The sequence below is a fragment of the Streptomyces sp. NPDC054770 genome, from assembly GCF_053611985.1.
This window is the reverse complement of record NZ_JBSHBL010000009.1, coordinates 1-57,671: the sequence shown is the minus strand read 5'-3', so window position 1 is coordinate 57,671 and position 57,671 is coordinate 1. Positions and strand designations below refer to the sequence as shown.

Below are 57,671 nucleotides of genomic sequence, written 5' to 3'. Positions count from 1 at the left end.
GTACGCCGGTGATCGCCGGGCAGGCGGCACGGATCGCCAACACCAAGGTCAAGCAGGACGTCGTCAGCGGGCGCAAGATATTCGTGGCGGACATCAACGCGTTCGACGCGGATCTCCGGGTGCAGATCTTCGTCGACGGGAAGCGGAGTGACTCGGAGAGCCGGTACTCCGTGCCCCGCGCAATGACCGTGGAGTTCCCGGACGCCTACTCACAGCCCGACGAACCCGTGGTCGCCCTGACCGGGGAGCCACTCGCGACTCCGGCCGACGCGACGGTGTCGGCGAGCTCCCCGCAGGCAGAACGCGGCCCGTTGCCCAGGCCGGCCGGCGAGGTGGTCAACGCCCTCGACACGGGTCCCGTCGTCGCCGCGTTGCAGCGCGCTCTGCGCGCTCAGGACGTGGCCCCGCGGATCACCGCCGAGGTGGTCCGCGAGGCGGCCAAGCTGCTGAACGAGTCCACGCTGCTCAACCGCAGCCGGTGGTCGTTCACCAGCGGTGACCTGAGCAACCCCATCGTCAGGGGCCTCGACCTGCCCGGCCTGGACGGCTTCGACGGCCACTTCCGGCTCCGTACCGACATCGCCGGTCTCCAGCTGATCGGCTTCGCCCCGGCCAGGACCCGGCAGGACCTCGGAGTCGGCCTCGGCCGGCTCGACGGGCACGGCGGCAAGAGCGCGATCACCTACAGCGTGCTCGCCAACGTCAGCGGACTGAACGTGCCGACCCTGTCCGAACGGGTGCGCGCCTTCGCGCCGTTGGCGGGTCTCGGCCTCGGCACGGGGCGGAAGTGGGGGCATACGCTCACCTCGCAGCCCCTCTCCCACGCCATCCTCAACACCGACACGATGCAGGCCCGCTACCGCGCGCGGGTGCGGGTCTCCCTGGAGTGGACGAGCCGTAGCCACCCGCGGCTGAGCACGGTCGACGCGGTCACCGACGCGGACATCAGCGTGCCGTGGCGCGACGGCGCGGGCGCCCGGGAGTTCGAGGAGCACGTCCTCGGCGAGGTACGCAGCCCCGCCCTGCGGGACGCGGGACCGGTCGTGGAGCGCGGCCCGGTCGCCGCGCAGCCGTATGTGCGGGCGCTGCTCCGGGAGGCGGGGATCGCCCCCCGGCGCACCGAGGTACGCCCCGCACGTCTGGACGCCCCGGCCGCGGAACTGGTGGACCGGGCCAGGAGGCTGCCGACCGCCGAACCGCCGGCACTGGCCCGGCGTCGCGGCCTCGGCTACGCGGTGGCCGCCGCCCTGCCCGGCGCCGCGCTGGTCGAGGAGCACTTCCGGTCGGCGGTGCGGGACGTGGCCGGCCGGGACCGCGGCGTCCCCTGGGCTCTCGTCGACCGCCAGCTGTCGTCGTACTTCGGCCAGCCTGCGCTGGAGGGCGAACTGCACAACCTGCTGGCCGGAGTTACGCACACGATCCGCGTAGGCGACCACCGGCTGAGGCTGTCCGTCCGGGCCCATCTGCTCGGTCACCGGGGCACGGCGTCCTACCCGATGACCGTCAACAACCGGGCGGCCGTCGGCGAGACGCTGGCCACGCACGCCGACACCGCACGCACGGTCTCCGGCGGCCTCGGCACGGCCGTACGGTTCAAGGTCAGCTCCGCGGTGCGGCTCCAGCTCGGCGCGCTGCGCTTCCGGCTCCGTGCCGACCTGGGCCGTGCCGAGGGCTTCACGGACGTCGCCAAGAGCTACCGGCGCATGGAGAACGTCGACAACGTCGACGAGCACCGCTACGACGTCGTCTACGAGTTGTCCCTCGTACCCGAGAACCGGTCGCGGGAAGCCGCGCGTTGGTGGATCGACGAGCCGGGACTGCTGGCGCAGATCGTGGTTCCGCAGGAACACGTCCCCAGAGAGCATCCCGCGCGCGAGGAACTGCTGGGCGCCGGCGACGTCTCGTTCCTGAGGCGCTGGCCGGGCGAGCAGGAGGCCCGGTTCGACCTCGGCCGGGGATCCGCGGGCCTGTACCCGGCGTTCCTGCACAGCCCCTCCCTCGACGCCCTGGCCGCAGACCTGTTCTCCCGGGTGCACGGGCTGCCGCGCAGCCGTCCCGGACGGGAACAGCTGCTGCCCGAGGCCCTGTCGGCGGCGACCCGGCCCGGCGACCTGGCGGCGTACTTCGGCCAGCTCGCCGAACCGACCGGCCGGGTCGTGCCGTTGCCGGACCTGAACGGCTGGCACTCGACCATGAAGCTGCGGCTGCGCGGCTACCGGCCCCGCCACGCTCCGGAGCCGGCCGGTGCCGGTCCCACCGAGATCGAGCAGTACGCGCAGGCGGCCTCCCGGCACACCGAGCGGCGCAGCCTCGGAGTTGCGCTGAGCTTCCAGGCCGGGCTCGGGCCGCAGATCCGGTTCGGTTCCGACCTCGGCAACGACGCCGAACTCGCCGACGCCCACGGCGAGGAGCACCTCGACGCCCGCCGCCCCGGCGGGCGGGTCGTCGCGTCCGCGCACGCGGAGGTCGGCTGGCAGCCGTACAGCAGGGCACGCGAGCGGGACCGGGGCGCGATCGAGGTCACCCGGGCGACCTACGCCGACTCGGTGGCCTTCCGGGCGGACGCCGTCTACGAGGTGACGGTGACCCGGTGGAAGCCGGGGCGGGACCCGCAGACACTGACCCGGTACCTGCGGGTCACCGACGGGATGGACCTGCTGGCCCCGCCGCGCCGGGTCGAGGACATCCTGCCCGCGGCGGCTTCCGGACCGGCTACCGCAGCGCACCCCCCGGCCGAGGACACCGCCGTCGCCGGGCCCGGTCCCGCCGGCGGGGTCACGCGAGGCTACCTCGGCGGCCGGCTCATGCCCGCCGCGTCCCATCCGGAGCTGCTCGACGCGGACTCCGTCCTGCCGTACATCGTCGACCGCCTCGGCGACCGGGGTGTGCTGCGGGCCGGCGCGGCCGACAAGGGGACCTCGCTGTGGCGTTCCCTCCAGGCGGCGTTCCGCTCCGAGTCGCTCGCGACGCAGTGGCCGGCGCTCACCGACGGCGGAGTGCAACGCTGGTTCCCCGTCGACGCCGCGGAGTCGTCCGTACTCTCGGGTTTCGCCGGCACCAGCCACTACCTGTGGGTCAACGTCGAGGTGACGGACCTGGCGGCCGCCCACGCCCACCGCCACCGCGACGGGGTCAGGCTCACCCTGCGCGGCGAGTCCGTCACCGACGAGACGAACGTCCGGGGCCGGGGCACCTCCCACGGATTCGGTGTGGAGATCGAGGCACGCGGGGGCGAGCGGGTCCTGGAGAACGACCAGCAGGCCTACGGAGCCCTGGGTTTCACCGCAGGGCTGGCCGGCCGGGACATCCGCACGGTCACGGCCGTACAGAAGGACGTCGACATCTACCGGGCGGACACCCGGGACGACTCGGAGGAGTTCACCCACCGGCTGGGGTTCCGGGTGCGGATGGGCGTCACCACACAGATGCCGGAGATCCTGAGCTCCGTCGGCCGGACACTGGTGGGCGCCGCCGGACTGGTGGCGCGTCCGTTCGGCGCCCGGCACCTGGTGGAGAACGCCTGGTACCGCCACCAGCCGTGGAGCTGGGAGCACAGCAGTGCCGGCATCCCGCTCGGCGGCGAGGTACGGCTGCTGGTCCCGTCCCATCTGACGGTCGCCGTGGACGGGACCACCGTCGGACCTCCGCTCGTCCGGACGCCCGCCGAGGCCCCGCGCTGGAGCGGCCGCGACGACAGGACGGCCCGGCACGGCCTGACGCCCCGCCAGGTCGCGGACCTCCTCGAGGAACTCCACCCCTGGGACGTGCCGGCCACCCGGGCCGTGCGCGAGTGGGCCAAGGTGGTCGGCACACCGAGCCGGAAACTCCCCGACCTGGCAGCCGTCCGCACGCGTGACGTCCCGGCTGTCGGCCTCCTCACCCGGCACGGGCTCCGCTACCACCACGAGACCGCCAGGTCCGCCGTCCGCGCCCGGATCTCGCACCTCCTCGCCCACGACTACCAGGTCGACGTGGCGGGCCGGACGGTCACCGTCGGATTCGAGCCGACCTCCGCGCAGCGGCTGCACCCCGACCACCAGGACGTGCCCTTCAAGGCCCGCCGCTACCAGCCGGGCAACGACAGCGAGCACGTCGGAGTCGAACGGGACGGGGGCGCGTACGCCGGCCTCATTCCCGAAGGCGGGGGCAGCGGGGGCGGCGACACCGCCCTGATGGGGCGGGCGATCTACGAAGCCGGCGTGGAGCGGGGCAACGGGATCGACGGCGGCGTCTCGGAGACGCTGGAGCACAACCGTGCCGGCACCCGGTCCTACGCCTACTACCGCTTCGACGTCGACGTCGTCATGCGCGGCCCGGACGGGCGGGAACTGCGCGTGCACGTGCCGGACGGCCTGACGGGAATGCTTCCGGTCACGGGCGGCGGCCCGGAAGCCTCAGTCGCGGCGTACCTGGACCGCCTGTTCGTCCCCGAAGGCGGAGACGACGCGGTCGGCGGGCTGCACCGCGACCTGGCCGCCTCCGACGCCCGGGACACGCAGCGGCTGGAGCCAGTGCCCGGTGGACCGCAGTCGCAGTCCGTGCCGGGCGAGAAGGCTCGCCCGCCGCAGGCCGAGCCGGACGCCGGGCCGCAGCGACTGTCCACTGCCGGGCCCACGACAGACCGTCAGCAGACATCGGCGGAGCAGGCGCGGGGACCCGCTCAGGGAGAAGTACCCGTTCTCGAGCCGGTCGCCGACGGCCGTGCGGAGGCTCCCCGCCCTCTCGCGGAGAGCAGCGCGCCCACGCGCCTCGTGAAGCGGTTCGACCGGCTCGTGGAGTCCCTGGTCCAGGACCACAGGGCATGGACCGCGGCCGAACCCGGCGAACGACCCGACGTGATACGAGAAGCGGTGCGGAAGTACCGCGACCGCGAGGGTGCCGCCGAGGTTCTGGTCGGCCACGACACCGAGACCGTGCTCCGGCGCCAACGGCGTGCCCTCGGCCAGCTCACGGAGGCGGGGCGGCTGCGGTCCGCCCACGAGGCCGCCGCCCGCGAGAGCGCCGACGGCACCACCGGCCGTCCTACGCCGGGGGCCGGGATCGTGCGGGAGCGCCACAACGGTCTGCTCGAACGTCTGCACGCCGCCTACGCCGCCCATGCCGCTCTCAGCACCACAGCGGACAGCCCGCGGACCACCGGCCAGGACGCGACGCCGACCGCGACGAACCCGGCAGAGGACATCGTCACTGTGTCGAGGACGACGCCCTACGACGCCTGGAACGCCTTCGCAACAGCAGAACCGGACCATGCGGCCGACGTGCTGCAAGCAGCCATGAGACGCATCCCCGAAGAATGGGGGGACAGCGAAGACACGATCAAGCGGGCCTATGCCTCACTGACGCCGCGTCACAGAGCCCAGGACCGCCGGGCCCAGGCCGAGGCGCTCGCCAACATCGCCCTCGCAGGCAACCCCTCCGCCGGCCCACAAGGCGGCGCCATAGGCCTCGAAGTCGAACTGCGGCACCCGCTGGTCATCGACGCCGGGCCCAGGCTCACCTACGGCACCCGGCTCGCCCTGCACGAGTCGGGCACCGAGATCCAACTGGACCACCGCCGCTTCTTCCGTGCCGGTGACGGAAGACTGTACGCATCGGAGACCAGCGCGCCGGATGCGGTCCGAGGCAGCCTTCAACGCCTGCAGTACAGCATTCCCGAGGTCATCCTGCCGCCGATGACCACGCTCCCGCAAGGGGATGCCAGGAGCCTCGACCACCGGCAGGCCATCGCCATTCTGCGACAGACCCGGGCGCTGCTGCGGCGCGCCGAGGATCCCGCCGTCCAGGACAGGAGCCTTGCGTCCCTGCTGCACGGCCACGGCGGGTGGAGCGTCACTCCCCAGGGCGCACGCGCGGGACTGGTGCCGCTCGCCGACGGAGCGACCGGCCCGGCCTACACCCAGATCACGGTGGGAGTGCCTGCCGGCGGCCTTACACACCTGCTTGAACTGACCTACAACAACCAGTGGGACCCGCCCGTGCAGGCGATCATGGTCGAAGGCTTCACCTTCGCCGACCAGGTCGCCGTGCTCTACGCATCAGTCCGCCTCCAACAAGACATCCCGATCCACCTCCTGCCGTTCTTCCGGGACCTGGCCGGCGTGGACGACGTGCACGGCTACGCATGGCTGCTGTTCAACCACGTCGCGGTCAACCCCTACCTGACCCGGTTCCACCCCACGGCAATGCCCAAGCACCTGCTCTCGGCGGCATCACGGAACTCCTTCTCGACCTGGCGCCAGACCCTGCCGCTGCCCGTGACGGACTTCATGGTCGACTACGAGCAGGACATCACGGACGCATTCCTCGAATCACTCAGTAATCTCCTGGGACCGGGGGCAGGCCTGCTTGAGGACATGAACGACGTCCTGGAGGAACCCACCATGAGCAGGCAGATCCGCAACCTCGACTACCTTCGGGCCGGCCTCGTCGGACGACGGCTGAGGGGAGCGGACGTCACGCAATTCGCCGCCGTGGGCATGGACGACCGCAGGTTCCCCGAACTGGACACCAACAACGGGCAGTTGCGCGTGCCGCTCGGCCTGATAGAACTCCGCCGATTCGGCGAAGGCTCAGGAGTCCTGACCGAGAGCCAGACCTCGACAGTACTCGGCCGGATCACCGAGACCGCACAATACGCACACGCCCGGGCCCATCACCTCAGGTCCGGAGGGACCCTGCACCCGCGGACCGCCGTCCGGATACTCGCCGACCCGGTGATCGACGCTCTGGGAAGACTGCTCGAATCGGCCCAGGCACTGATGGTCCCCACACCGGGACCCATGAGGCAACCGCTCGTCGGCCCGGTGGACCGCGACCGTCTCGTCGGGCAGGCAGTGGCCCTCGCCACCAACAACGACGCGACCGCACACCGGCCCCTGACCGCAGCCCTCCGTGCCGGCCTCACGGGCCTGACCGACGACATCAGGCGACACCTGAACCAGCCCCCCACCCACGCACCCTCCCAGCACGAGTCCTACGCGGCCGCGCTGGACGCAGCCCAGGCCACCGTCGCAGCCCTCGACCATGCAGCCCGTGAACCGCTCCGGACCGCCCCGACATCTTCAACAGGCCCTGCAGGCCACTCGATCCACCCCCCGGACCTGGTCCGCGCAGTCCTCACCGAAGTGAACGCCGAACTGAGCCGACACGGCCGGCCCCACGGCGCCGTGCACAGGGACACCGTCGTCACCCATCTCAACGGCTACTCCTCCGACGACCTTCGGTACAGGTCGATCGGACAGGTCGCCGGAGAGATCGCGACCGCCATCAGGAACCGCGGCGAAAGGGCCGGCCTGTCCGCCGGCACACCCACCGCCCGCACCACGGATCCCGGACAGGAGCCCGCCACAGCGGCAGGCCCGTCCACCCAGGCCCGACCCGCCCCGACACCGGAGGCGTCGGCGACGGAAAGCCGGTCCGGAACCGACCCGGCCACACACACGGCCTCATCCCGGCATTCCCAGCCACCACTCCGGCAGGGAGAAGTACGGCATCAGGCCCCGGCGGCCGAAGCCCGCATGGCTGCACCCGGTGCTCTCAGGCGAACTGCGGACCTGCCGCGGGAGCTGCTGTTCGCCGTGGACGAGGAACTGCGCCAGTGGGGCCTGGGAGCGGACGCTCTCGACCCGGCCCTCATACCGGCGGTGCACGACTCGCTGTCGGCGCAGGAGCGCAGTCGTCCGCCGCACCAGGTGGGAGCCGAGATCGGCGCGCGTATCTCGGTCGTCCATTCGTCCCTCCCGCGATGGCACGAGGGCATGCCCCACATGACGACCCTCACCAACCGCATCCGGACCGTCCTGGGCACGACAGGTCCCGATCTCGCCGACGGGCTGGAGCAGGCGGATGTCCGCCGCCTGCTCGCCTCCCTTCCTCCGGCCGAATGGACCCGTCCCGAGGAGGACCTGGCCGAGCACCTGGCCGGCCTGCTGCGACCCGCCCACCGCGCGGACTTCCCGCGGGTGCGGGACGGATCAGGGACGGACGGTGCCGACCACGCCGTCGTCGACGGCGATGACGGCGATGAGGATGTGCCGGTGCCGGATTTCCTGGCGGACTGGGCGCAGGCCCGCCAGTATCGGCCGGAGTGGGTGCGCTCGGCGTTCGGCCTGACATCGGGCCTCGTGCACAGCGCGCTCGACTACCGGCCGAGCATCGGGCGGGAGCCGGAGAACACGACATACCGCGAGGGGCTTCGCCGTGTGATCGCCGCGGTGACCGAGGCGCGTTGGGAGGAGGCACCGGTTCCGGGCACGAAAGGCAAGCAACCCGACAACGGCCCTACGCCGGAACGGGACACGCTGCTGGTCACGCGGTTGCGGGAGGTGATGGAGGCCCTCGGGAATCTCGATCTCGCCGAGGCCCGGCAGGCGGCAGAGCCCGGCGTGGACCACAGCCGGCGGATCGCCGACACGGAGTTCATGCTCGACGGGGCACAGCACCGGGCACGAGAGGTCATTCCCCACCTGGACACCGCTGACCTGAAGCGGATCCATGACCACCAGGAAGCGCTCCGGCCCACGGCGAGGAATGCCCCCGCCCTGTCCTGGCCGGATACGCGGGTGCCGGGTGGAACGCCCCAGCAGGGTGGTGGGAAGTCCCGTTCTTCTGCGTCGAGGTCGTCACGCGTCAACCGGCGGGATGCTCCGGAGCCCCGGCAGCCGGATCCACGGGGAATCGCCAGGCCCGCACCGGGTTTGGAGGAGTTCGGCAAGAACCTGCACAGAACTCTTGCCGAGGCCGGCCGGAACGGCCTCCCCGAAGAGGCCGAGGACGCGGTCGGCCGACTCATCGGCCGCCACCTCGGCAGCGTCCGCCCGACGGATCGGGCGACGGTGGTCTTCGAGTTGCGCCGGATGATCGACACGCTTTCATCGCAGTATCCGGACACGGTGGTCAATGCCGCACATCGCGCCCTGAACACGCACGACCCGGACCGGCCGGCACTCGCCGTGCCCGGGGCGCGTTACCTGGGTGTGAACGAGGTCCCCCGAGGGCCGGGGCAGGGCCTCATCAACCGTGATGTCCCCGCTGTCGTCATCATCGAGTATCAGCCGTATGTGCCCATCTACATGGCGGTGTTCGGCGACCAGACGCACAACCGGATCCCGTCGTACAAGGACATCGGGCAGGACGAGGACGGCATCATCCAGATCCACACGGGTACGTCGGGTATCGGCGACGTGACGCTGTGGCTGAGCATCGGCCAGGCCCTGCGCCAGCTCAAGTGGGTGGAGAAGTACGCCCGCCAGGCACCTGGGGCCGACGATCCCCTGATCCGTTCGTTCCTGGTGCCCTTGAGAGTCGCCAACGGCATCTCGCGGGATGCGGTGACGGAGATCGGCACCGCGGGGAAGCCGTTCGACCTGAACGCCGACAAACATTTCGCGTCGAACCAGTTCGGCATCAACAAGCCTGAATCCCTGGAGCAGTTGCGAGCCAACGCGCTGCCGGGCTCGCTGCGTACCTACACCGACAAGGAGACCGAAGGGCGCCCGTCCACCTGGGGGGATGTCCGGTCCACCGACGAACTGCGGGACAAACTCGGTGTGCCGAGGGTCGTCCTCCAGGGGTTCACGGTCTTCACCGACGACAACGGCGACTTCCTCAACCAGAGGGATTACCGGGCCAGGACTGCCATCCTGCGGAACGTGGTGGCCGCGCACCGGCGGAACCCGACGCTGCTGGAGCCGGGCGAGACGTTGCAAGGGCCGGCCTTGGTGGAGAGTTTCTTCAGGAGTCACGCGCCGCGCGAACTGCGGGAGATCAGAGTCTCCAGCACGGCGCAGCGGCGGGCCGTGCTCGAAAGGTTCGTCGACGACTACGTCGCCCCCTGGGCCAACCACGCACGAATCGCGGAGGAGATCTCCGACGTCTACGAGAATCTGACCGAGAAGGGTGCCCCTCCTCAGCCGGCTGAGTACAGCTTGAGTGAACACAGGCCCTGGCTGCGCGGAGAGCGCCGTGGTGCGCGGGTGACGCAGCTGGAGAACCGGCGGCACCTGCTGCAGATCCGAGCGCGGATACGGTCCGGCTTCGGACTGCCGGAGAACATCGGCAGGGCTTACCGGGTGGCCGGACCCGGCAGGGGCGGAGGCAACGTGTTCCGCCGGCTCGACAAGGCGGTCGTGGATGTCCTGAACGACTACGAGTTCAAGATCGGCGACAGCAGGACCCTGGTCGAAAAGATCAACTTCTATCGCGAGACAGCGGGACGCCTCCGCGCGGAGTTGGAGTCGGCGTACCCGGCCGGTCCCCCCACGGGGCGACCGGACCCCATCACGGCTCTGCTGGCCGGCCTGCGTCAGGCCGAGACGGCAGGCTTCTCCGCGTGACGCCCCACGCCGGTGCAGTGCCCGCGTGCACCGGGCGCCATGCCGTCGTCCCGGCCGTCGATGGGCCAGGGCTGTCCGGCATGCTGCCGGACAGCCTCCGCGGGATTGCCGGCGGCCTGCTGCGCCCGCTCGACGATCTCGGCGATGACGCCGAAGGGCTGCACTCGACGTACTGGCCCTGGATTTCGCACGTGCGCATGCGCTGGAAGGGGGCCGTTCAGCACCTTGCGCACAGCGACGCGACCCGAGGCGGTCGGCGCCGGTGCAGGACGTCGGTGAGCGCGTCGACGGCGGTGACAACGCCAGGCGGAACCGCGGGCCCGCCGGTGAACCCGGCGGAGGAGCACGCCCGCGCGATGCGGCTGCGCTACGACCGCAGTCGTGTGGCGCCGGGGCGCGCGACGTGTTCTTTCATACCCGTGATCCTGCCCGTACGGCTCGACTTGGGGCGGGGCGGTGCCGGTGACCGTCGTGACGAGGCGCTGCTCGATTACCGTTCGAAAGGTGACGGTGACATGGGTGATGCCCGCGACCCGGAGGCGGCGATGAGCGGGCGGACCGCCCGGCGGGGTACCGGCCGGCGTCGTGGCGACCGGCACGCCGGTGAGGTGGCCCTGGAGGTCACCGGTGCGGACGGCGTGCTCGCCGTGCACGCGGCGGGTCAGTCGCCCGGCCATCTCGTGGGCGTCGCCGCCGAGTTGCACCGAGGACGCCCCGCCGACCACGTGACCGTCCTGGTGGGCGCCGGCTTCGAGGCGCCCGAGGCGCTCCGCGACCGGCTGGCCCCGGCGCTCGCCGAGGCCCACGCGGCCGGTGCGCGCGTCCTGCGGCTGGTGATGTCCGGCGCAGCCGCCGACCGCCCCGGCCGGCCCGCCGCCGCGCGCGCGTTCAGCGAGGCGGGGCCGTTCGAGGTCCTCGCGCCCCGCGGCCTGGTCGTCGTGGCCCCCGGCGGCACCCTCTTCGCACCCGACGTGCCCGACACCCCGGGCGGCTGGTGGAACTTCTCCTCCGGACTCGTGCCCCGCCGGGTCGGCACCCGGCTCCCGGAACCGCAGTGGCAGGCCGCCGTGGAGCGCACCGCCCCGGCGGTCGCCGACGGCTGCGTGGTGGAACAGATCCCCGCGGGCCTGCTCGTCCTGCCCACCGGAACCCCGCCCGAGGGCGCCTCCGCGCTGCGGTACGCGATACCTCCCGACGCCGCCGGACCGCTGCTCGTCGTCGGCTCCTCCCGCACCGCCACCGTCCCCGCCGACGCCCTCGCCGAGGTGATCGCGGCGCTCCCCGCCCAGGTGCGCGGCACCGTACGGCTCGTCCCCGGCGGCGGCACCGACCTGCTCCCGGTCGGCCGGCGCGTCGCGGACCTGCTCGGCATCCCCGTCCAGGTGCTGACCGGACCGCCGCTGCTGCTGGACGACCCGCAGCGCGCCGACGACCGCGGCCTGGCCGCCACACCGCGCGTGGTGCTCACCGACGAGACCGGCGAGCCCTCCTGGCGGCCCTACGTGGAGACCGTCACCTGCGTGCCCGCCGACGGCGGCACCGCGCCCGCGCCACGCCTGGGCACCTGGCGGCCGCCGGTCAGCGGACTGCGCCCCGGGCTCGAACCCGGCGCGATGATGCTGGACCGCAAATGGGAGGTCGTGGTCACCAGGGCGGGGCTGTGGATCGGCCCGAACGGCCTTCCGGTACCGGAGGACATCGCCGCCCGCCCGGTCCTGCCCGACCTCATGACCGTGGACGTCGGCGTACCGGACGAGGCACTCGACGACTCCGTCTGGGAACCCCTCGACCGCCTCTTCGCCGCCCTCCAGGACGACGTACGCGAGCGCACCCTCGTCCGCTTGCAGGGCGACGGCTCGGACGACGACCTGCGCGCCATGCGCCGGCTCGCCGTCGTCCACGGCCTGGCCGTGGCACCACGCGGCTGGCAGGCCCCGGCCGTGCCGCCCGCCGCCGAGTCCGCCGTACAACCCGCCCCGCTGCGGCCGGACTTCGCCTTGCAGGCGGAGCCCGCCGAGGAGCCCACCGAGACCGCACGGGTACGGCCCGAACCGGCGGCGCCCGCGGCAGCGCAGCAACAGCCCGAGCCGGGGACCGAGCCCGGGACCGGATCCGGCGCCGGGCAGGAGAACGGCCACGGGCACGGGCCGGGAGCGGCCGGTGGCGGCGCGTTGCGGCTCGTGGCCGAGCCCGGGCCGAGGCCCGCGGCCGTCACCGTCACCTTCACACCACCGGCCGCAACGCTCCCGCCACCAGAAGAGCACGAGGAGAACGGATGACCCCCACGCACCAGCCGGGCGCACGGCCGCCCGGCACGGATCGCACGGTTCCCGGCGATCCGCCGCGGACCCGGCGGATACGCCGTGCCGCCGCCATGCCCCTGCACGACGGCGACCCGGACGGCACGGCCGCCTCGGCCGCGCTCGCGCACGCCCAGGCCGTCGCGGCCGGCGTGGCGGCACGGGCGGCGGTCACCGCCGTCGCCGAGGAGCCGCCCGCGGAGAGCCGGCCGGACGTGGTCGGCCGCCTGCGCCGTACGGGCGCCACGGCACGCGGCTTCCGCCCCGACCCCGGCGGGGACCAGCCGGGTCCGGTCACGCGCGGCGCCCGGCCGAAGTCCGGCCCGTGGCCGCTGGTGGCCGCGGCGGCGGTGGCGGGCGCGGTCCTGGTCTCCGTACCGCTGGCGCACAAGGGCGAGAAGCAGACCACCGACGTGGAAGGGCTCGACCGCGTGACACCGGTGGCCACGTCCGGCACCGGGGACCTCGCCAGCGACGGCGACAGCAGCCCGGTCCCGTACGCCACCCCGCAACCGGGCGCGCAGAGCCCGGCCCAGGGCAGCACGCCCGCTCCCTCCGAGAGCGGCAGCCGGACACCGCACGCGTCACCGGGCCCGCACGCCACGCCCCACGCGGCGCGGGACAAGGCCGCCACCGCCACCCCGAGCGCGGCTCCGCACCAGCACGCCTCGCCCCGCACCTCGCCCAGCGAGAGCCGTACGCCGCGCGTGCCGTGGGCGGAGGCGGTCCTGGAGGAGCCGGACGACCAGGCCTCGGGGACGGACGAGCCGGCCGACAGCTTGCCGCCGCATCTCTCCAAGGCGGCCGAGGACTCGGCGACGACGGGCTCGGCAACCACGGATTCCGCGCCGCGGACCGACGCCACGCCGGCCCGCCCGCGTGCGACCGCAGAGAAGCAGACGGTCCACGGGACGGCAACGGCCGCTCACAAGAGGGCAGTTGAGACTCGGCCGGCCGAGAAGAAGCACGCCGCCGAGGAGCCGAAGGCAGTCGAGAAGCCGGAAGCCGTCGAGAAGCCGAAGGCCGCCGCGAAGCCGGAGGCCGGTGCGCGGCCCACCGTCGCCGCGGCCCCGCACCAGTGGGAGACCCGGGTGGTCAACGCCACCACCGTGCTGAGCGCGGGGCAGTCCGTCTCCACCGACCATGTGCGGCTCGCCATGACAGCGAGCGGCAATCTGGTGATCACCGACACGGACGGCAGGGTCCTGTGGTCCGCCGGCACCTCGGGCGCGGGCAACCGGGCGGTGTTCCAGGCCGACGGCAACTTCGTCGTGTACGGCTCCGCCGACCAGACCCTGTGGACCGCGGGCACCGCCGGGAACAACGGCGCCGAGCTGGTCCTCCAGGCCGACGGGAACGTGACGGTCCTGGCGACGTCCGGCACCGTCGTCTGGGCGTCCGGCACCGTGCACTGAGAAGCCGTAGATCCGGTAGGACCCGTAGATCCCGTAGATCCTGTAGGACCCGTAGGACCTGTAGGACCCGTAGGACGGACACGGTCCCCCGTCGCACTCCGCGGCGGGGGACCGTTCCCGCTTCATCCGGCCGGAATCGTCTCCGGCTCCGCCTCGGGGGCCGGTGCGACGACCACGCCCGCGTCGTACAGCTCCCGCGCACCGATCTCCGGCCGCCCGGAGCGGACCGCCAGCAGATCGGCCAGCCGGTGTGCGCCGAAGACCTCGCCGCCGGGCGGACGCCGGCCGAACTCGGCGGCCAGTTCCGCCGCGCCGTCCTCGGCGAGCCGGAACCCCTGGACCGCCAGCCGCCGGGCCACCAGCTCGACCAGCTCCGCCGGTGTGTACGGCACCATCCGCACGTACTCGGCGAACACCGCCGTCAACTGGGCCCGGCCGCGCAGCAGCGGCCCCATGGCGGCCGAGCCGCTGAGCACCGGCACGGGGCCGGCCGGCCGGACCGCGACCGACTGCAGACCGTCCAGGACCGCCGTCTGCTCCTCCGGCGGCCGCTGCTCGAAGGCGGGGTCCAGCTCCAGCAGCAGCACGCCGCCCGCGGCCTCCGCGAACGCGGCGGTCAGCCGGGCCGCGGGCTGCTCCGGCCAGCGGGCCGGTACCTGCGACAACGGCAGCCGTACCACCGCACCGGTGGGCAGCAGCCCCGCCTCCGCCAGCCCGCGCGCGTACAGCGCGGTCAGCGCCGCCCGCCCGGAGCCCGGCCCGCCCTCCAGCACCAGACCGGCCGCCCGCGGCAGCTCCTTCTCGGTGCCGGACGCCGCGGCCAGCCGCCGCAGCCGTGCCAGCAGGGCGTCGCGGGCCGGCTGCTGCCCGCTGAGCGAGGCGAGCCGGCGCAGCGCGGGAGTCTCCCGGCCGCCCGCCTCGTCGCCGCGGGCCGGCAGGGCCGGTACGTCGGTGGCCGCCAGGACGCTCAACTCGTTGTCGTCGAGCGGTGCTTCGACGGCGAGCCGGGACGCCTGACGGCTGATCATCTCCTCGAAGATCTGCCGGGCCACCCGCCCGTTGCCGAAGGTGTCGCTCTTGGGCACCGCCTCGAAGTACCGGTCGAGGGCCGTCAGCGCGCCGTCCGACAGCTCGTAGTAGTGCTTGCCGCACAGGCCCCGCACGATGGTGACCAGCTCGTCGGGACTGTAGTTGGGGAACTCCACGGAGCGGGCGAACCGGGACGCCATCCCCGGGTTGGAGGCGAGGAACTGGTCCATCTGCGCCGAGTAGCCGGCCACGATGACCACGATCTCGTCGCGGTGGTCCTCCATCAGCTTCATGAGCGTCTCCACCGCCTCCTGCCCGAAGTCGGGGCCGGTGCCGCGGGACTGGTTGGTGAGGGTGTACGCCTCGTCGATGAACAGCACACCGCCCAGGGCCTTGTTGAAGACCTCGGTGGTCTTGATGGCGGTGCCGCCGATGATCTGCGCCACCAGGTCGGCCCGTGCCACCTCCACGATGTGGCCCTCGCTGAGGATGCCCAGCTCGGCGAGCACGGCCCCGTACAGCCGGGCCACCGTGGTCTTGCCGGTGCCGGGCGGGCCGGCGAAGACCAGGTGCCGGCTCATCGGCGGCATCGGCAGTCCCATCTCCTGCCGCCGCTGGGCCATCTTGTTGAGGTTGATCAGGCCGGTGACCTCGCGCTTGACGCTCTCCAGGCCGACCAGCGCGTCGAGTTCGGCGAGCGGTCCCACCATGCGGGTGCGGTCCGTACGACCGTCCTCGCGCTCCCCGCCGGACCGCCCGGCCGGCCGGGCGTCACCTCCGTCGCGGGACGCCTTTCCGGCCACGGCATCGGGGGGCCCGCTTCGGTCGGCCACCGCCCGGCCGCCGTTGTCCCGGATGTCGCAGTCGATGACCACCACCGGCTCGTCGCTGCGCGAGCGCACGCCGTCGCCGCCGTTGTCCCGCACCGTGCAGCCCGTCAGCTCCGCCCGGCAGCCCGCGGTCACGTGCACGCCATGACCGCGGGCGCCGGAGACCCGGCAGCCGGTCGCGGCCAGCTCGCCGGCGGAGAGAAGGCGGATGCCGTCCGCGTCGGAGTCCGCGAACTCGCTGTCGCGCGCGGTCAGCCGGGAGCCCGAGCCGATCAGCACCGCGCAGCCGGTCACCGCCGACTTTGCGAGGGTGACCCGTGCGGCGTCCGCCAGCGACAGGCCCGGTCCGCCGGTGGCCCGCAGCCGTACCGCCGACAGCTCCGCCCGCGCCCCCTCGGTCAGCACCACACCGGTGGCCGCCGCCACCTCGGCGTCCCGCACCTCCAGCAGGCCCCGGTCGCGGACCAGCACGCCGTGGCCCCGGCCCCCGCTCACCGTCAGCCGCTCGACCCGCGCCTCACCGGCCACCCGCAACGCCGCCTGCGCCGCGTCGTGGACGGCCAGCCCCGCACACTCCGCACTCGCCTCGGCGTCCACCGCCACCCCGACCCCGGCACCGCTGACCGCGCACTCCTCCAGCCGCACCCGGGCCCCGGACACGGCCTGCACGCCCACCTCGCCCGGCGACTCCAGCACACAGTCCCGCAACACCGGGGCGGCCCCCGGACCCACGTACACCGACTGCTGGCCGGCACCGGTGAACCGGCACCCCGTCAGCACGGTCTCCGCGCTGCTGGTCAGGTACGCGTCCAGGGTGGCGCTCCCGGAGACCTGCACCTCGCGCAGCTCGGCCCGCGCCTGCTGCTCGACGGCGAGGGCCGGTTTCCCGCTGCCCGCGATCCGGGTCGACTCCACCGTCAGCGAGCTCTGCCCGTTGGCGCACACGCCGTTGCCCCGCGCCCCCTCCAGCACGCAGTCCCGGACCGTCAGCCGGCCGCGCTCGGCGACCACCACGGCGGACGAGCCCACCCCGGTCACCCGGCTGCGCTCCACCACGTTCGACCGGTCGGAGGTCACCACGATCCCGGCGCCCCGCTCGTTGGCCAGCTCGCAGTCCCGCAGCGCCAGCACACCCTCGTGCCAGGCCAGCACCGCGGCCCAGGCCTGCCCGGCGACCCGGCAGCCGTCCAGGGCCGCCTGGCCGCGCCGCACGTCCAGCACCGGCGCCTCCTGGTCCGCCCCGGTCAGCACCAGGCCGGACAACTGCACCGCCTCGGCGTCCAGGACGATCGTGCTGCCCGCCGCGGCGTGCAGCTGCGGCGGCTGCCCGCTGTCCTGCGCGGCGACCGTGACCGGCTTGGTCACGTGCAGGCTCTCCTCGTAGCGGCCGGGCGCCACGGTGATCAGCGCACCCTCGCGGGCGTCGGCCAGCGCCGCGCCGATCGAGCGGTAGGCGCCGGGCCGGTCCGGGGCGACCTGCAACATCTGCCGGGTCACTGGCGTGCTCCCTTGTTCTCCGACGAGGCGGGGCGGGCCGGCAGCAGTCCCGGCGGGACCCCCACGGGACGGGCCCGCGGCTCCTCGCCGCGCGGCGGACCGCCCCGGAACTCCCGCAGCGTGACGAGCGAGGCGGCCAGCCCCTCCAACGCGATCTCGTCCAACCGCCCTTGTCCGTCCGGCCCGCGGCCGTCCGGCCCGGTCTCGGCGGCGGAGAGCTGCCGCAGCAGCACCGCGGGCCGGTCACCGTCGCCGTCGGTGCGCAGCACCTTGAACCGGGTACCGGGCTCGAAGAGCACCCGGTCGGTGAAGGCGGCGTCCACCAGCCGGGTGCGGCGCGCGGTCATCGACCACACCAGGAAGTCCACGCTGTCCGGCGGCGCCGGGTAGGGCGCCGTCCACGCGGAGCAGAACGCCCACTCCGTGGCGACCCGGCCCTCGTGGAACCAGGCCAGTTCCGCCGGGCCGGCCGGGGCGTGCAGCAGCGCCGGGCCGCGGTAGGAGGGCAGCCGGCGCAGGCCCGCCGTCACACACCGGGACATCGGGACGTGCGGCCCCTTCGCGGCCCCGCGCACCGCCGCGTCCACCCGGGCGCTGTCGCCGCCCAGGTACAGGCGCACCGCCACCAGGTCGGTCAGCGCGTCCGCCGCGTCCTCGCGCGAGGACGAACGCAGCCCCGGCGACTCGGACAGCACCCGGGCGACCGACCCGGCGAGCGCCCCGAACTGGGCGCTGAACGTCTTGCGCAGCCAGGCCCGTTCCCGCTCCAGCCCGCGCTCCGGCGGCACCGCGGCCACCGCCGCCCCGGGCACGGGCTGCACCCGGACCTCGGCCCCGGCCCCGCCCGCCGCCCGCGCCCCGGCCGCGTGCCGGTCACCGGCTCCGGCCGCCGGCACAGGCGGCACCGACGGCCCCGGGGGCAGCACATCCGACTCCAGCCGAATGAGAGGCGCCCCGGCCCGTGCCCCGGGCAGCGGCGGTACGGCTCCGCCGGGATCCGCGGGCACACCGGGCGGCGGCACGTGCGCGGCGCCCAGGGGCGCGGCCGGAGCGGCGGGTACCGGTTCCGGTCCTGACGGGGCGGTGTGGCTCGGCCGGTTGCTCCCGAGGTCGTCTCGAGCTTTCTCGGCCTCCGTCTCCCCGGCTCGGCCGCCGGGCGTGGCCTGTGCCGGGTCGGTGCCCGCGGGATTCGGCGGAACGGCGGGCTGCTCCCGCGCGGTGTTCGCGGAGTCGGCCGGGGCCGGAACCGCCTGAGCCCGTGTCCCGCTCGCCGGATCGGCCCGACCCGGTTCGCGGCCGTGGCTCTCCTCCGGCGGGGCGGGATACGCGACCGTCGCGGCCGTGGGGTCGGCCGCGGCCGGGTACGCCGGGGGCTGTGGTGCGGGCGTCGGCCGGATCCGGGCGTACGGCGGTGCGGCGGGCGGTGCGGCGGGCGGTGCGGCGGGGTCGGCGGTCGGCGCCGGCACCGCCTGCCCGGCGTCCCCGTTCCCGTCTCCGGGGGACCACACCCACCACTCCTGCTCGTGCCAGCCGAGCGAGGGGCCCGGTTCGTCCGCCGGGGTCACCCGGAAGGCCTCCCGGAGGGTGGGGTCGAGCTGGCTCAGCATGTCCTCGGCGAGGCCGCGCAGCCGTTCCCCGGACTCGGGGGTGGCCCGGTCGTAGAGGATCAGGGCCCGTCCCGGCGCGGCGGCGACGCGGCGGACCCGGTCGGAGTTGTCCGGCTCGGCCGGCGGGCGCAGCCACAACCCGCTCTGGACGACCTCCAGCACGGTCCCGGGCCCGTACGCGTACGTGCCGCCCGAGCTGTCGGGGGCCCCGGTGAGCGGGGAGCGTACGCCGAACAGGGCGGGCAGCGGTGGCGTACGGCCGTTGTCCGGAAAGTACGCCACCTCGCTGACGAACGGCTTCCAGGCCGCCGTGCCGTCGTGGCTCGGCACCTCGATGTCGGGGGCCCCGCCCAGGTGCTGTCCGGCGGGCAGGCCGGTGTAGAAGACGACCTGTTCGCCGGTGCCGTCGGCGAGCCCCTGGCCGAGGGAGTCCACCCCGTCCGGCAGGGACACCGGCCCGAGTTGCAGGAAGCGCAGCCGGCGGCGGGCCGAGGGCAGGACGCTGTGCCAGACCCGCACCGCGTCCGGCAGGTCCACCGGCGGGCCGCCCGGACTGCCCACCACCGCGGTCAGCATCTCGGTGCCGGCGGGGACGCGGTCCACCAGCCAGTGGCGGCCGCCGCCCGGCGCGCCGGTGCCGCGCAGCCAGACACCGCTCGGGGTGGGCTCCACGACCGCGTGCGACGCGGTGTGCCAGGTCCGGTCGGAGACGGCGTACTCCCAGGCCGGCTTCGGAAAACGCCGCGAGTCGTATCCCACGGGGTGGCGCGGCCGGTGGCTCAGCCAGCCCGTGCCGTCCTCGGGCGCGATGAACAGCCCGCCCTCGGGCAGCGCCCGTACCGCGCCGTCCGGTACGAGCACCACGCCGCCGAGCCGCTCGGCGGCGGCCTGGCCGAACCGCCGTACGTCGGGCGGCAGGGCATGGCTGAACACCAGCCGCACCCCCTCCGGCGCGGCCGTCAGCGCCCGCGGCACCGATTCCCACTCGCGTGCGGTGGCGTCGAACGGCAGGTCCACCACGACGAGTCGATGGTGCGGGTCGGCGGCGAGGGTCTCGGCGAAGGCCAGCGCGGCCGGGTCCGGTCCGCCCTTGCGATGGACCAGCAGGGCGTCGCCGGCCCGCTGGGTCCGCAGTCCGCCGCGGCCGGCGAGCGCGGCCGGGGCCTCCAGATGCACCACGGTCACCCCTCCTTCAGGGTGGCGGCGGCCGCGTCGCCGTCCAGGGCGGGGCCGCGGGGCAGCAGCGCCAGTACGTCGGCGGGCAGGGGCGTGGTCGGTCCGCTCAGCCGCAGCGCGCTCGCGGCCTGCCGGCCGAGCGGGAAGAGCGTGCCCCGGTCGTCCACCAGGTACGGCTGCGGGACCGCGGCGCCGCCTCTGACCTGGTCCTGGTCGACGGCGAGCAGGCCGTGCCCGGGCGGTACGCGTACCGAGCGGCCGTCGCCGGCGTCCCGGTGCTCCAGCACCACGGTGGAGGTGAGGTCGCGGCCGGCCGGCGTCTGGCGCAGGCACAGGTCCTGGCCGGCCGGCAGTGTCGGCGCGTGCAGCAGGTCGGGCGGGGCGGTGGCCGCCAGACCGGTCCGGGAGAGGGTGGCGGCGGCCAGGGTGGTGGCGTCGATGGTGAGCACCGGGGCCGCGCCGCGCCGGGCGGCCAGCAGGGCCAGTTCGGTCGGCGAGACCGGGGCGATCCCGTCGGCGAGCAGCACATAGGTGTGGCCGCCGGCCGCCGCCGGGGTGCGGAAGAGCTGTCCGACCCGCACCGCGTGACCGGCCACGCGGCCGGCCGGGGTGCCGGTGTGCGGTACGGCCGGTGCGGCCAGGGCCGTACCGGTGGGCACCCGGGCGAGCCAGTCGCGGGGCGCGGCGATCCGGCGTTCGCTGTCCAGGCCGAGTGCGATCAGGGTGGCGTCGGCCGCCGGCACGGGGTACTTGACGCCGTGCCACAGGACGTACAGCTTGCCCTCGGGGCCGGTCAGCACGGTCTGGGCGGAGCCCGGTGCGGGCAGTCTCCGGGGCGGCGCCAGGTCGAGGACCTCGCCGCCGGGTGCCCCGGGCCGCAGACAGCGGGTCCAGCCGCCGGACAGGACGTCGGCCGCCGCCGGCAGCGAGTCGGGGGCGCCCGCGATGCCGACGGGCGAGCCGTGCGGCACCGCCGCGAGCGCGTCCCCGGAGACCGTGCGCACCGTCCCGGCGGAGCCGGTGAGCAGCAGCGCGGAGGCGTAGTTGAGGACCGGCCGCAGGGTGCCGTCCACCAGCAGGTAGCGGCTGCCGGTCTCCTTCTCCACGATGATCGACCCCGGCTGCCGCCAGGTGTCCTTCCGCACCGGCGAGATCAGGCCGTACACCCCGGAGCCGGCGCACAGCAGCACCACGAGGAGCACGCCGAAGAAGGTGCCGAGGGAGCCGCGCCGGGTCGGGCTGGTGCCGCGGCCCGGGTCACCGGTGACCAGCGAGGTGGCCAGCCGGCCCACGGCGAACTGGTACGCCTGGACGTGGTCGCGTCGGGTCTGCACCTGTGTCTCCTTCAGCCGGCCAGCGAACGGAACCACGCGTAGGCGTGCAGCAGCTGGAACAGCAGCGGCAGCAGCGCGATCGCCGTGACCCACTCGGTGATGTCGCCCAACTGGCCCCAGACCGGCAGCAGCCGGCGGCCCGGCAGCCGTTCGGCGGCCATCAGCAGCCCGCCCGCGGCCGACAGCAGCACCGCGACCGCCGCCATCCGCGCCCCGGTGCCCTGCGGTGCCACGTCGACCAGCAGCACCACGACCGGCCCGGCCAGACCGGCCACCGCCGTCGCCGCCCGCTGGGTGATGCCGGTCAGCTCACGTGCCTGGAGCACCATCGCCGTACCGAAGACCAGCGGCAGCACCCAGCCGATCCAGTCGGAGCGGTGGGCCAGCAGCCACCAGGCCGCCAGGCACAGCACGGCCGTGGTCACGGCGAGCGTGTCCAGCAGGGTGCCGGCCACCACCGTCCGGGCGCGGATCCGCGCCTCCGGCTGGGGCTCGATGTCCTGCTGCAACTCTTCCGCGTTGTGCGGGAGCTGGGGCGCCCGCAGCCGGGCCAGGCGCAGCGCCGTACGCGGGCCGACCCGGCCGAGGACGAACAGGGCGGCGGCCACCACGGCGACCGCCTGTGAGGGCGAGCGGCCGGCGGCGGCCAGCCCGCAGGCCGCCGCGACGCTCACCGCGGTGAACAGCGCGGCGCCCGGCAGCGCGTCCGGCAGCGCCCGCAGCGCCAGCAGCAGTCCGGCGAGCACCGTCACCCAGAGCGCGGCGAGCAGCAGGCCGGGGCCGTCCGGACGGTAGCCGCCGTCCGCCGCCGCCGGGCGGGAGGCGAGGCCCGCGAGGACCCCGAGGACGAGCGAGCCGGAACCGGCCAGCACGGCGGTGGCCCGGTGGCTGCCGTACCGGTCCGCGGCGACGCAGCCGGCCGCCAGCAGCAGCGCCGCGGCACCCGCCGCGACCGCGTTCGCCGTGCCGGGGCCGGGCCGCAGCAGCGCCGCGAGCAGCACCAGCAGGACCAGCCCGGCCCCGGTCAGGGCGAGGACCCGGGTGGCGGCCGGGGTCCAGCGCCCGCGCTGTCCGCCGACGACATGGGCGACACCGTCCGCGGTGTCGTCGAAGTGCAGCCCGGGCAGGGCCTCTTCGGCCGCCCGCAGCCACAGCACCTCGCCGTGGCGCAGCCCCAGGGTCAGCGGGGTGCCGTCGGGGTCGAGCGGCTCGTCGCCCATCCGCTGCAGCACCCAGTCCCGGCCGCTGTCGTCGTCGGGCAGGCCGGCGTGCCGCAGCAGGACGGGCAGCAGCGCGGCGACCGGCATGGTGAGCGGCACCGCCAGATCGGCGCGCCCGGCCGGGCCCGCCACGGTGAGCCGGCAGACATCCGGCGGAGTGGACTGGAGCGGGGGCGTTGACGTCGTCATGGGGTTCCTGTGCGGTGTGGGGGGCGGGATCCGGTCGGGCGGGCTCCGGCCGAACGGGAACCGGTCGGGCGGGAACAGGTCGAACGGGCTCCCGCCGGGCGGAAGCCGGCCGGACGGGCTCCGGCCGACCGGGCTCCGGCCGACCGGGGCCCGTTCGACCGTGCGCAGGTCGCGCGGCGGAGGGACAGGGCGGGCGCGGCGCGGCCGTGTCGGGAGTGCGTCGGGGGGTTCACGCCGGGGGGACCAGGCCGGTGTGGACGAGTCCGACCGAGCGGCGGGTGACCAGCTGGGCCCGGCCGGGCGGCAGGGTGCGGGGCTTGGCCTCGCCGAGGAACTTGCCCTCCTCCTTGGGGTAGGAGAACAGCAGTGCCGGGTTGCCCAGTTCCCACATGCGGCGCAGCAGCGGGTCCATCATGGCCCGCCCGGCTCCCGAGGCGCTGCGGGCGACCACCAGGTGCAGGCCGATGTGCAGGCCCTGCGCCAGCAGCGGTACCAGCGGCGCCGTCGGGGACGGCATCCCGGGCAGGCCGCCGAACAGGTCGTAGTCGTCCATCACCACGAACAGCCGCGGCCCGTGCCACCAGTCCCGGCGGGCCAGCTGCTCGGGGCTGATGTCCGCCCCCGGCAGCCGCTGACCGACCGACACGGCCGCGGACTTGGCCAGTTCGCCGAGTCCGTCGGAGTCGACGGCGTAACCGACCCGGTAGGCCTCCGGGATGTCCCGGAGCAGCCCGCGGCCGGGGTCCGCGGTCAGGATGCGGGCCTCGTCGGGGGAGTAGCGGGCGGTGACGGCCCGGATGGCGAGGCGCAGCAGGTTCGTCTTGCCGGTCTCGTTGTCGCCCAGCACCATCAGGTGCGGGGCGGTGCCGAAGTCGTGCCAGGCGGGCTCCAGGCGCAGTTCGTCCACGCCGAGGCACAGGCGCAGTTCGGCGGCGTCCGCCGGCGGGTTGGGCAGCCGGTCCGCGGGGAGCCGTACGGGCAGCAGCCGTACCTCCGGGGCCCGGCGGCCGGTCCAGAAGGTGTCGATCTCGGCGACCGCGGACTTGGTCGCCGCCGTCAGGTCGTCGACCGTCGCCATGCCGTCGATCCGGGGCAGCGCGGACAGGAAGTGGTGGCCGCTGGAGACCAGGCCGCGGCCCGGCCGGTGCGGCACCCCGGCGGCGGTCCGGCTGCCCACCTCGGACTCCATCGAGTCGCCGAGCCGCAGTTCCAGCTTGGTGCCGAGCAGGTCCCGCAGCCGGGGCCGGATCTCCGACCAGCGCACCGCGGAGGCGACCACGTGCACCCCGAAGGACAGGCCGCGCGCGGCCAGGTCGGTGACGACCGGCTCCAGGTCCTCGTACTCCGAGCGCAGTGTCGCCCAGCCGTCGACCACCAGGAAGACATCGCCGTACGGGTCCTCGACCCGGCCCGCGGCGCGCCGTGCCCGGTACGCGGCCATCGACTCGACGCCCTGGGCGGCGAACTCCTGCTCCCGCCGCTCCAGGAGCTGGGTCAGCTCGGCCACCGTGCGGTGCACCCGGTCCCGGTCGACCCGCCCGGCGATCGAGCCGACGTGCGGCAGACCGCCGGTGGAGAGCAGACCGCCGCCGAAGTCCAGGCAGTAGAACTGCACCTGCTCCGGGGTGTGGGTGAGCGCCAGGGACAGCATCAGGGTGCGCAGCAGCGTCGACTTGCCGGTCTGTGGCGCGCCGACCAGGCCGACATGGCCGTCCGGCCCGGAGAGATCGGCCACAAGCAGTTCTCTGGCCTGTTCGTAGGGCCGGTCCACCATGCCCAGCGGGACGCGGGTCAGCGGGGGAGCGGCATGGCCGGCGGCGGTCATGCCGCGCACCGGGTCCGGGACGATGCCGGGCAGCAGCTCGTCCAGGCCGGCCGGATCGGTCAGCGGCGGCAGCCACACCTGCCGGGCCGGCGGCCCGCTGTCCTCAAGTCGGCGCACCAGCAGGTCCAGCAGGCTCTCGCCGGTGTCGTGCTCGGCCCGGTCCTCGTCGGCCGTCGGCGGCGCCGGTGCCACGGCCGGCTCCGGCGGCCGCACCGGGCCGAGCCGGCCGAGACCGAACAGCGCGACCTCCGCCGCCGGTCCGGCCGCCCGCGCCGCCGACTCGCCGGGAGCGGCCGGTGCCGGTGCCGGACCCGAGACGTACGCGGCCTTGAACCGGACCAGGTTGGAGATGTCGACCTTCAGATAGCCGTTGCCGGGCGCCGACGGCAGCTCGTACGCGGAGGTCACCCCGATGACCGCGCGGGACTCCATCGCGGAGAACGTGCGCAGCGCCAGCCGGTACGACAGATGCCCCTCGACCTTGTGGATACGGCTCTCGTCCAGCCGCTGCGAGGCCAGCAGCAGATGCACCCCGAGGCTGCGCCCCAGCCGCCCGATGGACACGAACAGGTCGACGAACTCGGGCTTGCTGGCGAGGAGTTCGGAGAACTCGTCGACGATGATGAGCAGCGACGGCAGCGGGGTGAGGTCGGCTCCGGACAGCCGGGCCTTCTCGTACTCGAAGAGCGAGGAGTGGCCGGCCGCGCGCAGCACCTCCTGGCGGCGGACCAGCTCCCCGTTGATGGAGTCCCGCATCCGGTCGACCAGGTGGACCTCGTCGGCGAGGTTGGTGATCACCGCCGAGGTGTGCGGCAGCCGCTCCATGTTCAGGAAGGTGGCGCCGCCCTTGAAGTCCACCAGGACCAGGTTGAGCACCTCCGAGGAGTGGGTCGCGGCCAGGCCCGTCACCAGGGTGCGCAGCAGTTCGCTCTTGCCGGAGCCGGTGGCGCCGATCAGCAGCCCGTGCGGGCCCATCCCGCCCTGCGCGGACTCCTTCAGGTCGAGCTCGACCACCTCGCCGTCCTCGGTGACCCCGAGCGGCACCTTCAGCCGGGCCGCCTGCAACTGGCGCGGCCGCCACAGCCCGGCCACGTCGAAGGTGTGCGGGTCGCGCACGCCCAGCAGCGTGGTCAGTTCGAAGTCCGAGTCCAGCGAACGGTCCACCAGGTCGATCACCCCGCCGGTGCGCAGCGGCGCCAGCTGCCGGGCCAGCACCTCGGCGGCCGTCCCGCTCAGCGCGTCGGCCGTCACCCGGGCGGTGTCGTTGCCCGCCGGGTACTCGGCCGTGCCGTCGTGCACGGTCAGCCGCAGCACCTTCGCACCGCCGGGCATGACACCCGTCGCGTCCAGCAGCACCATGTTGCGGATACCCGAGGTCAGCAGCCGGGACGCCGCGGGGATGCTGATGTCCTGGGCGATCACCACCACGAACGGCTCGGCGGTGCTGGGCGACGCGTCCGGGTCGTGGTCGGGGCGGTCGCGGACCTCGGTGCCGAGCAGCTCCAGCAGCCCGTCGTGGTCGTCGGCGGCCAGCCGCAGCGGGCCCGCCGCGTCCGACTCCTCCGGATGGGCGTTGTGCGGCAGCCACTTCAGCCACTCCCACTCGGCGGCCGCCAGCTCGCCGCCCAGCAGGGCGATCCGCAGGTCGTCGGGGGAGTGCAGCACCGCCAGCTGGGCCACCATGGCCCGCATCAGGGCCAGTGCCTCGACGCCGGAACCGGCGAACTCCACGCTGGTGAAGGCGCGCAGCGCCACCGGCACGGGCAGATGCGGAACCCGCTGGTGGGCCCGGGTGAAGCGGCGCAGCGACACCGCCGACAGCGGCTCCAGGTCCTCCACCGGCCGGGTCTGCGGCGGCAGGAACTCCAGCGCCGCCCGCCGGGTGCCGGTGCCGATCCGGACCCGGGCGAAGTCCTCGTGGCTGGGGCGGCGTTCCCACAGCCGGTCGCCGAGCGGCCAGGTCCACAGGCCGTCGGGTGGCGGGTTGTCCCACAGCAGAGCGGCGCGCTGCCCGGCCGCGGCCTGCCGGGCCTGGGCCCGCTTCTGCCCCAGGTAACGCAGATAGTCCCGGCGCTCGGCGCGCATCCGGCGCCGCCGGTCGCTGCCGGCCCGGCCCAGCTGGGTCAGGGTCATGCTCGCCATCGACCCGCCCATCAGCCCCGACATCAGATACGTCGTGGGACCGGGCCGGCCCTGGGAGAACATCAGCATCATCGCGCCCGTGCCCAGGCCCATCGGCAGGTACATCAGGGCGGAGCCGAGGTCGGCCTGCGGCGGTTCGCCGAGCGCGGGCGGCTCGGCCAGTTCCACCTGGCCCTCCGGCATCGCCGGCCCCTCGACCCGCGGGCCCCGCCGCACCGAGTCGGTACTCAACGCACCTGTCCCTTCGGCGAGCCGGCGCCACCGCGACGGGGGGCCGGGCCGCGCGCCGTGCCGTAAGGGGACCGCGGCCGGTACCGGCGGGCGGCGGTCATATCTGGCCGCTCCGGATCGCGTAGGCCACCGCGTGGGCGCGGTTGCGCAGCCGGTGCCGCTTGATCATTCCGTAGAGCACGTTCTTGATGGTCCGTTCCGAGTAGCCGAGCTTGTCTCCGATGTGCTGCAACTCATCGCCCTCGGCGACCAGTTGCAGCACCTCCGCCTCGCGCAGGGTGAGCCCGCCGGGGGTCAGGCCGTGGGGTGCGAGCACCTCCTGGTGGGTCCTGGTCATCTGGTCCATCAGCTGGCCCTGCAGCGCCGCCGGCAGGTCGCCGTGACCGGCCAGCACCCCCTGCACCGCCTCGCCGAACCGCTCCCAGGTGAACGCCGGGCGGAACAGCACCGCGCGCACGCCCGCCTCCAGCGAGGCGTAGGGGTCGACCGCCCACTCGCCGTCGACGATCACGAGGAGCCTGGCGTCGTCCGCGGCGTCCTGGCGCAGTTGCAGCAGCGTGTGGGCGTCGGGGGTCTGCAGGGCCGCGACGACGATGTCGGCGGGTGCGTCCCGGCCGGTCAGCGCCAGGCCGGGCTGCCGCCGGAGGTAACTCACCAGGGCGGACCGGGTGATCGGGTCGGCGGCGTGGACCGCCAGCCGCACCGTGTCACCGCCGTCCGCGAGGCCGCCGGGGACCGGGTGCGGGCGTGCGGAGAGGGGGCTGAGTGCGGTCGGCTCCGGCTTGCCCGGGCCGGCCGGTGCGGCGGGTGTGGCACCGCGTGGGGTGGCGCCTGCCATCGGTCTCTCCTCTCCGGTGTCCGGTGCACGGCTCGGCCCGAACCGTGCACCGGGGCCTTCTGCGGATGGGGCGCAGCCAGGCTCCGGCGGCGTACACCGTTGAATTGCAGAATATTTCTCGACCGCTCGATTCTTCTCAGTGATATCCGGGACTTGTCAAGTCTCTCCCGGTCGTGGCGTCCTTGCGTACGCAATGATCTCGCCAATTTCATCGGAAGGTCGCCGGGGTGACGGGGATAACCCACTCGTTGTCCCCCTTGCGGGCCGGGGCGCTCCAGGTCGACGGCTGGATCCACTCCGCCGGGCAGGTGAAACACCTGATGGCATACGGGACTTGACATAAGCTGTGAAGTGACTGAAGATTCATTCACGACCTGCGGCGGAGGAGTGCGCTGCCGGGGAAATCTCCTCCGTAACCGGTGAAGGGGAGTCCGCGGACAAGCGTCGAGGAGCGCGGAAAAATATCCCCGATGCATTAGCGATCCGCTCTCCGGAAAACCCGTGCGACGCCTCGTCGATTATTGCAGCGCCACCACGCGTTTACTCGGTGGGTGCGGTCCTTCGGCTGCAATTAGTCCTTTCCCGGCCGCCACACGGATGCCGCATCCAGCATGACCGCCACCGCACCGGCCGTCGATGTGCCGGTCCACAGGTTTTCCGCCCCCACGCAGTGGATGCCCACTGCGCCCCCGTCGCGGACGCCCCGCCGGCGGCGGGGTCACCAGCCGGTGAACAGCAGGTGGTTCAGCAGCAGGGCGAGGACTGCCTGTGCCGTGAGCCAGGCGCGCGGCCGGGGCAGGAACGCGCAGGCCGGCAGCAGCCACATCGCGAACGGCAGCCAGATGCGCTCCGTCTCCGCCTTGCTCATCCCGGACAGGTCGGCGATCAGCAGGGCCAGCAGGGCGGTGCCCACGAGGAGCGCGAGCCGGGACTCCCCGGCGGGCGCGGTGCGGCGGCGGACCAGTACGGCCCCCGCCCGCCGCAGCCCGGCCACCGTGGCCAGGCCCGTGATGACCACCGTGCAGGCCAGGTTGGCCCACACCCAGTAGCCGTACGGCCGGGTCCCGCCGATGCCCTGGTAGTAGCGGGTGACCAGCAGCCGGTACCCCTGCCACCAGTCGAACCCGGCGAACGTGAACACGAGCGGGACGACCGCGGCCCCGGCGAGCAGCAGGGCGAGCACGACCGGCCGGGCGCGCACCCGGCGCCGGCCGAGCACCAGCACGGCCGCCCCGATCAGCGCGAAGAGCGTCAGGCCGTACGAGAGGTAGCAGGTCAGGCCGTACAGCAGTCCCGCACCCGCCGCCCAGGCCACCGACCGCCCGGTCACCGCGAGCGCCAGCAGGGCCACCGCCCAGGCGGCGACCGCCGCGAAGTAGCCGTCGGCCGAGGCGCCCACCCACACCGCGGCCGGGGCCATGACCAGGAAGGGCGCGGCCCGCCGGGCGAGCCGCTCGTCGGCCAGCGCCCGCACCGCGACCAGCACCGCGACGCACGCCGTCGACCCGACGGTGATGCACCAGGCGCCCGCCCAGCCGCCGCCGCGCAGCCCGATCCGGTCCAGGAGGACGAAGGTGAGGGTGGCCGCCGGCGGATGTCCGGCGATGTGGGCCGGCCAGGGGGCCGGGCTGCCGCTGACGATGTGGTGGGTGAAGTCGCGCAGGGTCGCCGGGATGTCGTGGAACCGGCCGATGACCGTGAGGTACTCGTTGTGGGCGGTGAGCCGGCCCGCCACGCCCCGCTGCCAGCCGTCGACCAGCGCCAGCGACCACGTCCAGGCCAGACAGGCACCCCAGGCCGCGCCCAGCAGCCCGCGCCAGGGCAGCCGTACGGCCAGGCCCGGCCCGTACGCCACCACGGCGGCCGCGACCAGTACGGCGGCCGGGGTGCCCGGGCCCACATGCGGGTCCCAGTCGGCGAACAGCGGCGGCCAGTGCACGAACAGGACGCGGTAGGCGTCCTGGAGGTGCCGGCCGACCAGTACGGCCACGAGCACGAGCAGGACGGCGCCGAGGACGGCGACCAGATCGGCGTACCGATCACGGAGCGGAGCGCGGGTCACACCGGAACGCTAGGTCGGCGACCGTGCCAGAGTGTGGATCAAGCGGCTGACGTCAGACTTTCGTCATGGGTCGCGCACCCTTTTGCGGGGTTTCCCCGGCCTACGGTCGGAGCATGCGACACGACGACCCACGGCTGCCCACCTCACCCCGCTTCTGGCGCAGCCCGCTGCGCGGCACCTGGTTCACGTCGGTGCTCGGCCTGGTCCTGCTCGTCGGCATCACCGTGCTGTTCGTGACGGGACTGCTGTCGTACGCCGCGTACAACCCGGACCTGGCGCCGGTGAACGACCAGACCCCGGACAAGGGCATCCTCGGCTTCTATCTCTTCTCCTGGCCGACGAACCCCTCCTGGCTCTACCGGCTCACCCAGGGCCTGCACGTCACCCTCGGCGTCGTCCTGATCCCAGTGCTGCTCGCCAAGCTGTGGTCGGTGGTGCCCAAGCTGTTCACGCTGCCGCCGGCCCGCTCGCTCGCCCACGCCCTGGAGCGGATCTCCCTGCTGTTGCTGGTCGGCGGCGGCCTGTTCGAGTTCACGACCGGCGTCCTCAACGTCCAGCTCGACTACGTCTTCCCCGGCTCGTTCTACCCCCTGCACTTCTACGGCGCCTGGGTGTTCTTCGCCGCGTTCCTGGCGCATGCCGCCCTGAAGACCCCGGCGGCGCTCCGGGCCGTTCGCGGCCGGCGCCCGGACGAAGCCGAGTTGGCGGCACCCCGGCCGGACCCGCCCACCGTCTCGCGGCGCGGCGCGCTGTGGTTCGTGGGCGGCGCCTCCCTGCTGCTGCTCGTCACGACCGCCGGGCAGAGCATCGGCGGCGCGCTGCGGCGCACGGCCCTGCTCGCCCCGCACGGCGGAGCCGACCCCGGCAGCGGGCCGAACGGCTTCCAGATCAACAAGACGGCCGCGTACGCCGGGATCGACGCGAAGGAGACCGGGGACGAGGCGTGGCGCCTCGTCGTCACCGGACGCGACGGCCGGACGGTCCGCCTCAGCCGCCCCGAACTCCTCCGGCTGTCCCTGCACAGCGCCGCGTTGCCGATCGCCTGCGTCGAGGGCTGGTCGACCGCCGACCAGTGGTGGCGCGGGGTGCGGCTGCGCGACCTCGCCGCGCTCGTCGGCTACGAGGGCGACCCGCCGGACGTGCTCGTCGAGTCGATCCAACGGCACGGCGCCTTCCGTCGCGCGGCCCTGCGCGCCAACCAGGTCGCCGACCCGCGCTCGCTCCTCGCCCTCCAGGTGAACGGCGAGGACCTGTCCCCCGACCACGGCTACCCGGCGCGCGTGATCGTGCCCGCCGCACCCGGTGTCCTCAACACCAAGTGGGTGGCCCGGATGACCTTCGGAGACCTGTGATGCGTCCGAGTCCGCGCCCGGCAGTCGGCAGTCCCCTCCAGATCCTCCTCCTGGCCTGCTCGTTCGCGCTCGCCGCCTACGCCGGTGTACGGCTGCTCTCCGGCGACTGGCTCGGCGTGGCGCTGTGGGTGGCCGGGGCGGCCCTGCTCCACGACCTCGTCCTGCTGCCGCTGTACGCGCTGGCCGACCGGGCGGTGGCCCGCGGGCTGGGCGCCGCCGGACGCCGGGAGTGGACGATGTACGTGCGGGTCCCGGCCGCCCTCTCGGCGCTGCTCCTGCTGGTGTGGTTCCCGCTGATCAGCGGGATGGTGGCCGCGCGCTACCGGTCGGCCGCCGGCCAGTCCGCGGACGGCTTCCTGGCCCGCTGGCTGCTGATCACCGCCGTGCTCTTCGGCGGCTCGGCCCTGCTGCTGGCGCGCCGGCTGCGCAGGGCGACGAAGCGGCGCCCGCCGGCCACCCACTGATCCTCCTGCTTCCAGCCCCGCGCGTACCGCAGCAGGGCCGGGGTGCCGAGCCGCGCCCACAGGAAGGGGGCGCCGACGGCCTGCTGTGCGTCGGTGAGGCGGACCCGGGCGCGTTCGTCCACGTCCACCGGGGTCGTCTCGGCGATCAACAGCCCGTCGCGGGCGAGGAGTCGGGCCACCCGCTCCAGCAGGGCGTGCGGGTCGCCGCCGATGCCGACGTTGCCGTCCATGAGCAGGACGGTGCCCCAGCGGCCCTCGCCGGGCAGCGGCTCGAAGACGGAGCGGCGCAGCGCCTGGCCGCCGAGCCGCACGGTGTGGCCGACGGCGGCCGCGCTGACGTCGATGCCGAGGACCGTACGGCCCCGGGCCGCGAGTTCGGCGACCAGCCGCCCGGGGCCGCAGCCGACGTCCAGGACCGCGCCCTCGCAGCGGTCGAGGACCGCCAGGTCGACCGGGTCGGCCCGCGCGCACCAGCGCTCCACGTCCAGCGGCAGCAGCCAGCCGTCGGTGCGGCGCAGGAACAGCGGGCCGTGCCCGGCGTCCAGGGCGGCGGCGTAGGGGTCGGTGCCGGTCCAGGGGACGGCCGGCGAGGTGGTCATCGGCGGCCCGTTCCGCTGTGCGCCGTGCAGCGGGCCAGCAGGGCGGCGAAACGGCCGTGCGGGACGAGGGCGGCGACGGCGGCCGCGTCGGCCGCGGTGTCCACGTCCCGCAGCCGGGGCAGGTCGCGCACGCGCAGCCCGGCGGCGACGAGGCGCTGCCGCTGGACGGCGCCGGTCTCCGGTGTCGACATCGGCACTCCGCGCAGCAGGGCCGGGTCCGGGTCGGCCAGCCCCAGCGCCCAGAACCCGCCGTCCTCGGCGGGCCCGAAGTACGCGTCGCACTCCGCGAAGTCCACGGTGAGCAGGGCCGGGGTGACCTGGGGGGTGTCCATGCCGATGAGGAGGGCGGGGCCCGAGCAGCGCGCGAAGGCGTCGGCGAGCCGTTCGTCCAGCCCGCCGGCGCACTGCGGTACGACGTCGAAGCCGGGCGGCAGCCAGGGGCCGGGGTTTCCGTCGAGGGCGAGAACGCGGCGGGTGGCGGGGGCGGCGGCCACGGCGTCCAGGGTGTCGGCGAGGGACGCCTCGGCGAGGGCGGCCGCCTGCTCGGCGGAGAAGGGCGGGGTGAGCCGCGTCTTGACCCTGCCGGGGCGGGGTTCCTTGGCGATGACGAGGAGGGCGGTCATGTTGGGGGTCCCTTGGATGGTGCGGGTGGGTGGGGGCGGGGCGGGGGTGGGGACGCTCACCGGCGCTGGCCGGATGCCGCCCGCGCCCACCCGTGCCGCCCCAGCGGCACGACTGCCCGCAGCTGGGCAGCGGCTGGGGAGATGCGGCGGGCGTAGCGCCCCGTAAGGGGCGCGGGGAACTGCGCGCTCAGCCCCCACCGGCCCGCACCCGAGGTGGCTCGTGCAGCACCCGGCTCATGTCCCGCACCGCCTGCCACGTGCCACGCCAGGTGCCTGTCACCTTGGACTTACCGGTCCGCGGCCGGTACGGCACCTCGTGCTCGGCGATCCGCCACCCCGCGTCCGCCGCCCGCACCACCATCTGCAGCGGATAGCCGCTGCGCCGGTCGTCGAGGTCCAGCGCGAGCAGCGCCTCGCGGCGGGCCGCCCGCAGCGGGCCGAGGTCGTGCAGGCGCAGCCCCGTGCGGCGGCGCAGCATCCTGGCCAGCGCCAGGTTCCCCGCACGGGCATGCGCGGGCCACGCGCCCCACCCCTGCGGACGCCGCCGGCCCAGCACCAAGTCCGCCTCGCCGTCCAGGACTTCCCGCACGAACGGCACGAGGAGCCCCGGGTCGAGCGAGGCGTCGCAGTCGCAGAAGCAGACGATGCCGGCGGTCGCGGCGGTCAGCCCCGCATGGCATGCCGCACCGAAGCCGCGCCGCGCCTCGTGGACGACGGTCGCGCCGTACGCCCGGGCGAGATCCGCCGAGCCGTCGGTGGAGCCGTTGTCCACCACGATGGCCCGCCAGCCCGCCGGGATCCGGCCGAGCACCCAGGGCAGGGCCGCCGCCTCGTTCAGACAGGGGAGGACGACGTCCACGTCCGTCACGGGGGAAGAAGATGAGGTGGTCACGGCCCTCACCCTACGAACGCGAACCGGGCATATCGGGCCTCGACTGCTTACGAAACGCGGACGTCGGCGCCCGGCGGCCGCCGGGCGCCACCGCCTCCCCGGTTTCTTACGAAACGCGAACGGCGCACCCCGAGCCCACCCTCGGCCGCGACACCCGCGACGGCCCGGTGCGAGGGTGGAGACATGCAGCAGCCGTACGAGCTCACCGAAGCCGAGGCCACCGCCGGTGCCGGTGCCACCCGGGTCCTGGTCGTGGACGACGATCCGACCGTCGCCGAGATCGTCGCCGGATATCTGAACCGCGCCGGGTACCTGGTCGACCACGCCGGCGACGGCCCCACCGCGCTGACCCGCGCCGCCGCCCACTGGCCGGACCTGGTGGTGCTCGACCTGATGCTGCCCGGCATGGACGGCCTGGAGGTCTGCCGGCGGCTGCGCGGCCACGCCCCCGTACCGGTCATCATGCTCACCGCGCGCGGCGACGAGGACGACCGCATCCTCGGCCTGGAGGTCGGCGCCGACGACTACGTCACCAAGCCCTTCAGCCCCCGGGAACTGGTCCTGCGGGTGGAGTCGGTGCTGCGCCGCAGCCGCCCCGCACCGGCCGCGCAGTCCTTCTCGTCCGCCGGACTCACCCTGGACCCCGGCGCCCGCCGTGCCACCAAGGACGGCACCGAACTCGCCCTGACGCTGCGCGAGTTCGACCTTCTCGCGTTCTTCCTGCGGCACCCGGGGCGGGCCTTCGGCCGGGAGGACCTGATGCGTGCGGTGTGGGGCTGGGACTTCGGTGACCTGTCCACCGTCACGGTCCATGTCCGCCGGCTGCGCGCCAAGGTCGAGGACGACCCGGCCCGGCCGCGGCTGATCCAGACGGTGTGGGGCGTCGGCTACCGCTTCGAGCCGAGCGAGCCGGGTGAGCCGGGCGCGCAGTGCGGCCGGGAAGGAGCGGCCTGACATGCGCGACACCCTCCTCATCGCCCTGTACGCCTTCGCCGGTGCCGCCGGTACCGGACTGCTGGGCGCCGCCGCGCTGCGCCTGCTGCGCCGCCGCTCGCTGACCGCGTCCCTCGCCGTGGTCGCCACCGTCGGCGTGGTCGCGATGCTCGCCGGGACCCTGGCCGTCGCCTGGGCGATGTTCCTCTCCTCGCACGACCTGTCGGTGGTGACCACGGTCGTCGCGATGGCGGCCGTGGTGTCCCTCGCGACCGCGCTGATACTGGGCCGCTGGGTCGTCGCCCGCAGCCGTGAACTCGTCCTCGCGGCACGCTCGTTCGGCGAGGACGGCGACTTCGCCGCGCCCCTGGTCCCGGCCACCGCCGAACTGGCCGAGGTGAGCCGCGAGCTGGCGGCGACCAGCGCGAAGCTCGCCGAGTCCCGGGAGCGGGAACGCGCGCTGGAGACCTCGCGCCGGGAACTCGTCGCCTGGATCTCGCACGACCTGCGCACCCCGCTGGCCGGTCTGCGCGCCATGTCGGAGGCCCTGGAGGACGGCGTCGCCACCGACCCCGGCCGCTATCACAAGCAGATCCGCACCGAGGTCGAGCGCCTCAACGACATGGTCAGCGACCTCTTCGAGCTCTCCCGCATCCACGCCGGCACGCTGGCGCTGAGCCCGAGCCGGATGTCCCTGTACGACCTCGTCGGCGACGCCCTCGCGGGGGCCGACCCGCTGGCCCGCGAGCACGGCGTGCGGCTGGTCGGCGACCGGGTGGAGCCGGTGCCGGTCGAGGTGGACGGCAAGGAGATGAGCCGGGTGCTGGGCAACCTGCTGGTGAACGCCATCCGCCGGACACCCCCCGACGGCACGGTCGCGGTCGCCGCCGAGCGGTCGGCCGAGGGCGCCGTCGTCCTGTCCGTCACGGACGGCTGCGGCGGCATCCCCGACGAGGACCTGCCCCGCGTCTTCGACACCGGCTGGCGCGGCAGTCATGCCCGTACCCCGCCGGCCGGAGCCGGACTGGGCCTCGCCATCGTGCGCGGGATCGTCGAGGCCCACCAGGGCCGGGCCACCGTCCACAACATCCCCGGCGGCTGCCGCTTCGAGGTCACGCTGCCGACGGCGCCGTAGCGCCCTCGGCAGCGTCACGGCTCACTCCGCGCGCGCGAACTCCCGCATGCCCTCCCCGAATCCCACCTCGGGCTTCCAGCCCAGCTCGGCCCGCAGCCGGGCGGAGTCGGCGGTGATGTGCCGTACGTCGCCCAGCCGGTACTCCCCGGTGACCACCGGCAGCGGCCCGCCGTGTGCCTCGGCCAGGGCGCGGGCCATCTCGCCGACGGTGTGCGGCTCGCCGCTCCCGGTGTTGTACGCGGTCAGCGCACCCGGGGCCGGCCGCGCCTCCAGTGCCACCGCGTTGGCGGCGGCCACGTCCCGGACGTGTACGAAGTCCCGGCGCTGGCGCCCGTCCTCGTACACCCGGGGTGCCTCGCCCCGGGCGAGCGCGGAACGGAAGAAGGAGGCGACGCCCGCGTAGGGGGTGTCGCGGGGCATCCGGGGCCCGTACACGTTGTGGTAGCGCAGCGACACCGCCGACCCGCCCGTCGACCGGGCCCACGCGGCGGCCAGGTGCTCCTGGGCCAGCTTGGTCGTGGCGTACACGTTGCGCGGATCGACGGGCGCGTCCTCGCCGACCAGCCCGGGCGTCAACTCGGCGCCGCACACCGGGCAGTTCGGCTCGAACCGTCCCGCGTCCAGATCGGCGACCGCGCGCGGTCCCGGCCGTACGACGCCGTGCCGGGGGCACTCGTACCGCCCCTCCCCGTACACGACCATCGACCCGGCCAGCACCAGGTGCCGTACCCCCGCCTCGGCCATCGCGGAGAGCAGCACGGCCGTACCGAGGTCGTTGCGCGAGACGTACTCCGCCGCGTCACCGAACCCGACGCCGAGGCCGACCATCGCGGCCTGGTGGCAGACCGCGTCCACGCCCGCCAGGGCCCGCCCCACCGCCACCGGGCTGCGTACGTCGGCGCCCGGATCGTCCCGCACGTCGAACACCACCGCCTCGTGCCCGCGCGCCGCCAGCGCCTCGACGACATGGGACCCGATGAACCCGGCACCGCCGGTGACCAGTACACGCATAAGGCCACGCTAGGCGCGCGCGACCCCCGGACCACGCGCCCACGCCCGCACGTCACGACTCCGTAAGACGCCCCTAGTCCGGCATCGTGGTCACGTCCCGGGTGCCCGGGACGTTCTTGTCCCCCTCCAGGCTGTCCAGGATGAGTTGCTGACGAACAGCGGGAAGGCGAATCTCCAGACCATTCCGATTCTGGCGTCGGTAACACCCGGAATGCCGACGGCGGGCGGACCCGCCGCCGGGAGGGCGTCCCCGGTCGCGGGCGGCGTACGCATCGACGCCTTCGCAGCCGTCGAACTCGTACCGGAGACGAGCACGGCGGCGACGACAGCCACCGCCGACAGGCCGCTGCCACCCGTGAAACGTACCGGCGCATCAAGCCCTGCGACCCGGCATCATGCGGGCCCGCCTGTTGAACGGCCCGGCCGGGGGTCACGTACCTGTCGCTGTGGGCGGCGTCGTGCTGCCCGGAGGAAGGGCCGAACGATTTCAGTGGATGCGAGCCGCCCGGCCGGAGGCACTCTCGACCTGGCCGTCCCCGTGCGGCAGGGGGAGAGCGGGAACGGGAACGGCGAAGGGGCGCAGGTCCGCCGGCAGGTGCGGGGTCTGGACGGTCTCCGTGGCCTGGCGGCGTTGTACGTGGTCCTGTTCCACTGCTGGTTGTACACCTTCCCGGGCTATCCCCGCAGTTCGGCGCCCGCATGGCTGGGCGGGCTGATGTTCGGGCGCCTCGCCGTCGTCTTCTTCCTGGTGCTCTCCGGGTTCTCCCTGGCGATCTCCCCGGCACGGCACGGCTGGCGGACTTCCGGCATCGGCGAGTTCCTGCGCCGGCGTGCCTGGCGCATCCTTCCCCCGTACTGGGCGGCACTGGTCCTCAGCCTGGTGGTCTCGTGGTTCGTGGTGCCGGCCTCGCACTTCGGGCCGCCCACCGGCGCGACGGTTCTGGTGTACGGCCTCGTCGCCCAGGACATGGTCACCGCCCCGACGCCGAACGGCGCGTTCTGGTCGATAGGCGTGGAGGCCGAGCTCTATCTCCTCTTCCCCCTGCTCCTGTTCGTCCGCCGGCGCTGGGGCGCGGCGATCCTGGCCGCGTGCGTGACACTCCCGGTGGTCGCCCTTGGCCTGACGGCGCCCGGCGCGAACCCCGTGGAGGGCGACAACTGGCTCGCTCCCCATCTCGCTCCGGTGTTCGCGGCAGGTGTCATAGGCGCGGGAGTCGTCGCCGCTTCGGACCGGGTGCGGCGCCTGCCGTGGGGATGGTTCGCGGTCCTGGCCGCCCTGCCGGTCCTGGCCCTCGGCGTCGTCCGGGGTCCGGTCTGGACGGTGAACCACTACTTCTGGATCGATCTCGCCATCGCTCCCGCCATGGCGATGCTGCTCGCCGCCGTCGCCACCGGAAAACCCGCCGTCCTCGTGCGCCTCCTGACGGCACGCCCCGTCCACGGCCTCGGCGGTTTCTCCTACAGCCTGTACCTGATCCATCTTCCGATCGTCCTGGCCGTGATTCGCCGAATCGCCCCGCATTTCGTGTCGCCGGGACTGCCCACGTTCTGTTTCACACTGACCGTGGGCCTGCCGGCTTCGATACTCGGGGCGTGGCTTTTCTCCAAGGTCTTCGAAATTCCGTTCAAACGGAACAGGTCCTGGAAATCAATTGCCGCACTCGGTGCCCTGGGGGTCAGCCCGTCGCGGTGGACTTCTGCCCGGCGGGGGTGACGGCGTACCACTCCCCGTCCTTGCCCTGGCCGTTCGTCTGCCCGGCCGCCGTGTCGCCCACGTACCGGTAGAGCGGCCAGCCGGCGAGGGTGAGCTGGGTCTGGCCGTTGCGGTGGACCGTGCCGAGGAGGCTCTTCGCCACCCCTGAGGTCTGCACGGACTCCGGCACGATCACGGGCAGCCAGGTCTTGGTGCACGCGCCGGAGCACGTCCACTTGGAGGGATTCGGCTCGTCCTTGTCGTAACGGTAGAGGGTCAGTCCCTTGTCGTCGGTGACGATGCTGCCCAGGCCCTGGGCCGTCCTGGCCAGCACGGTGGCGGTGGTGGCCGGCTGCCCGCTCCCGGCACTGCTGCCGGCGGCGGTCGTGGCGGCCGCCGGATCCGACGCGGTCGGGGAAGCCGGGGCGACCGGGGTGGCCGGGGCGGCGGCGGTGGAACCGGTGCCGTTCGAGGAGCTGCACGCCCCCAGCAGAACGGCGGAGGCGAGCCCCGCGGCGAGGCTCAGACCGATGCGTCGCGGAATCAAGGAGTTGCCCTTCGTCAAAGTCGCGTCTGGCTGCTCCTTCAGTACGTCGGCAGGCGCCCGCCCGCTCAGCGGCCGGGACGATGTGACGCACTCTTGACCATCGTTTTTTCAGGAATCTCAGGCTGTGAAGCGGTCGCTATGGGTTGACCGTGGAATCGCTGGAATTGTTGACGATATTGTCGCCAACGAATTACCTTCGCTGCCGAGAACGAGACAAGTGCCCCGTGAACTGCTGCGCTTCGCGAAGGAGACACGAAATGACGCACGAAATGAATCGCCGGGCCCTCATCAAGGGAATTGCCGCGGCCGCCGTCGCCGTACCGGCCCTCGGAATGGCCGGCGCCGCGCCCGCGTCCGCCGCCACCGCGTCGTCCAGGGCGACCGCGGCCGACTCGCTGGCCTTCGACCCCGACGCGTACACCGAGATCACGACCACGATCTCCACCGACGACGGCGACAAGGAGGTCACGTACCACTTCTGGTCGGCCATCACCTACGTCACCGACCCGGTGGACGAGACCTACCAGAGCCTGATCGTGAGCGTCCCGGTGTCGATCGACGGCACCGCCGTGGACGCCACCGACGCCCCGATCCTCGTCTCCAACTCGATCGGCGGATACCTCCCGTCCTCGGTGTCGTCCGCGACCGGGGTGAGCAGCAGCCGGGCGAAGCTGGCGATCGCGGCCGGGTACGTCGCGGTGGAGCCGGGAGCACGGGGCCGGACCCTGGTGGACTCCAGCGGCGACTACTACGGCACCGCGCCGGCGGCGATCGTCGACCTCAAGGCCGCGATCCGGTACGTGCGGTACAACGCGGGCACCATCCCGGGCGACACCGACAAGATCGTCACGGCCGGTACCAGCGCAGGCGGGGCCCTGTCGGCCCTGCTGGGCGCCTCAGGCGGCAGCTCGCTGTACGACGACCACCTCAGCGACCTCGGCGCGGCCGACGCCGACGACATCGTCTACGCGACCGGCGCCTGGTGCCCCATCACCGACCTGGAGAACGCCGACGGCGCCTACGAGTGGAACTGGGGCACCAACACGCTCAGCAGCGGCGAGGAGGTCGACCAGGACGTCTCCGCGGACCTGAAGGCCCTGTTCACGACGTACCAGGCCGGACTCGGCCTGACGGCCGACGACTACGGCACCATCACCACGGACAACCTCGACGACTACCTGCTGGCGACCTACCTCGAACCGGCGGCCACCACCTACCTGGCGGACCTGTCGGACGACGACCGGACCACCTACCTGTCCTCCAACACCTTCATCACCTGGGACGGTTCGTCGGCCACGTTCAGCTGGTCCGACTACCTCGACCACGTCGGGCACCGCGGCAAGGACGCCCCGGCCTTCGACGCCTTCGACCTGTCGGCCGGCGAGAACAACGAGTTCGGCCTCGACACCACCGAGGCCCGGCACTTCACCGACTACAGCCTGGCCAACGACACCAGCGGCACCGGCGGCACGGCACTGGACAGCGACATCCCCGGCAAGCTGGAGATGATGAACCCGATGTACTTCATCGGCGAGTCCAACGACGACCGGGCCAAGTACTGGTGGATCCGCACCGGCACCAAGGACACCGACACCGCGCTGACGGTCGTCGGCAACCTGGCCCTGAGCCTGGAGAACCTCGGCGACGACGTCAACGCCCTCCTGTACTGGGACGCCGCCCACGGCGCCGACGAGGACCCGGGCGACTTCATCACCTGGATCGGCGACGTGACCGGCTACAGCAGCTAGCGTCCGCCGCGGCCGGGCCGCCCCTTTCGGCCCGCTACGCCACCGGGCGGGAAGCGCCGCACGCGCGCCGCCTCCCGCCCGTTCCCGCGGCCGCGTAGTACCGCGGTACCACGCTCCCGGCGCAGGTCAGCCTCCCGGTACCACGGGATCGGGGTGATCCGGCACCTAGCGTTGCCGTACGGCGTCGCGCACCAGGGACGCCGGAGGCCGACAGAGGGACACGCGCATGATCGACGCACGGCAGTTGACCAAGAGATACGGCGAGAAGACGGCCGTCGACGGTCTGGACTTCGTCGTGAAGCCGGGCACGGTGACCGGCTTCCTCGGGCCCAACGGTGCCGGAAAGTCCACGACCATGCGCATGATCGTCGGACTCGACGCACCGACGAGCGGCTCCGTCACCGTGAACGGGCAGCACTACGCCCGCCACCAGGCACCGCTCCAGGAGGTCGGCGCCCTGCTGGAGGCGAAGTCGATCCACCCGGGCCGCTCGGCCTACAACCACCTGCGGGCCCTCGCGCTGACCCACGGCATTCCGCGCCGCCGGGTCGACGAGGTCATCGAGCTGGCCGGCCTCGGCAGCGTCGCGAAGAAGCGGGCCGGTGCCTTCTCCCTCGGGATGGGGCAGCGGCTGGGCATCGCGGCGGCGCTGCTGGGCGACCCGCAGACGGTGATGCTGGACGAGCCGGTCAACGGCCTGGACCCGGAGGGCGTCCTCTGGATCCGCAACCTGCTCAAGACGCTCGCCGAAGACGGCCGGACCGTGTTCGTGTCCTCCCACCTGATGAGCGAGATGGCCCTGGTGGCGGACCACCTGATCATCGTGGGGCGCGGCCGGCTGCTGGCCGACACCACCGTGGGGGACCTGATCCGCGAGGCCGGCGGCGACACCGTGACGGTGGTGACGCAGGACCCGGCACGGCTGCGGGACGTCCTGGCGGGGCCCGGCGTCGACATCACCGGCCGGATCGGCTCCGAGGAACTGCAGGTGACCGGCGTGAGCGCCCGCGAGATCGGGCTGAAGGCGGCCGAGCACGGCATCGCGCTGTTCGAGCTGACGTCGCGGAGCGTGTCGCTGGAGGAAGCGTTCATGGACCTGACCAGGGATGCCGTGGAGTACCACGGCACCACGACCGGTAGCGAGCCCCTCGGGAGGCCGGCATGAGCACCCTCACCGCGACCGCGGAGGAGCCGAGGACCACCGACCCCGCCCGCCCCGCCTACCGGGTGACCGGCCGGCGCGTGCTCTCCTCCGAGTGGGCCAAGCTGTGGTCCCTGCGCTCGACCTGGATCACGCTGGGCCTCGGCCTGCTCTTCCTGGTGGCCTTCGGCCTGATCGCCGCGAGCCACTACAAGTCGGAGATCAACTCGGGCCACGTGGGCCGCGACCGCGACTTCGCCACCGCCACGGCCGTCAGCCTCTCCCTCTTCGGCACGAACTTCGCCCAACTCGCCCTCGGCGTGCTCGGCGTGCTGGTCACGGCGGGGGAGTACTCGACCGGCATGATCCGCTCGACCCTCGCCGCGGTGCCCCGCAGGCTGCCCGTGCTGTGGTCCAAGGCGGCCGTGTTCGGGCTGGTCGCGCTGGTGGTGGGAACGCTGGGCGCGTTCGTCGCCTTCCTGTTCGGCAGCGGGATCGTGTCCGGCACCCCCGCGGCCATGGGCCTCTCGCACGCGGGCGTCCTGCGCAGCCTGCTGGGCGCCGGGCTCTACCTCGGCCTGGTCGGGGTGATCGGCGTCGCCCTGGGCGCGCTGCTGCGGTCGGTGGCCGGCGGGATATCGGTACTGGTGGCCTCCCTCATGCTGGTCCCGGGCCTGATCTCACTGCTGCCCAGCTCCTGGCAGGACAACATCAGCCTCTACCTGCCGTCCAACGCGGGCGAGTCGATGTTCGCCCTCACCCACGACTCCACGACCCTGTCGCCGGGTGCCGGACTGCTGGTCTTCCTCTGCTGGACGGCACTGGCGCTGGCCGGTGCGGCGTACCGGCTCGTGCGCAGCGACGTCTGACAGCCGCACCATGGCAGGGTGACGTCCGTGACCATCGACGACATCAGCGGGACGGGACCGCTGGTCGCCCGGCTCTCCCGGGTCGGCCAGCGGTTGCGGCAGGCCGACCGGAGGCATCCGTGGGTGCTGGACGCCGCCGTCGTGGTGCTGGTCTTCCTGATGTTCTGCCTGCCCGACCTGTTCCACCACGGGGACGGCGACGGTGACGGCGACCGCGCGCGCCACTTCCGGCTCGCCTTCACCCAGCTCCCCGTCGCGGGCATGCTGGCGCTCCAGGTCGGCCTTGTGCTGCCCCTGCTGTGGCGGCGGCGCAGGCCCGGGACGGCCTTCGGCGTCATCGCCGCGGTCTTCGTCGTCCAGTGGGCCCTGGGTGCGGCGCTGCGCGCGGACGTCGCGCTCTTCGTCGCCCTGTACAGCCTGACCCTGCACGGGCGGCTGCGGCGGCTGCCGTGGGCGTGCGGGGTCATGGCGGGTGCCATGGCACTGGTGGCGGTGCGCGTCTCCCCGGTCGTCTCCGTCTGGGACGCGCTGTTCTTCCTGCTCAGCACGGCGACGGCGGCCCTCGCGCTCGGCCTGATGGTCCGGATCCGCCGGGCCCAGCTGGCCGGACTGCGGGAGCGGGCCGCCCAGCTGGAGATCGAACGCGACCAGCGCAGCCGGCTGGCCACGGCCACCGAGCGCACCCGCGTCGCCCGCGAGATGCACGACATCGTCGGCCACAATCTCTCCGTGATCATCACGCTCGCCGACGCCGGCGCCTACGCCACCGACACCGCCCCCGAACGGGGCAAGGAGGCGCTGCGACTCATCGGCGACACCGGCCGGCAGGCCCTGGGCGAGCTGCGGCGCGTACTCGGCGTGCTGCGCGAGGCGGCGGACGGCCCCGCGGCCGGACCCGAACTCAGCCCGCAGCCCGGCATCGCGGACCTGGACGCGCTGTGCGCGAAGGTGCGGGCCGCCGGACTGGAGGTCGTCTACCGCACCTCCGGTGACGTGGACGCCCTGGACGGCGGGGTACAGCTGACCGTGTACCGCATCGTCCAGGAAGCCCTCACCAACACCCTGAAACACGCCGCCCCCGACCCCGACACCCGAGTGGACCTGGCGATCCTCGCCGAGGACGACCGGCTGACCGTCCGGGTCCGGGACACGGGCCGGGCCGCACCGGCCTCGGTGCCGAACGAGGAAGGACACGGACTGGTGGGCATGAGGGAACGGGCGGCTCTGTACGGCGGCACCGTCAGCGCGGGTCCGGCACGCGGCGGAGGATGGCGCGTCGAGGCCGTCCTCGACCTCGCCCCCCAGGGCGGTGCCCGATGACCACCGTACTCATCGTCGACGACCAGCCGTTGCAGCGCTACGGCTTCCGCATGCTGCTGGACTCCGTGCCGGAGACCGAGGTGGTGGGCGAGGCCGCGCACGGTGCCGAGGCCGTCCGCAAGGCCGCCGAACTGCGCCCGGACGTCGTCCTGATGGACGTCCGCATGCCCGGCATGGACGGCATCGAGGCCACCCGCCAGATCGTCGCGGCGGGCGAGCGCTCCCGGGTCCTGGTCCTCACCACCTTCGACCTCGACGAGTACGTCCACGCCGCCCTGCGCGCCGGCGCCAGCGGCTTCCTCCTCAAGGACGCGCACGCCGAGGAACTCCTCGCCGGCATCCGGGCCGTCGCCGCCGGGGACGCCGTCATCGCGCCGGCCCTCACCCGCCGCATCCTGGACGAGTTCACCCGCTACGTCCCCGCGCACCGCGGAGACCGGGGCGAGGACCCGCGACTGGGCTCCCTCACCGAACGCGAGCGCGAGATCCTCGTCGCCATCGGCAAGGGCTGGAGCAACGGCGAGATCGCCGCCCGGTTCGTCGTGACCGAGTCCACCGTCAAGACCCACGTCGGCCGCGTCCTCGCCAAGATCGGCGCCCGGGACCGCGTCCAGGCCGTGATCTTCGCCTACGACCACGGCCTGGCCCGCCCCAACGCGGACTGACCGACCGACGGCGGTCCCGGGTTCACCGGGTCGGATGACGGACCGGCAGACGGACGGTGGCGCTGTGACCGCCGGGTGGCGGAGGGCCGGCCCCGGATGGCCTCTTCCTTCCGGGGCATCCGGTAGGGCATGGCTACTGGATCGGCAACGGCACCCGGACGCGCTCGGGCTCGGCGTGCGGCGAACAGCAAAGCGGTCGCGGCGGCGGCCCGTGCGGGCTTCGTCGCCCGCGGGGTCATCTACGCACTGATCGGCGTTCTCTCCCTGCGGATCGCCTTCTCCGGCGGGGGCGAGCAGGCCGACCGGGGCGGCGCGGTCGCCGAGATCGCCCGGAAGCCCTTCGGCACCGTACTGCTGTGGCTGCTCGGAATCGCCCTGGCCGGGATGGCCCTGTGGCGGCTGTCCGAGGCCGCCTTCGGACGGGCGGGTCCTGACGGCGGGAAGCCGGGCAAGAGGGCCATGGCCGCGGGACGTTTCTGCTTCTACGGATTCGTCGCGTACTCCGTGCTCTCCTACGCGGCCGGGGACAAGGGCAGCGGCAGCGGCAGTTCCGACCGGAACTCCCAGGACGTCACGGCGAAGGCGCTGGACTGGCCCGGGGGGCAGTGGATCGTCGGCGTCGCGGGTGCCGCCGTGACCGCCGCCGGTATGTGGATCGCCGTCCGGGCCCTGATGCGCAAGTTCCAGAAGCACCTCAGGATGTCGGAGATGTCCCAGAAGGTGCGTGGCTTCGTGGTCTTCTTCGGCACGTTCGGCGGCACGGCCCGGGGCATCGTCTTCGCCACCGCGGGCTGCTTCGCCATCGCCGCGGCCGTCCAGCACGAGCCCGGCAAGGCCAAGGGCATGGACAACACCCTGCGTACATTCGCCGACACCCCCGCGGGCCCGTGGCTGCTGGCGCTGATAGCGCTCGGCCTCATGGCCTTCGGGGTCTTCTCCTGGGCCAACGCGCGCTGGCGCAACGTCTGAGAGACGTGGGCCTCCTGGAGCGGCTGTGCCGACAGCAGGGCGCCCGGCCGGGAGAGAACCCGCCGGGCACCCTTCGGTGGTCACCGGTCCGGTGTTCCGGACGGACCACCGGGCGAGGTGGCTACCGCCTCATCGCGACGTCAGGCCGGTGATCCGCCACAAGCCGTCGCCGCTGCTGCCGGCGGTGTACGCGTCCCCGGACGCCGCCAGGGAGAAGCTGAAGGCGTTGACCCCGACGATGTCGGTGACATGGGACTGCACCCCGGTGGCCGGGTTCACCCGCTTCACCTCGTTGCCGACCTGGAAGTAGACCAGGCCGTCGCCGCCCACCGAGATCGACGTGGGTTCGTAGGTCTCGTCGGCCAGCACCCGCGTCGTACCGGTGGCCACGTTCGTCTGCAGAATCCGGCCGAGTCCCATGTCCGCGGTGTAGGCGAGTCCCGCCTTGTCGAACGCGAGGCCGTAGGAGAAGCCCAGCCCCGTGGCGACCACGCGCGGTGTCCCGCCGTCCGGGACGGCGATGATCTCTCCGTTGGTGTCGGTGGCATACGTGGTGGTGCCGAAGCGGGCCACGCCGAAGAGCGCGGGCAGGCCGGCGGCCAGGGTACGGCGGCTGCCCGTGGCGAGGCTGACCTGCTGAAGCGTGCCGTCGAAGCCGGTGATGTACGCGCTGCCGCCGGCGACGGCCACCCCGCGGAGGTTGCCCAGACCGGTGGTGACCGTGTCGAGCGCTCCGGTGGCCAGGTCGAGCTTGAGCAGATCGCCTCCCGAGTAGGCCAGATACACCGCTCCGGCGTTGTCGGGGGCGACGGCGACCGGGGAGCCGGCCGCCGGCGCGACCTGCACGCAATCCGTGGACGGGCACTTGACGACCCCCGGCGCGGCAACCGCCGGAGCGGCAAGGGTCATTGTCGCTCCCGACGCCAGCAACGCGCCGAGGGCCAGCGCCACGCCCAGGGCGCGCCCGCGTACGGTGAGCGAGCGGGTGGGACGGTCGAGCGGGGGTCGTGTCGCGGTCCTAGATCTCATCATCGAGTCCATCCGTTCCTGTCCGTCGACGATCGGTGGGCCCACGGGATCGCCGCAGGCACTGCACTGGCTACGGGCGGGGGTACGGAGAGGTTCACCTAGAAGGCAATGTGGTTCGGTCCGCTCTCGCCGACCCAGGCCCGGCGGGCTGAAGACGGGGCTGGCGAACGACCGCGGTACCGCGGCAATCCGTTCCCGTGTGCGAGGACGCCGACTTCGGCACGGTAGAAAGGACGCATGCCGGAGCGTGAGAACCCCGTGGGGGCCATGGACGACGTCGACGCGGTCACCCTTGCGGTGCTGACCGCCTCGCGCCTGCTGGTCGCGGTCTCCGCCCGTTCACTCGCCGAAGTCGAGGAGCGGGTCACCCTCCCGCAGTTCCGGATGCTGGTCGTACTGGCCACCCGGGGCGCCACCAAGCTGGTGACGCTCGCCGACCTGCTCCAGGTGGCCCCATCCACGGCGATGCGCATGGTGGACCGGCTCATCGCGGCCGGGCTCGCCGACCGGCAGACCAACCCCGGCAACCGCCGCGAGACCCTGCTGCAACTCACCGAGGAGGGCCGCCGCACCGTGGAGAACGTCACCGCCCGGCGCCGTTCCGAGATCGCGGCGGTCGTCGCACGGCTCGGCCCCGCGCAACGGCTCGCGCTGATCGAGGCTCTCGGCGTCTTCAACAGGGCAGGAGGCGAGCCGCCGGCGACCCCCGCCGCCGACACCCCGGACCTGCACCCGCTCGGCTGGGTCGTGGACGAGGCGCTGGTCCACGAGGTGTGAAACGCGCCGGGATGCCCCGGATCCCACCCGTCTCGCACCAGGCAAGGGAATGCGGGTCATCCCGCAGTCGGTGAGGGCGCGGGGGACGCCGCGGAGGAGACGTCCGAGGTGACGGACGGCCCCGTCGTCACCCCCTCGGTCGACACCCCGGAGGGCACCGTGAGCGTGACCTGGGGTGCGCCCGGCTGCGGCACCGGTGGCGTCACCTGGGCGGCGGGGAGCTTCGGGGGAGTGGTCTCCTGGAAGTTGACCTGGTCGAAGTTGACCAGTCCCGTCTTCTCCATCTGCGTGATGTGGTCCAGGACCACGTCGTTGGCCTGGTCGGCCAACGCACGCACGAGCGTGTTCTCGGTCGTGGAGCGGATCTTGGCGATGGTGTTGAAGATCGAGCCATGGGTGATGCGCAGGGTGTTGGCGAAGTCGGTGTCGAACTGCTTGCCCGTGTCGTTCTGGAAGTTCGCCAGGAAGCCCTGCTGCTGCGGCGTGGGCTGGTTGGGGATGGCGATGTTCAGCATGGGCGCGATCTTCCGGCAGCTGGCATCGAGCGCGGCGTGCCCGACGACCAGGTGCCGTCCGGCCTCGCGTACGGCCGCGGTCGTCCCCTTCTTCATGGCCAGCTGCCCTGAGGGACTCTCCCAGAGCCCGGCGGATCGTACGAAGACGACGAAGTTGCGGTCCGCCTCGGTGAGCGGCCCCCACTGGGTGTTGGCGATGACGCGGGACGGATTCGCGGAGGTGGTCTGGACGCCCAGCATGCTCGGGTAGACGAGGGCGGAGAGTGTGGCGACGAGCGCCCCGCCGACGGCGAGGGATCCGATCGTGCTGCGCGAGACGGGCATGGGGCCTCCTGGTGCGGGCGGCATGGCTGCCTTGTCGTACGCAGAGGGCACGAAAAGAACATCTTTGCGCTAGGTAAAGATTGCACGATGCCAGATCATGAGCCGCCCCGACTCGCGTTCGACCTCGTCGAAGAGACGGGCCGGAGTGTCGGATTTCAGCAGCCGGAGTCGCAGCTGGGCGCGCTCAGGAACCCGGGTCGTGCGGTCCGTCGGTCTCCTCTTCCTGATAGGAGTAGCGCTGTGCCTTCCAGGGGTCGGCGAGGTTGTGGTAACCGCGTTCCTCCCAGAAACCGCGCCGGTCGGCGGTCATGTACTCGATGCCGCGCAGCCACTTGGGGCCCTTGTAGCCGAAGAGGTGGGGGACGACCAGGCGGAGCGGGAAGCCGTGTTCGGCGGTGAGGGGCTCGCCGTTGTGGTGGGTGGCCATCAGGGTCCGGGGTGAGGTGAAGTCGGCGAGGCGGAGGTTGGCGGAGTAGCCGTACTCGGCCCAGGCCATGATGTGCGTGACCTCCGGTGCGGGCGGGACCAGGTCCAGGACGGCCGTGCCGGGGATGCCGTACCACTCGTGTCCGGTGGAGGTCGGGCCGCTCGCGCAGTGCAGGTCGGCGACGACAGCTGTGCGGGGGAGGCCGGCCAGGTCGTCGAAGGCCCACTCGTGGGTCTCGCCGGAGGCGGTGGCGCCGAAGACGCGCAGGTTCCAGCGCTCGGGGCGGAAGCGGGGGACGGGGCCGTAGTGGGAGACGGGCCAGCCGTGCACGAAGCGCTGCCCGGGCGGCATGCGGTCGGGGGCCTTGGGCCCGGGGGAACGCTCATCGGGCACGGTCGGCACCCCGCTCTCTTCATCTCGTCGTGTCGGCCGGCTTTCCCGTGCAGGGTATGCGTTGACTGCCCGTGACGCCCTGGCCGGTCGCGTCACGGTGAGTCGCGGCCACCGGAACTCCGCCTCCTCGTCCGACCGGCCGCATAAGCGTAGGACGAAGCGGCCATGACCTTGCAGGCGCGGCCCTGGCAGGCCGCATGCTCTCGTATGTGCGTTTGTCCGCCGCTCGGGTCCGGGTACGTTCGTGCGGGAGGCGGTGGCCCGTGATCCAGATCGTGGAACAGGCCCCACTGCGTGGAGGCAGGAACAAGGACGGAAGCCTGCTCACGGCCGACGCCTGCCGCTGCTTTTGTCCCTCCGGCCGCGCCGAGCGGCAACGACGAGCCCGCCATCGAGCGATGTCGAGAGGAAACGCATGTCCCAGGTCATGGGCGACACGGACTACGGTCCCGTCGGCACCGCCTACAGCCGCACCCGCCGCACCGACCCCCGTATCGCCGCCCTGGTCCACGAGGCCCTCGGTGACGCCCGGACCATCGTCAACGTCGGTGCGGGCGCGGGCAGTTACGAACCCCTGGACCGGCATGTCCTGCCGGTGGAGCCGTCCGCGGCGATGCGGGCCCAGCGCCCCGCGCATCTGGCGCCCGCCATCGACGGCGTGGCCGAGCACCTGCCCTTCGACGACGACTCGGTGGACGCCGCCATGGCGATGGTGACCGTGCACCAGTGGCCGGACGTCGTGGCCGGCCTGCGCGAGATGCGGCGCGTCGCCCGCGGCCCGGTGGTCGTGCTGACCTTCGACGGCGACGAGCTGGCCCGGCTGTGGCTGAGGGACTACGCCCCCGGACTCCGCGGCGCCGAGGCCGCCCGCTACCCGGCCGTCGACACCGTCGTCAGCGCGCTCGGCCCCGGCACGCGGGTGCGTCCGGTGCCGATCCCCATCGACTGCGTGGACGGCTTCACCGAGGCGTACTACGCCCGCCCCGAGTCCTTCCTCGACCCCGCCGTACGCCGGGCCCAGTCCGCCTGGACCTTCCTCGAACCCGGCGGCGAGGAGCGGGCGGTCGAACGGCTCGCCGCCGACCTCGCCTCCGGAGCCTGGGACGAACGGTACGGGCACCTGCGGACCCAGCCGGAGTTCCACGGAGCGGCTCGGCTGATCGTCAGCCCCTGAACCTCACACCCCGGCCGGGACGGACGTGAACGGCCCGTGCCACAGCGGCAACCCCGAGTGCGGTGGACGGTAAAACACCGACGCCAGCGTGGTCGCCATGACCGTCCTCGCCACCGCGGCCGCGCCCACCGCCTCCTGCCGCGACCTGCCGTGGGCGGTCGCCCGCGAACGCGCTCACGCGGCTGCGACCCCGCTGCCCGCCCGGCAGGTTCCCCTCGTGCGGGCCGCGGGGCTGACCCTGGCCGACGTACTGCGCACCCCGCAGCCGATGCCGGGCTTCGACACGGCCGCCATGGACGGCTACGCGGTCGGCCCCGGGGCCGGTCCCTGGCGGGTGCGCGGCGTGCTGCGCGCGGGCGGTGCCTGGAGGGGCGGCCCGCTGGACGCGGGTGAGGCGGTCGAGATCTCGACGGGGGCACCCGTTCCCGCGGGGGTGCGGGCGGTGATTCCGCTGGAACGGACCGACCGCTGCGGCACGCTCGTGCGGGGACCGTCCCCGGCCGACGGCAAGCACATCCGCCGCGCCGGTGAGGACGCTCCCGCCGGTTCGCCCCTGGCGCCGGCCGGCACCCGCATCGGCCCCGCCCTGCTCGGCCTGGCCGCGGCCTGCGGTCACGACATCCTTCCCGTACGGCCCCGCCCCCGCGTCCGCATCCTGGTCACCGGCGACGAACTCACCCACACCGGCCGCCCCGCCCCCGGCCGGGTGCGCGACGCCCTCGGCCCGCTCCTCCCGCCCCTCGTCCAGGCGGTGGGCGGCGAGACCGCCGACGTCCGCCACGTACCGGACCGGCCCGCCGGATCCCTGGCCACCGCCGTCCACACCCTGCCGTCCTACGACGCGGACGTGACCGTGGTGACCGGCTCCACCTCCGTCGGCACCACCGACCAGCTGCGGACGCTGCTGGCCGACGCGGACGCCCGCTGGGTGGTCGACGCCGTCGCCTGCCGCCCCGGACACCCCCAGCTTCTGGCCCAACTCCCCGGCGGCCACTGGGTCGTGGGCCTGCCCGGCAACCCGTACGCCGCCTTGGTCGCCGCCCACACCCTGCTCGCCCCGCTCCTGGCCGGCCTCACCGCACGCACCCTGCCCGCCCTGCCCCGCATTCCACTGACCGGCGACATCCGCACCGCCCCCGGCCGCACCCGCCTGATCCCGGTCACCTGGGACGGCGCCACCGCCCACCCGGTCGGCGGCCACCGCCCCGCCTTCCTGCACGGCGCGGCCCTCGCCGACGCCCTCGCCGCCGTACCCCCGGACTGGCAGCCCGGACAGCCCACACCACTGCTCCTGCTCACCGGGTGATCCGGGAACGGGCGTCTTCTTGTCTCCCTCTCACCATGTGAGCCGTAGGGTGGGACGTTCTCCTACAAGCTGTAGGAGGAGCTGGCCCCATGGCGTGTGACGAGGAGAGGTGCGAGATGGCCGACGGCTCGAACGCCACGACGACCGGTGTTCCGCGCACCGGTCTCCCGGTGCGGGCTGTGCGGGCTGTGCGGGCCGTGCGGTCCCGGCGGGTGCGGGGCGAGCCCTGGCTCGGGGCGGTCGCGGTCGCCTTCACGCTCGCCCAGCTGGTCCTCGTGCGGCCGGGTCTGGGTCTCGGCTGGGACGAGACCGTCTATGTCAGCCAGGTCAGCGGGCATGTTCCCGCCGCCTACTTCAGCGCGCCCCGTTCCCGTGGCATCTCGTTCCTGGTCGCCCCGGTCGCGTCGTGGTCCGACTCCACCGTCCTGCTCCGGGTCTACCTGGCCGTTCTCTCCGGCCTGGCCCTCTACCTCGCCCTGCGCGTCTGGCGGGGCCACTTCGGTCCGGGTGTCCTGGCCCTGGCCGGCGGCCTGTTCGCCTCCCTGTGGGTGACGCTGTTCTACGGTCTTCAGGCCATGCCCAACTACTGGGTCGCCATCGGTGCCCTGGCCTGCGTCGGCTGCTTCCTGCGCGCCCGCGCGAACGCCCGGGACCGGGCGGCCTGGTGGGGTGTGGGCGCGGGCGCGGCGCTGATGGCGTGCATGCGCCCGATGGACGCGGTCTACGTCGCGCTGCCCCTGCTCGCGCTCAGCCTGCTCCCCCTGCGCCGCCCGCTCCGTCTCCGTCTCCGTCTGCTCGCTGTGCTGGTCGTGGGGCTGGTGGCGGGGGCCGGCGAGTGGGTGATCGAGGCGTACACGAGCTACGGCGGCCTGGCGCAGCGCCTGTCCGCGGCCTCCGCCGTCCAGGGCGGCCTGGGCTGGCACCTCGCCGTGCTCGACCAGCTGCGCAGTCTCGGCGGCCGCACCCTGTGCCGGCCGTGCACCGGATCGGCCCCCCATCCGGCGGTGACCCTGTGGTGGTTCGCGCTGCCGGTCCTCGCCGTCCTGGGCGCGGTGGTCGCCGTCCGTGCCCGGCGCGCACTGCCCGTCCTGCTCCCGGGGGCCTGCGCCGCAACGGCCGCGGTCCCCTACCTGTTCCTCATCGGCTACGCGGCCCCCCGCTTCCTGCTGCCCGCCTACGCCCTGCTCGCCCTTCCCGTCGCCCACGGCCTCGTCCACCTGGTCACCGCCCCGGCCCGCCGGGGCGGGCGCATCCTGGCCGCCGGCCTGCTGGCGGTCGGCCTGGCAGGGCATCTGGCCGTGCAGTACGTCGTCCTGGAGCACACCGTGCACCACTCCGCCGCCTCCCGCGCCGGCTGGGCCCGCACCGCCGCCGCCCTCCACGCACACGGTGTGCGGGCACCGTGCCTGCTCAGCGGCTACGAAGCCGCCCCCATCGCCTTCTACACCGGCTGCGGCTCCGCCCAGACGACGGGACACGACGCCAGCACCACCGTGGCCGAACTGAAGCGCGCCGCCCACCGCACACCCTTCGCCGTCCTCGTCCCGCCGACAGGGCATCCGCCCGCCTACGCACGCACCTGGCCCCAGGAACGGGTCGGCGCACTCCGCGCCTACCTGGGACCTGACGTACGGCAGGGGAGGTAACACCTGCGGGGCGGCGGTAAGAGACGGGTGCCTTCCCGGTGGGTGATTTCACGCGAACCGCTTACCGACTACATCCTTGTAGACGCAAGGTGAACTGTAGATGATCGAAACGGGGCGTCCTTTCGTCCCCGCCCTGAACGAAGGAAGCCTCCGGGCTTGCCTCTACGCGATGGAGTAGACGGCTTTCGGGCGGCCGCCCGGCGGGGGCGAGGCAGAGGAGGCAGTCCGTGGTTGACACCCATCGTGGCGCAATGGGCGTCGAGATCCGCCGTCGTGCCGCGACATACCCGGCGGCAACGCCCCCGACCCGGGACTCGGCCCCCGGGCTACCGGACGCCGGGCCCCAGCAGTGGCACCGGGGCATGACGCTGGTGGCCACGATCAGCCTGTTCATCGGCACGCGCGCCGCCTGGACCACCGCGATGGCGTCGAGTCCGCCGGTCGCCGCCGTCATCTCCGTCTGCTACGCCTCGATTCTGATCTGCGCCGTTCTCGGTCTTCTCGTACGCGGCCGCCGGGCGCTGATCCGGGTCGACGCGGCCGTACTGGTCACCGCCGTCGCCCTGGTGATCTGCGGCTACCTGCTCGACCACGCGGGCACGGACGAAGCCGCGCTGACCTCACAGGCCGCGACCCAGATCCTGCACGGCCGTCCGGTCTACGGCCAGCCGTGGCCCTGGCTCTTCGACACACCGGGCGTCGGGATCACCAAGACCATGTCCGGCGGTGCCGACTACACGTACGGTTATCCGCCGCTGACCGCCCTGCTCGCCGCATCGGTGCATGGCCTCGTCCACTCGACGGTGGCCGCCACCCTGGTCCCCACGGTCGCGCTGCTGGTCTCCTCGGTCGTGCTGTGGTTCCTGCTGCCGGCGCCCTGGCGGTCCGCCGGTACGGCCGTCTGCCTCGGCTTCGGCCTCCTGCCCCACTACGCCTACGCCGGCTACCCGGCCGTCACGGCCCTCGCCCTGCTCATCCCCGTCGTGGTCCGCTGGCCAGGCACGGGCGAGGGCGGCCACCTCGGGGCCGGGGGCGTCCTGCGGGCGGCCTGTCTGGGCGCCGCCTGCGCCGCCCAGCAACTCGCCTGGTTCCTCGCCCCGTTCCTCCTGATCGGCCTGTACGCCGTCCGGCGCGGCGAACTCGGCCCCCGGCGCGCCCTGGCGGTCACCGCCCGCTACACGGCCACCGCCGCCCTCACCTGGTCCGCGGCCAACGCGTACTTCGCCGTCCAGGACTTCCCGGCCTGGCTGAACGGAATCCTGCTGCCGCTGGAGCAGAAGGCGATCCTGCACGGCCAGGGCGTGATGGGTATCTCCTACTACTTCACCCACGGCAGCAGCCGCCTCGACTACTACTCCTACGGCAGCCAGTTGCTCCTGCTCGGCCTGCTCGCGGCCACACTGCTGTTCGTCCGGCGGCTGGGCCCGGCTCTCACCGTCCTGCCGTGGCTCGCGTTCTACCTGGCCACGCGCTCCCAGGACGGCTACTTCCTGATGATGACCCCGCTGTGGCTGGCGGCCGCCGCCACCGTCCCGGCCTCCGCGTTCGCCACCGCATGGCAGCCACGCCTGCCCCGCCTCACCGGCCGCCACGCCAGGGCCGTCGTCGCGGCCGGGCTGCTCGTCCCCGCCCTCGCGTGTGTCGTGATCGCCGCCGCGAGCCCGCCGCCGCTGCGCATGAGCCTCGCGCCGCACTTCGCCGAGCACGGCTCACGTGTCGGTGTCACCACCATCGACGTGCGGGCCGTCAACACCACCGGTACGGCACTCGAGCCGCACTTCGCGAGCCGAACCGGCCAGGGTGCCTCCAACTGGTGGACGATCGCCTCGGGTCCGGCCGTGCTGGCCCCGCACGCCTCCGCGGAGTACCGGGTGGAACCCGAGGGGGGTTTCCGCGCGATGCCCGGTGGCCACGGGCCGGGCAGCTACCTCATCGCCGTCACCGGCACCCCGATGACGATCACCTCCGCCCACATCCCGGCCGCCGCTTCCGCCGTCCGGTGAGACGGTGCCAAAGAGACTTGCGTGGTCCGCTATTGACCAATTGTTGTCAACTTAGGCGCCCGGCTGTGCGCCAGCGAGGAACGTACTCATGGGGCGGAGCACGGGGTGGAGACGCGGCTGGGCGGCCCGGGCCGCCCGGACCGTCCGGACCGTCCGCCGTACGGCGGCGGTGACTTCGCCGCCCGCCTGCACCTGGTCCGGCTGCCCGGCTGCGCGCTGACCGCACCGAGGCCGGCCAAGTGCCAGACCCAGTCCGCCGTACGCACCGCTCCGCTCACCGGCGAGACCCTGGACCCGGCCCGGGCCCTGCCCGTCGCCAAGACGGACGCGGCCGGTCTGCTCACCTCCGGCGCGCCGGTCAGCCTCGTGGGGTCAGGGCGGAGGACAGGACCTTCAGGGCTACGGCGGGGTGGAACAGTACTGCGGGGGAGGCGACCATGTTCACCACCCGTACGAACCTGGACCAGACGGCCGCGTCTTTCACCGCGATCTGGAAGAGCCTCGTGTTGTACCAGTGCGCGAACCGTGCCCCCAGGGGCTTGCGGTCCGGGTTCCACATCAGGTCCGAGTTGGTGGAGAGCGTCCATGGGCCGAGCAGCAGCCGGCCCACCCGCTTCTGGTAGCCGCCGGCCATCCCGTCGAGCTGTTGACCGGATGCGCGGCGGCGGGCCAGTGTCCGGTGCAGCAGTTCGGCTTCCATCGCGGCCACGGTCAGCCCTTGGCCGTAGACGGGGTTGAAGACGCAGACCGCGTCCCCGACGGCGATGAGCCGGTCCGGCCAGTCCCTGACGGCGTGATAGGGCCGCCACTGGTTGTCGACGTTGGTGTAGCGGTGGGTGGGCTCCTGGACCGTACGGTGTTGGATCTGCTGGGCCAGGTGCGGGTTGTCCAGGCTCTCGGCGAAGCGCAGGTAGCCGGTGTCGTCGGCGGGCGGCGGGTCCTGGAAGCCCAGCAGTGAGCACGTCCACCGGTTGCGTTCCACGGCCAGCAGGACCCCGGCCCGGGGCACGTGGGGAGCGAACAGCATCTGGTAGGCGACGTAGAAGTCCGGGTGGCCCGGGTGGTCCTCCGCGGGCCGGTCGAAGTTCATCGACGTGTAGGTGATTTTCGCCTTCACCCTCCGCTTCGGGGGGACCGTGACACCGGCTGCGCCCAGCCAGTCCTCCAGGGAGCTGGAGCGTCCGGAGGCGTCGACGACCAGATCGGCGGCCAGGTCGACCGGTTCCGCGTCCTGCCGGCGGCAGGTCACGCCGGTCACCCGCCCGGCGGCGTCGCGGGTCAGGCCCGAGCAGTGTGTGGCGGCCATCAGCGTGACCTGGGAGAGCGCGAGTACCTTGCGCCGCAGTCGGCGCTCCAGCTCGTCGCGGGTGAACGTCTGGATCTGAACTCCCGTCCGGGCGCGGGGTGCCAGTCCGGTCGGCAGCAGGAAGTCGATGCCCTGCCCGTAGTCGAACACCGGCGCACCGGCTTCCCGCAGTTCCTCCCGCAGTCCCGGAAACAGCCGTTCCAGGATCTCGCCGCCCCTGGCCAGCATGGCGTGCGCGTGATAGCCCTGCGGCGCGCCCTGATGGGCGCCGGTGTCCTCGTCCACCGCGTCCCGTTCGACGAGGACGACTTCCGTGAAGAAGTCGGCCAGCACTCGCGCGGTCACCAGTCCTGCGTAACTGCCGCCGATGACAACGGCCTTGTCCCAGGGGCGGTTCGTCTGCATGTCGTCTCCCACGCTTGCCGGAGCAGGGCGAATCACGGGGATCAACGACGGCACCGATCATGGCGACACGGCCGATCGTCCTACGCGGAGCCGGCGCCCCCCATGCGGCAGCGCGGTGGCGGCACGGCTCCAACCGGAGCCCGGCGACGGCGTCCTGGCAGCGCCGCGGTCTCTGCCCCGGCCCCTAGACTGGGTCGGCGCGGGTGCGGGTGCTGTGAGCGTGGGCGGGACGGGAGAGGACTGTGGCGGAGAACGCCGGTGGCTTGGAGGATCCCTCCGCGGAGGTGCTGACGGAGGCGGCTGCCGTGTTCGGGCTGCTCGCGTCGTCGGCGCGGCTGCATCTGATGTGGGCGCTGGCGCAGGGCGAGAGCGATGT

35 protein-coding genes and 1 pseudogene (1 of these 36 running past the window's edge) are annotated in these 57,671 nt (G+C 73.5%); 19 read left to right on the top strand and 17 right to left on the bottom strand.

All coding sequences use genetic code 11. The features are described from left to right. Window positions 1-10,334, top strand: partial view of a WXG100-like domain-containing protein gene (locus ACWGKQ_RS11020; RefSeq protein WP_453291589.1) — the 3' end only. Its footprint begins 14,953 nt before the window's first position; the window shows 10,334 of its 25,287 coding nt (coding positions 14,954-25,287); its start codon lies beyond the left edge, outside the window; it ends in the stop codon at window positions 10,332-10,334. On the opposite strand, the gene ACWGKQ_RS11015 is transcribed toward ACWGKQ_RS11020, so the two are convergent. Beyond that, a complete protein-coding gene (locus ACWGKQ_RS11015) occupies window positions 10,304-10,498 on the bottom strand; it encodes a hypothetical protein (protein ID WP_453291588.1) in 195 nt (64 codons plus the stop codon). The two genes, ACWGKQ_RS11020 and ACWGKQ_RS11015, sit on opposite strands and share 31 nt — an antisense overlap. A 351-nt stretch (window positions 10,499-10,849) precedes the next feature. Here ACWGKQ_RS11015 and ACWGKQ_RS11010 point away from each other — a divergent pair, with 351 nt between their 5' ends. Beyond that, window positions 10,850-12,613, top strand: a complete 1,764-nt coding sequence (locus ACWGKQ_RS11010) for a hypothetical protein (RefSeq protein WP_453291587.1) — start codon at window positions 10,850-10,852, stop codon at window positions 12,611-12,613. Further along, window positions 12,610-14,049, top strand: coding sequence for a hypothetical protein (locus ACWGKQ_RS11005; RefSeq protein WP_453291586.1), 1,440 nt, complete (start codon window positions 12,610-12,612; stop codon window positions 14,047-14,049). The genes ACWGKQ_RS11010 and ACWGKQ_RS11005 overlap by 4 nt, the downstream gene beginning before the upstream one ends. Before the next feature lie 122 nt (window positions 14,050-14,171). Here the strand turns inward: ACWGKQ_RS11005 and ACWGKQ_RS11000 are convergent, their stop codons facing one another. From ACWGKQ_RS11000 to ACWGKQ_RS10970, 7 genes are all read right to left on the bottom strand, one after another. Next, window positions 14,172-17,405, bottom strand: a complete 3,234-nt coding sequence (locus ACWGKQ_RS11000) for a right-handed parallel beta-helix repeat-containing protein (RefSeq protein ID WP_453291585.1) — start codon at window positions 17,403-17,405, stop codon at window positions 14,172-14,174. Further along, window positions 17,402-20,191, bottom strand: a complete 2,790-nt coding sequence (locus ACWGKQ_RS10995) for a hypothetical protein (protein ID WP_453291584.1) — start codon at window positions 20,189-20,191, stop codon at window positions 17,402-17,404. Before ACWGKQ_RS10995 ends, ACWGKQ_RS11000 begins: the two co-directional genes overlap by 4 nt. A gap of 2 nt (window positions 20,192-20,193) precedes the next feature. Next, window positions 20,194-21,522, bottom strand: a complete 1,329-nt coding sequence (gene eccB, locus ACWGKQ_RS10990) for a type VII secretion protein EccB (RefSeq protein ID WP_453291583.1) — start codon at window positions 21,520-21,522, stop codon at window positions 20,194-20,196. 11 nt (window positions 21,523-21,533) lie between these two features. After that, on the bottom strand, window positions 21,534-22,931 hold the full coding sequence (gene eccD, locus ACWGKQ_RS10985; protein ID WP_453291582.1) for a type VII secretion integral membrane protein EccD: 1,398 nt from the start codon (window positions 22,929-22,931) through the stop codon (window positions 21,534-21,536). A gap of 229 nt (window positions 22,932-23,160) precedes the next feature. Further along, complete coding sequence (gene eccCa, locus ACWGKQ_RS10980) at window positions 23,161-27,129, bottom strand: type VII secretion protein EccCa (protein WP_453291581.1); 3,969 nt, start codon at window positions 27,127-27,129, stop codon at window positions 23,161-23,163. A 97-nt stretch (window positions 27,130-27,226) separates the two neighbouring features. Beyond that, window positions 27,227-27,967 (bottom strand): LuxR C-terminal-related transcriptional regulator, encoded by a 741-nt coding sequence (locus ACWGKQ_RS10975; protein WP_453291580.1) that lies wholly within the window; start codon window positions 27,965-27,967, stop codon window positions 27,227-27,229. Window positions 27,968-28,685: 718 nt separating this feature from the next. Further along, the gene (locus tag ACWGKQ_RS10970; RefSeq protein ID WP_453291579.1) at window positions 28,686-30,029 is read right to left on the bottom strand and encodes a hypothetical protein; all 1,344 of its coding nucleotides are present in this window, start codon (window positions 30,027-30,029) and stop codon (window positions 28,686-28,688) included. A 113-nt stretch (window positions 30,030-30,142) separates the two neighbouring features. Here ACWGKQ_RS10970 and ACWGKQ_RS10965 point away from each other — a divergent pair, with 113 nt between their 5' ends. Further along, window positions 30,143-31,381, top strand: a complete 1,239-nt coding sequence (locus ACWGKQ_RS10965) for a molybdopterin-dependent oxidoreductase (protein ID WP_453291578.1) — start codon at window positions 30,143-30,145, stop codon at window positions 31,379-31,381. A 319-nt stretch (window positions 31,382-31,700) separates the two neighbouring features. Here the strand turns inward: ACWGKQ_RS10965 and ACWGKQ_RS10960 are convergent, their stop codons facing one another. The 3 genes from ACWGKQ_RS10960 to ACWGKQ_RS10950 form a co-directional block, all read right to left on the bottom strand. Further along, window positions 31,701-32,444 carry a class I SAM-dependent methyltransferase gene (locus ACWGKQ_RS10960; protein WP_453291577.1) on the bottom strand — a complete coding sequence of 248 codons (744 nt, stop codon included), beginning with the start codon at window positions 32,442-32,444 and terminating at the stop codon, window positions 31,701-31,703. Then, on the bottom strand, window positions 32,441-33,067 hold the full coding sequence (locus ACWGKQ_RS10955) for a TIGR04282 family arsenosugar biosynthesis glycosyltransferase (RefSeq protein WP_453291576.1): 627 nt from the start codon (window positions 33,065-33,067) through the stop codon (window positions 32,441-32,443). The genes ACWGKQ_RS10960 and ACWGKQ_RS10955 overlap by 4 nt, the downstream gene beginning before the upstream one ends. Window positions 33,068-33,254: 187 nt before the next feature. Next, complete coding sequence (locus tag ACWGKQ_RS10950) at window positions 33,255-33,968, bottom strand: glycosyltransferase family 2 protein (protein ID WP_453291575.1); 714 nt, start codon at window positions 33,966-33,968, stop codon at window positions 33,255-33,257. Window positions 33,969-34,142: 174 nt separating this feature from the next. On the opposite strand from ACWGKQ_RS10950, the gene ACWGKQ_RS10945 reads away from it, so the two are divergent. Then, a complete protein-coding gene (locus ACWGKQ_RS10945; RefSeq protein ID WP_453291574.1) occupies window positions 34,143-34,913 on the top strand; it encodes a response regulator transcription factor in 771 nt (256 codons plus the stop codon). A 1-nt stretch (window position 34,914) separates the two neighbouring features. After that, a complete protein-coding gene (locus tag ACWGKQ_RS10940; protein WP_453291573.1) occupies window positions 34,915-36,027 on the top strand; it encodes a sensor histidine kinase in 1,113 nt (370 codons plus the stop codon). A gap of 21 nt (window positions 36,028-36,048) precedes the next feature. Here the strand turns inward: ACWGKQ_RS10940 and ACWGKQ_RS10935 are convergent, their stop codons facing one another. After that, window positions 36,049-37,038, bottom strand: a complete 990-nt coding sequence (locus ACWGKQ_RS10935; RefSeq protein WP_453291572.1) for an NAD-dependent epimerase/dehydratase family protein — start codon at window positions 37,036-37,038, stop codon at window positions 36,049-36,051. Window positions 37,039-37,528: 490 nt separating this feature from the next. Between ACWGKQ_RS10935 and ACWGKQ_RS10930 the strand changes: the two genes are divergently transcribed. Next, the gene (locus ACWGKQ_RS10930; RefSeq protein ID WP_453291571.1) at window positions 37,529-38,752 is read left to right on the top strand and encodes an acyltransferase family protein; all 1,224 of its coding nucleotides are present in this window, start codon (window positions 37,529-37,531) and stop codon (window positions 38,750-38,752) included. Here the strand turns inward: ACWGKQ_RS10930 and ACWGKQ_RS10925 are convergent. Continuing rightward, entirely contained in the window at window positions 38,715-39,278 is a 564-nt protein-coding gene (locus ACWGKQ_RS10925) for a hypothetical protein (protein WP_453291570.1), read from the bottom strand. The two genes, ACWGKQ_RS10930 and ACWGKQ_RS10925, sit on opposite strands and share 38 nt — an antisense overlap. Window positions 39,279-39,535: 257 nt before the next feature. Here ACWGKQ_RS10925 and ACWGKQ_RS10920 point away from each other — a divergent pair, with 257 nt between their 5' ends. The 6 genes from ACWGKQ_RS10920 (at window position 39,536) to ACWGKQ_RS10895 (ending at window position 45,990) form a co-directional block, all read left to right on the top strand. Further along, window positions 39,536-41,026 carry a subtype B tannase gene (locus tag ACWGKQ_RS10920; protein WP_453291569.1) on the top strand — a complete coding sequence of 497 codons (1,491 nt, stop codon included), beginning with the start codon at window positions 39,536-39,538 and terminating at the stop codon, window positions 41,024-41,026. 226 nt (window positions 41,027-41,252) lie between these two features. After that, a complete protein-coding gene (locus tag ACWGKQ_RS10915; protein ID WP_453291568.1) occupies window positions 41,253-42,191 on the top strand; it encodes an ATP-binding cassette domain-containing protein in 939 nt (312 codons plus the stop codon). Continuing rightward, window positions 42,188-43,036 carry an ABC transporter permease gene (locus ACWGKQ_RS10910; RefSeq protein WP_453291567.1) on the top strand — a complete coding sequence of 283 codons (849 nt, stop codon included), beginning with the start codon at window positions 42,188-42,190 and terminating at the stop codon, window positions 43,034-43,036. Before ACWGKQ_RS10915 ends, ACWGKQ_RS10910 begins: the two co-directional genes overlap by 4 nt. 18 nt (window positions 43,037-43,054) lie before the next feature. Further along, a complete protein-coding gene (locus ACWGKQ_RS10905; RefSeq protein WP_453291566.1) occupies window positions 43,055-44,356 on the top strand; it encodes a sensor histidine kinase in 1,302 nt (433 codons plus the stop codon). Further along, entirely contained in the window at window positions 44,353-45,021 is a 669-nt protein-coding gene (locus ACWGKQ_RS10900) for a response regulator (RefSeq protein ID WP_453291565.1), read from the top strand. Before ACWGKQ_RS10905 ends, ACWGKQ_RS10900 begins: the two co-directional genes overlap by 4 nt. A 129-nt stretch (window positions 45,022-45,150) precedes the next feature. Continuing rightward, window positions 45,151-45,990: a DUF1206 domain-containing protein gene (locus ACWGKQ_RS10895; protein ID WP_453291564.1), complete on the top strand. Its 840-nt coding sequence runs from the start codon at window positions 45,151-45,153 to the stop codon at window positions 45,988-45,990. A 129-nt stretch (window positions 45,991-46,119) separates the two neighbouring features. Here ACWGKQ_RS10895 and ACWGKQ_RS10890 read toward each other — a convergent pair whose 3' ends face one another. Next, window positions 46,120-47,031: a hypothetical protein gene (locus ACWGKQ_RS10890; RefSeq protein ID WP_453291563.1), complete on the bottom strand. Its 912-nt coding sequence runs from the start codon at window positions 47,029-47,031 to the stop codon at window positions 46,120-46,122. Between the two features lie 225 nt (window positions 47,032-47,256). Here ACWGKQ_RS10890 and ACWGKQ_RS10885 point away from each other — a divergent pair, with 225 nt between their 5' ends. Then, complete coding sequence (locus ACWGKQ_RS10885) at window positions 47,257-47,796, top strand: MarR family winged helix-turn-helix transcriptional regulator (protein ID WP_453291562.1); 540 nt, start codon at window positions 47,257-47,259, stop codon at window positions 47,794-47,796. 56 nt (window positions 47,797-47,852) lie between these two features. Here ACWGKQ_RS10885 and ACWGKQ_RS10880 read toward each other — a convergent pair whose 3' ends face one another. Both ACWGKQ_RS10880 and ACWGKQ_RS10875 read right to left on the bottom strand, forming a co-directional pair. After that, window positions 47,853-48,635, bottom strand: coding sequence for a DUF4142 domain-containing protein (locus ACWGKQ_RS10880; protein WP_453291561.1), 783 nt, complete (start codon window positions 48,633-48,635; stop codon window positions 47,853-47,855). Between the two features lie 184 nt (window positions 48,636-48,819). Then, a complete protein-coding gene (locus tag ACWGKQ_RS10875; protein WP_453291699.1) occupies window positions 48,820-49,413 on the bottom strand; it encodes a molybdopterin-dependent oxidoreductase in 594 nt (197 codons plus the stop codon). A 457-nt stretch (window positions 49,414-49,870) separates the two neighbouring features. Between ACWGKQ_RS10875 and ACWGKQ_RS10870 the strand changes: the two genes are divergently transcribed. The 4 genes from ACWGKQ_RS10870 to ACWGKQ_RS10855 all read left to right on the top strand — a co-directional run bounded on the left by ACWGKQ_RS10870 (window position 49,871) and on the right by ACWGKQ_RS10855 (window position 55,584). Next, window positions 49,871-50,629 (top strand): class I SAM-dependent methyltransferase, encoded by a 759-nt coding sequence (locus ACWGKQ_RS10870; protein WP_453291560.1) that lies wholly within the window; start codon window positions 49,871-49,873, stop codon window positions 50,627-50,629. Window positions 50,630-50,726: 97 nt separating this feature from the next. Then, window positions 50,727-51,935: a molybdopterin molybdotransferase MoeA gene (locus ACWGKQ_RS10865; protein ID WP_453291559.1), complete on the top strand. Its 1,209-nt coding sequence runs from the start codon at window positions 50,727-50,729 to the stop codon at window positions 51,933-51,935. A gap of 116 nt (window positions 51,936-52,051) precedes the next feature. Beyond that, complete coding sequence (locus ACWGKQ_RS10860) at window positions 52,052-53,581, top strand: hypothetical protein (RefSeq protein ID WP_453291558.1); 1,530 nt, start codon at window positions 52,052-52,054, stop codon at window positions 53,579-53,581. Between the two features lie 251 nt (window positions 53,582-53,832). Next, complete coding sequence (locus tag ACWGKQ_RS10855) at window positions 53,833-55,584, top strand: hypothetical protein (protein WP_453291698.1); 1,752 nt, start codon at window positions 53,833-53,835, stop codon at window positions 55,582-55,584. 358 nt (window positions 55,585-55,942) lie between these two features. Here ACWGKQ_RS10855 and ACWGKQ_RS10850 read toward each other — a convergent pair whose 3' ends face one another. Then, window positions 55,943-57,295, bottom strand: a complete 1,353-nt coding sequence (locus ACWGKQ_RS10850; RefSeq protein WP_453291557.1) for an FAD-dependent oxidoreductase — start codon at window positions 57,293-57,295, stop codon at window positions 55,943-55,945. Between the two features lie 242 nt (window positions 57,296-57,537). Here ACWGKQ_RS10850 and ACWGKQ_RS10845 point away from each other — a divergent pair. Beyond that, window positions 57,538-57,671, top strand: a pseudogene (locus ACWGKQ_RS10845) (transcriptional regulator); the annotation flags it as partial.

Bases quoted from the DNA above. Each gene is read 5' to 3' on its own strand.
- ACWGKQ_RS11010 (WP_453291587.1), top strand. From the start codon at position 10,850: ATGGGTGATGCCCGCGACCCGGAGGCGGCGATGAGCGGGCGGACCGCC.
- ACWGKQ_RS11005 (WP_453291586.1), top strand. From the start codon at position 12,610: ATGACCCCCACGCACCAGCCGGGCGCACGGCCGCCCGGCACGGATCGC.
- eccD (WP_453291582.1), bottom strand. From the start codon at position 22,931: ATGACGACGTCAACGCCCCCGCTCCAGTCCACTCCGCCGGATGTCTGC.
- ACWGKQ_RS10975 (WP_453291580.1), bottom strand. From the start codon at position 27,967: ATGGCAGGCGCCACCCCACGCGGTGCCACACCCGCCGCACCGGCCGGC.
- ACWGKQ_RS10965 (WP_453291578.1), top strand. From the start codon at position 30,143: ATGCGACACGACGACCCACGGCTGCCCACCTCACCCCGCTTCTGGCGC.
- ACWGKQ_RS10960 (WP_453291577.1), bottom strand. From the start codon at position 32,444: ATGACCACCTCGCCGGCCGTCCCCTGGACCGGCACCGACCCCTACGCC.
- ACWGKQ_RS10955 (WP_453291576.1), bottom strand. From the start codon at position 33,067: ATGACCGCCCTCCTCGTCATCGCCAAGGAACCCCGCCCCGGCAGGGTC.
- ACWGKQ_RS10945 (WP_453291574.1), top strand. From the start codon at position 34,143: ATGCAGCAGCCGTACGAGCTCACCGAAGCCGAGGCCACCGCCGGTGCC.
- ACWGKQ_RS10940 (WP_453291573.1), top strand. From the start codon at position 34,915: ATGCGCGACACCCTCCTCATCGCCCTGTACGCCTTCGCCGGTGCCGCC.
- ACWGKQ_RS10935 (WP_453291572.1), bottom strand. From the start codon at position 37,038: ATGCGTGTACTGGTCACCGGCGGTGCCGGGTTCATCGGGTCCCATGTC.
- ACWGKQ_RS10920 (WP_453291569.1), top strand. From the start codon at position 39,536: ATGACGCACGAAATGAATCGCCGGGCCCTCATCAAGGGAATTGCCGCG.
- ACWGKQ_RS10915 (WP_453291568.1), top strand. From the start codon at position 41,253: ATGATCGACGCACGGCAGTTGACCAAGAGATACGGCGAGAAGACGGCC.
- ACWGKQ_RS10910 (WP_453291567.1), top strand. From the start codon at position 42,188: ATGAGCACCCTCACCGCGACCGCGGAGGAGCCGAGGACCACCGACCCC.
- ACWGKQ_RS10900 (WP_453291565.1), top strand. From the start codon at position 44,353: ATGACCACCGTACTCATCGTCGACGACCAGCCGTTGCAGCGCTACGGC.
- ACWGKQ_RS10895 (WP_453291564.1), top strand. From the start codon at position 45,151: ATGGCTACTGGATCGGCAACGGCACCCGGACGCGCTCGGGCTCGGCGT.
- ACWGKQ_RS10890 (WP_453291563.1), bottom strand. From the start codon at position 47,031: ATGGACTCGATGATGAGATCTAGGACCGCGACACGACCCCCGCTCGAC.
- ACWGKQ_RS10885 (WP_453291562.1), top strand. From the start codon at position 47,257: ATGCCGGAGCGTGAGAACCCCGTGGGGGCCATGGACGACGTCGACGCG.
- ACWGKQ_RS10880 (WP_453291561.1), bottom strand. From the start codon at position 48,635: ATGCCCGTCTCGCGCAGCACGATCGGATCCCTCGCCGTCGGCGGGGCG.
- ACWGKQ_RS10875 (WP_453291699.1), bottom strand. From the start codon at position 49,413: ATGCCGCCCGGGCAGCGCTTCGTGCACGGCTGGCCCGTCTCCCACTAC.
- ACWGKQ_RS10870 (WP_453291560.1), top strand. From the start codon at position 49,871: ATGTCCCAGGTCATGGGCGACACGGACTACGGTCCCGTCGGCACCGCC.
- ACWGKQ_RS10865 (WP_453291559.1), top strand. From the start codon at position 50,727: ATGACCGTCCTCGCCACCGCGGCCGCGCCCACCGCCTCCTGCCGCGAC.
- ACWGKQ_RS10860 (WP_453291558.1), top strand. From the start codon at position 52,052: ATGGCCGACGGCTCGAACGCCACGACGACCGGTGTTCCGCGCACCGGT.
- ACWGKQ_RS10855 (WP_453291698.1), top strand. From the start codon at position 53,833: ATGGGCGTCGAGATCCGCCGTCGTGCCGCGACATACCCGGCGGCAACG.
- ACWGKQ_RS10850 (WP_453291557.1), bottom strand. From the start codon at position 57,295: ATGCAGACGAACCGCCCCTGGGACAAGGCCGTTGTCATCGGCGGCAGT.